Annotated in this window: 51 protein-coding genes and 1 riboswitch (1 of these 52 only partly in view); of the genes, 11 read left to right on the top strand and 40 right to left on the bottom strand. The window is 67.4% G+C overall.

The features are described from left to right. The 5 genes in view from cobN to HZ321_RS20085 are tightly spaced (at most 18 nt apart) and all read right to left on the bottom strand, a layout consistent with a single transcriptional unit that may run on beyond the window. A protein-coding gene (cobN, locus tag HZ321_RS20105; protein WP_181704196.1) for a cobaltochelatase subunit CobN crosses the window boundary here: on the bottom strand, positions 1-2,937 show its 5' portion. It extends 450 nt beyond the left edge of the window; 2,937 of the gene's 3,387 nt are visible here — the first part of the coding sequence; it begins with the start codon at positions 2,935-2,937; its stop codon lies off the left edge, out of view. Positions 2,938-2,955: 18 nt separating this feature from the next. Beyond that, positions 2,956-3,990: a cobalamin biosynthesis protein CobW gene (gene cobW, locus HZ321_RS20100; RefSeq protein ID WP_181704195.1), complete on the bottom strand. Its 1,035-nt coding sequence runs from the start codon at positions 3,988-3,990 to the stop codon at positions 2,956-2,958. After that, complete coding sequence (locus tag HZ321_RS20095; RefSeq protein WP_181704194.1) at positions 3,987-4,364, bottom strand: DUF1636 family protein; 378 nt, start codon at positions 4,362-4,364, stop codon at positions 3,987-3,989. Before HZ321_RS20095 ends, cobW begins: the two co-directional genes overlap by 4 nt. Positions 4,365-4,375: 11 nt before the next feature. Then, the gene (locus HZ321_RS20090) at positions 4,376-5,083 is read right to left on the bottom strand and encodes a CbtA family protein (protein ID WP_181704193.1); all 708 of its coding nucleotides are present in this window, start codon (positions 5,081-5,083) and stop codon (positions 4,376-4,378) included. Between the two features lie 10 nt (positions 5,084-5,093). After that, a complete protein-coding gene (locus tag HZ321_RS20085) occupies positions 5,094-5,279 on the bottom strand; it encodes a CbtB domain-containing protein (protein WP_181704192.1) in 186 nt (61 codons plus the stop codon). A 32-nt stretch (positions 5,280-5,311) separates the two neighbouring features. Next, positions 5,312-5,522, bottom strand: a riboswitch (cobalamin riboswitch). Positions 5,523-5,621: 99 nt separating this feature from the next. Here HZ321_RS20085 and cobO point away from each other — a divergent pair. Beyond that, positions 5,622-6,242: a cob(I)yrinic acid a,c-diamide adenosyltransferase gene (gene cobO, locus HZ321_RS20080; RefSeq protein WP_342343888.1), complete on the top strand. Its 621-nt coding sequence runs from the start codon at positions 5,622-5,624 to the stop codon at positions 6,240-6,242. After that, the gene (locus tag HZ321_RS20075; protein WP_181704190.1) at positions 6,242-7,708 is read left to right on the top strand and encodes a cobyric acid synthase; all 1,467 of its coding nucleotides are present in this window, start codon (positions 6,242-6,244) and stop codon (positions 7,706-7,708) included. Before cobO ends, HZ321_RS20075 begins: the two co-directional genes overlap by 1 nt. Here HZ321_RS20075 and cbiB read toward each other — a convergent pair. After that, positions 7,689-8,678 (bottom strand): adenosylcobinamide-phosphate synthase CbiB, encoded by a 990-nt coding sequence (gene cbiB / locus HZ321_RS20070; RefSeq protein ID WP_181704189.1) that lies wholly within the window; start codon positions 8,676-8,678, stop codon positions 7,689-7,691. The genes HZ321_RS20075 and cbiB overlap by 20 nt on opposite strands. A 354-nt stretch (positions 8,679-9,032) precedes the next feature. Between cbiB and HZ321_RS20065 the strand changes: the two genes are divergently transcribed. Next, the gene (locus tag HZ321_RS20065) at positions 9,033-9,416 is read left to right on the top strand and encodes a c-type cytochrome (protein ID WP_181704188.1); all 384 of its coding nucleotides are present in this window, start codon (positions 9,033-9,035) and stop codon (positions 9,414-9,416) included. Between the two features lie 59 nt (positions 9,417-9,475). On the opposite strand, the gene HZ321_RS20060 is transcribed toward HZ321_RS20065, so the two are convergent. The 4 genes from HZ321_RS20060 to HZ321_RS20045 form a co-directional block, all read right to left on the bottom strand. Then, positions 9,476-10,735: an NAD(P)/FAD-dependent oxidoreductase gene (locus tag HZ321_RS20060; protein WP_181704187.1), complete on the bottom strand. Its 1,260-nt coding sequence runs from the start codon at positions 10,733-10,735 to the stop codon at positions 9,476-9,478. An 8-nt stretch (positions 10,736-10,743) separates the two neighbouring features. Continuing rightward, entirely contained in the window at positions 10,744-11,049 is a 306-nt protein-coding gene (locus tag HZ321_RS20055; protein ID WP_181704186.1) for a c-type cytochrome, read from the bottom strand. 98 nt (positions 11,050-11,147) lie between these two features. After that, positions 11,148-11,474 carry a thiosulfate oxidation carrier complex protein SoxZ gene (soxZ, locus tag HZ321_RS20050; protein ID WP_181704185.1) on the bottom strand — a complete coding sequence of 109 codons (327 nt, stop codon included), beginning with the start codon at positions 11,472-11,474 and terminating at the stop codon, positions 11,148-11,150. After that, a complete protein-coding gene (locus HZ321_RS20045; RefSeq protein ID WP_244636070.1) occupies positions 11,471-11,920 on the bottom strand; it encodes a thiosulfate oxidation carrier protein SoxY in 450 nt (149 codons plus the stop codon). Before HZ321_RS20045 ends, soxZ begins: the two co-directional genes overlap by 4 nt. 254 nt (positions 11,921-12,174) lie before the next feature. On the opposite strand from HZ321_RS20045, the gene HZ321_RS20040 reads away from it, so the two are divergent. Then, positions 12,175-12,582 carry an ArsR/SmtB family transcription factor gene (locus HZ321_RS20040; protein WP_181704183.1) on the top strand — a complete coding sequence of 136 codons (408 nt, stop codon included), beginning with the start codon at positions 12,175-12,177 and terminating at the stop codon, positions 12,580-12,582. 87 nt (positions 12,583-12,669) lie between these two features. On the opposite strand, the gene HZ321_RS20035 is transcribed toward HZ321_RS20040, so the two are convergent. From HZ321_RS20035 to aptA, 12 genes are all read right to left on the bottom strand, one after another. Continuing rightward, positions 12,670-12,807 (bottom strand): entericidin A/B family lipoprotein, encoded by a 138-nt coding sequence (locus HZ321_RS20035; RefSeq protein WP_181704182.1) that lies wholly within the window; start codon positions 12,805-12,807, stop codon positions 12,670-12,672. Between the two features lie 151 nt (positions 12,808-12,958). Beyond that, positions 12,959-13,954 (bottom strand): ABC transporter substrate-binding protein, encoded by a 996-nt coding sequence (locus HZ321_RS20030; protein ID WP_181704181.1) that lies wholly within the window; start codon positions 13,952-13,954, stop codon positions 12,959-12,961. A gap of 104 nt (positions 13,955-14,058) precedes the next feature. Continuing rightward, positions 14,059-15,186 carry an ABC transporter permease gene (locus tag HZ321_RS20025; RefSeq protein WP_181704180.1) on the bottom strand — a complete coding sequence of 376 codons (1,128 nt, stop codon included), beginning with the start codon at positions 15,184-15,186 and terminating at the stop codon, positions 14,059-14,061. After that, positions 15,183-16,112 carry an ABC transporter permease gene (locus tag HZ321_RS20020; RefSeq protein WP_181704179.1) on the bottom strand — a complete coding sequence of 310 codons (930 nt, stop codon included), beginning with the start codon at positions 16,110-16,112 and terminating at the stop codon, positions 15,183-15,185. Before HZ321_RS20020 ends, HZ321_RS20025 begins: the two co-directional genes overlap by 4 nt. Further along, positions 16,102-16,908 (bottom strand): ABC transporter ATP-binding protein, encoded by an 807-nt coding sequence (locus tag HZ321_RS20015; protein ID WP_206682813.1) that lies wholly within the window; start codon positions 16,906-16,908, stop codon positions 16,102-16,104. Before HZ321_RS20015 ends, HZ321_RS20020 begins: the two co-directional genes overlap by 11 nt. A gap of 190 nt (positions 16,909-17,098) precedes the next feature. Beyond that, positions 17,099-18,556, bottom strand: a complete 1,458-nt coding sequence (gene hydA, locus HZ321_RS20010; protein WP_181704177.1) for a dihydropyrimidinase — start codon at positions 18,554-18,556, stop codon at positions 17,099-17,101. A gap of 106 nt (positions 18,557-18,662) precedes the next feature. Then, positions 18,663-19,913 carry a Zn-dependent hydrolase gene (locus tag HZ321_RS20005; protein ID WP_181704176.1) on the bottom strand — a complete coding sequence of 417 codons (1,251 nt, stop codon included), beginning with the start codon at positions 19,911-19,913 and terminating at the stop codon, positions 18,663-18,665. 19 nt (positions 19,914-19,932) lie between these two features. Beyond that, on the bottom strand, positions 19,933-20,394 hold the full coding sequence (locus HZ321_RS20000) for a PIN domain-containing protein (RefSeq protein WP_181704175.1): 462 nt from the start codon (positions 20,392-20,394) through the stop codon (positions 19,933-19,935). Continuing rightward, on the bottom strand, positions 20,387-20,659 hold the full coding sequence (locus tag HZ321_RS19995; RefSeq protein WP_181704174.1) for a type II toxin-antitoxin system prevent-host-death family antitoxin: 273 nt from the start codon (positions 20,657-20,659) through the stop codon (positions 20,387-20,389). The genes HZ321_RS20000 and HZ321_RS19995 overlap by 8 nt, the downstream gene beginning before the upstream one ends. 66 nt (positions 20,660-20,725) lie before the next feature. Further along, positions 20,726-21,025 carry a cupin domain-containing protein gene (locus tag HZ321_RS19990; protein ID WP_181704173.1) on the bottom strand — a complete coding sequence of 100 codons (300 nt, stop codon included), beginning with the start codon at positions 21,023-21,025 and terminating at the stop codon, positions 20,726-20,728. Between the two features lie 10 nt (positions 21,026-21,035). Next, positions 21,036-22,529 (bottom strand): CoA-acylating methylmalonate-semialdehyde dehydrogenase, encoded by a 1,494-nt coding sequence (locus HZ321_RS19985; RefSeq protein WP_181704172.1) that lies wholly within the window; start codon positions 22,527-22,529, stop codon positions 21,036-21,038. 186 nt (positions 22,530-22,715) lie between these two features. After that, positions 22,716-24,047, bottom strand: a complete 1,332-nt coding sequence (gene aptA, locus HZ321_RS19980) for an omega-aminotransferase AptA (RefSeq protein ID WP_181704171.1) — start codon at positions 24,045-24,047, stop codon at positions 22,716-22,718. 169 nt (positions 24,048-24,216) lie between these two features. Here aptA and HZ321_RS19975 point away from each other — a divergent pair, with 169 nt between their 5' ends. Both HZ321_RS19975 and HZ321_RS19970 read left to right on the top strand, forming a co-directional pair. Continuing rightward, complete coding sequence (locus tag HZ321_RS19975; protein ID WP_181704246.1) at positions 24,217-24,765, top strand: cupin domain-containing protein; 549 nt, start codon at positions 24,217-24,219, stop codon at positions 24,763-24,765. A gap of 109 nt (positions 24,766-24,874) precedes the next feature. Beyond that, on the top strand, positions 24,875-25,522 hold the full coding sequence (locus tag HZ321_RS19970; RefSeq protein ID WP_181704170.1) for a TetR family transcriptional regulator C-terminal domain-containing protein: 648 nt from the start codon (positions 24,875-24,877) through the stop codon (positions 25,520-25,522). A gap of 6 nt (positions 25,523-25,528) precedes the next feature. Here the strand turns inward: HZ321_RS19970 and HZ321_RS19965 are convergent, their stop codons facing one another. From HZ321_RS19965 to HZ321_RS19955, 3 genes are all read right to left on the bottom strand, one after another. After that, entirely contained in the window at positions 25,529-25,951 is a 423-nt protein-coding gene (locus HZ321_RS19965; RefSeq protein WP_181704169.1) for a type II toxin-antitoxin system HicB family antitoxin, read from the bottom strand. Between the two features lie 326 nt (positions 25,952-26,277). Then, positions 26,278-27,591: an NAD-dependent dihydropyrimidine dehydrogenase subunit PreA gene (gene preA, locus HZ321_RS19960; RefSeq protein ID WP_181704168.1), complete on the bottom strand. Its 1,314-nt coding sequence runs from the start codon at positions 27,589-27,591 to the stop codon at positions 26,278-26,280. 20 nt (positions 27,592-27,611) lie between these two features. Next, positions 27,612-28,991, bottom strand: a complete 1,380-nt coding sequence (locus HZ321_RS19955; protein ID WP_181704167.1) for an NAD(P)-dependent oxidoreductase — start codon at positions 28,989-28,991, stop codon at positions 27,612-27,614. A 505-nt stretch (positions 28,992-29,496) separates the two neighbouring features. On the opposite strand from HZ321_RS19955, the gene argE reads away from it, so the two are divergent. Next, positions 29,497-30,651 carry an acetylornithine deacetylase gene (gene argE / locus HZ321_RS19950; RefSeq protein WP_181704166.1) on the top strand — a complete coding sequence of 385 codons (1,155 nt, stop codon included), beginning with the start codon at positions 29,497-29,499 and terminating at the stop codon, positions 30,649-30,651. A 349-nt stretch (positions 30,652-31,000) separates the two neighbouring features. Then, positions 31,001-31,468 carry a group III truncated hemoglobin gene (locus HZ321_RS19945; RefSeq protein WP_194304086.1) on the top strand — a complete coding sequence of 156 codons (468 nt, stop codon included), beginning with the start codon at positions 31,001-31,003 and terminating at the stop codon, positions 31,466-31,468. A 195-nt stretch (positions 31,469-31,663) separates the two neighbouring features. Here the strand turns inward: HZ321_RS19945 and HZ321_RS19940 are convergent, their stop codons facing one another. Together HZ321_RS19940 and HZ321_RS19935 are read right to left on the bottom strand one after the other, a co-directional pair. Next, entirely contained in the window at positions 31,664-33,889 is a 2,226-nt protein-coding gene (locus tag HZ321_RS19940) for an anthranilate synthase component I (protein WP_425305422.1), read from the bottom strand. A gap of 251 nt (positions 33,890-34,140) precedes the next feature. Beyond that, positions 34,141-34,932: a metallophosphoesterase gene (locus tag HZ321_RS19935; RefSeq protein WP_181704165.1), complete on the bottom strand. Its 792-nt coding sequence runs from the start codon at positions 34,930-34,932 to the stop codon at positions 34,141-34,143. Between the two features lie 133 nt (positions 34,933-35,065). Between HZ321_RS19935 and pepN the strand changes: the two genes are divergently transcribed. The 3 genes from pepN (at position 35,066) to HZ321_RS19920 (ending at position 40,999) form a co-directional block, all read left to right on the top strand. Next, positions 35,066-37,708 (top strand): aminopeptidase N, encoded by a 2,643-nt coding sequence (gene pepN / locus HZ321_RS19930; protein WP_181704164.1) that lies wholly within the window; start codon positions 35,066-35,068, stop codon positions 37,706-37,708. Positions 37,709-37,877: 169 nt separating this feature from the next. Then, the gene (locus tag HZ321_RS19925; protein WP_244636066.1) at positions 37,878-40,346 is read left to right on the top strand and encodes a sensor histidine kinase; all 2,469 of its coding nucleotides are present in this window, start codon (positions 37,878-37,880) and stop codon (positions 40,344-40,346) included. A 122-nt stretch (positions 40,347-40,468) separates the two neighbouring features. Beyond that, positions 40,469-40,999: a DUF4396 domain-containing protein gene (locus tag HZ321_RS19920; RefSeq protein ID WP_181704163.1), complete on the top strand. Its 531-nt coding sequence runs from the start codon at positions 40,469-40,471 to the stop codon at positions 40,997-40,999. Between the two features lie 24 nt (positions 41,000-41,023). Here the strand turns inward: HZ321_RS19920 and HZ321_RS19915 are convergent, their stop codons facing one another. The 13 genes from HZ321_RS19915 to HZ321_RS19855 form a co-directional block, all read right to left on the bottom strand. Then, positions 41,024-43,993 (bottom strand): bifunctional [glutamine synthetase] adenylyltransferase/[glutamine synthetase]-adenylyl-L-tyrosine phosphorylase, encoded by a 2,970-nt coding sequence (locus tag HZ321_RS19915; protein ID WP_181704162.1) that lies wholly within the window; start codon positions 43,991-43,993, stop codon positions 41,024-41,026. Next, a complete protein-coding gene (locus HZ321_RS19910; RefSeq protein ID WP_342343887.1) occupies positions 43,965-45,410 on the bottom strand; it encodes a sensor histidine kinase in 1,446 nt (481 codons plus the stop codon). Before HZ321_RS19910 ends, HZ321_RS19915 begins: the two co-directional genes overlap by 29 nt. A 7-nt stretch (positions 45,411-45,417) precedes the next feature. Further along, complete coding sequence (locus tag HZ321_RS19905; RefSeq protein ID WP_181704161.1) at positions 45,418-46,098, bottom strand: response regulator transcription factor; 681 nt, start codon at positions 46,096-46,098, stop codon at positions 45,418-45,420. Positions 46,099-46,180: 82 nt separating this feature from the next. Then, positions 46,181-47,719, bottom strand: coding sequence for a Do family serine endopeptidase (locus HZ321_RS19900; protein ID WP_181704160.1), 1,539 nt, complete (start codon positions 47,717-47,719; stop codon positions 46,181-46,183). A gap of 169 nt (positions 47,720-47,888) precedes the next feature. Next, entirely contained in the window at positions 47,889-48,374 is a 486-nt protein-coding gene (locus HZ321_RS19895; RefSeq protein WP_181704159.1) for a cytochrome c-type biogenesis protein, read from the bottom strand. 5 nt (positions 48,375-48,379) lie between these two features. After that, positions 48,380-50,362: a heme lyase CcmF/NrfE family subunit gene (locus HZ321_RS19890; protein WP_181704158.1), complete on the bottom strand. Its 1,983-nt coding sequence runs from the start codon at positions 50,360-50,362 to the stop codon at positions 48,380-48,382. A 15-nt stretch (positions 50,363-50,377) separates the two neighbouring features. Then, entirely contained in the window at positions 50,378-50,845 is a 468-nt protein-coding gene (gene ccmE, locus HZ321_RS19885) for a cytochrome c maturation protein CcmE (RefSeq protein WP_181704241.1), read from the bottom strand. 21 nt (positions 50,846-50,866) lie between these two features. Further along, a complete protein-coding gene (gene ccmI, locus HZ321_RS19880) occupies positions 50,867-52,048 on the bottom strand; it encodes a c-type cytochrome biogenesis protein CcmI (protein ID WP_181704157.1) in 1,182 nt (393 codons plus the stop codon). Between the two features lie 106 nt (positions 52,049-52,154). Beyond that, on the bottom strand, positions 52,155-53,471 hold the full coding sequence (locus HZ321_RS19875; RefSeq protein WP_181704156.1) for a hypothetical protein: 1,317 nt from the start codon (positions 53,469-53,471) through the stop codon (positions 52,155-52,157). A 256-nt stretch (positions 53,472-53,727) separates the two neighbouring features. Further along, entirely contained in the window at positions 53,728-54,201 is a 474-nt protein-coding gene (locus HZ321_RS19870) for a glycine zipper 2TM domain-containing protein (protein WP_181704155.1), read from the bottom strand. 194 nt (positions 54,202-54,395) lie between these two features. Next, positions 54,396-55,763: a sensor histidine kinase gene (locus HZ321_RS19865; protein WP_181704154.1), complete on the bottom strand. Its 1,368-nt coding sequence runs from the start codon at positions 55,761-55,763 to the stop codon at positions 54,396-54,398. Further along, positions 55,756-56,424 carry a response regulator transcription factor gene (locus tag HZ321_RS19860; RefSeq protein WP_181704153.1) on the bottom strand — a complete coding sequence of 223 codons (669 nt, stop codon included), beginning with the start codon at positions 56,422-56,424 and terminating at the stop codon, positions 55,756-55,758. Before HZ321_RS19860 ends, HZ321_RS19865 begins: the two co-directional genes overlap by 8 nt. 5 nt (positions 56,425-56,429) lie before the next feature. Continuing rightward, positions 56,430-56,720, bottom strand: a complete 291-nt coding sequence (locus HZ321_RS19855) for a PepSY domain-containing protein (protein ID WP_181704152.1) — start codon at positions 56,718-56,720, stop codon at positions 56,430-56,432. Positions 56,721-56,892 lie beyond the last annotated feature (172 nt).

The following is a 56,892-nucleotide window of genomic DNA, read 5'->3' as shown; positions in this document are numbered from 1 at the left end:
CTCGGCGAAGGCGTCGGAATCGAGCACGTCCTGTCCCGCCATGTCCTGGACGTGGACGAAGGCGTCCGCGGCGGCCACCCGGCGGCGGAAGGGTTCGGCGGCCCTCTCCCCGTCCGCGTCGCCGCCGTAGGCGAAGCCGCCCGCGTCCAGGTAGAGCGCGGCGAGGTCGTCGCGCCCGTCCCAACTGCCGGATGCCACCCGGCCGGCGATGCCGACCCCGTAGGCGCCTGCTGCCGGCCCGTAGATCCGCGGTTCCAGGCCGTCCCCCGCGCTCGCGGCGAGCGGGTTGGTCTCCGCGTCCTCGTCCAGCGCCGCAACCGCCTTCACCGCCTGGTCGAACAGCGCGATCTGGGTCGGGAACACGTCGCGGAAGAGGCCGGAGATCCGCAGCGTCACGTCCACCCGCGGGCGGCCCGTCCGGGCGGTCGACAGCACCTCGAAGCCGGAGACCCGCGACGACGCGGCATCCCAGGTCGGGCGCACACCGAGCAACGCGAAGGCCTGTCCCAGGTCCTCGCCGCCGGTGCGCATGGAGGCGCTGCCCCAGAGGTCCAGCACCATGCGCTTCGGCCAGTCGCCGTGATCCTGCACATAGCGGGCGACCACGGCCTCGGCCACCTTTGCGCCGATGTCATAGGCCGTCCGCGTCGGCACGGAGCGCGGGTCCACCGCGTAGATGTTGCGACCGGTCGGCAGCACGTCGAGCCGCCCGCTCGCCGGCGCGCCGGCCGGCCCCGGCTGTACGAAACGGCCCTCCAGCGCCGCTATCAGCGCCTGCCGTTCGCCAATCGCGGACGTGCGCATCAGTCCGCCGAGCCGCGCCGCGTCGGTCCCGATCGCCTCGGCCATCGCCGCGACCTGTCCTTCGTCGGGCGCCTCGCCAAACATGTGCAGGCCGTCGCCGATGCGCATGTCCTTGAGGTCACACACGAAGGCGTCGAGCCGGGCGAGCGCCGCCGCGCGATCGAGGCCCGCGTCCAGGCCCGTCTCGGCGGCAAGGCCGCTCGCTTCGGCCTTCTCCAGGATCAGGTCGGCCAGCAGCTGCGCCCGGCGCGGATCCAGCGTCTGGGCGGCGGCGAACTCGTCCAGCAGCGCCTCGATCTCGGCGGTCGCGCCGTGGGTCCCCGCCCGCGACAGCGGTGGCGTCATATGGCCCAGCGTCACCGCTCCGATCCGGCGCTTCGCCTGGGCCGCTTCGCCGGGGTTGTTGACGATGAAGGGGTAGATGACCGGCGTCGGACCCATCAATACCACCGGCGCGCAGGACGGGGATAACGCGACCGATTTGCCGGGCAGCCACTCGATCGTGCCATGCGTGCCGAGGTGGATCATCGCATCGATCCCCCACACGCTACGTAGCCACATGTAGCCGGCTACGTAGCCATGGCGCGGCGGCAGCGCCGGATCGTGGTATTCGCCCGCCCGTTCGGCCCGTCTGCCACGGTCGGGTTGGACCATGACGGCAAGCTTGCCAAGTCCCAGAGCCTTGATCCGAAATGCGTTTTCCGAAACGTCGGGATCCGCCTCCGGCTCGCCCCAGGCCGCCGTCACCGCCGCCTGGAAGTCCTCCGGCAGCGTCCGGAACCAGGATCGGTAGGCGACTACACCAACGGCGAAACTATCCCCGCCCTCCTCCAGACGCCGAACGGCGCCGTCCGCACCACCCTCCAGACCCACGTCGAAGCCGGCAAGCCTCAGTTCCGCAACGATTTTCTCGATGCTCGCAGGCCCGTCCAGTCCCACCGCGTAGCCGGTCCGGCCGCCTTTGACGGGATAATCGGACAAGACGAGCGCCAGCCGCTTGTCCCCGTTCGGCATCCGCCGCAACCGCGCCCAATTCGCCGCCAAGGTCGCCGCGCGGGATATCCCCGCCGCCTCAGGACGATGAAATACACGAGCAAATTCAGTGACTTCCGACCTCTCCAAGTCCGCTTTGAACGAGATCGCAGGCCCGTCGATCCGCCCATCCACCTCTGGCAGAACGACGTTCATCGCCAGGTCGGTAGCGGTCAGGCCGCGCTGTCCGCTCAACCAGGCAGCGTGGAAGGTTGTTGCGGTAACCGCTTGAATCACCGGGCAATTCGCCCGATCGAGCGGTCCCGGCCCGTCGTCCGGTCGGGCGGAGAACGCCGTCGTGTTGAGGATCACGTCCGGTTTGATGCGATCGATTGCATCCGTTAGGCCGGCGACGGCCTGGCGATCCTTCAGCGACGTCACGTAGAGCGGCACGCCGACCAGACCCTCTCGGCCAAGTGCCTGGACCAGCTCGACAATCGGCACAGTATCGGCCGCGGCGAGCAGCGAGCGGTAGAACAGGAGGAGCGCGACGGGCCGGCTATCCCCAGCGTTTCCGGTACCTGCCACGCTGCAATCCCCGCCGCAGCCGCAAGCCTCCGGGAAGCAGCCGAACGGGGCCAACGGGACGGGCTCCGCAGGTTCGGAAGATCCGCCTAACGCCTTGTCGATCCAAGAGAAAAGCGATGTGACGTTGGCCGCACCACCGGCCTGGAACCAGCCCCAGATGCGCCTCAGGTCGGCTTCGGGAACGGTCGAGACCTCGTCGAGGCGCGGATCGGCCTTTCCATCGCCTGGTACAACCGCAAGCGCGAAACCTTGCGTTCGAGCAGCAATGGCCAGTTCATCCAGGCCGTAGCGCCAGTAGTCCATTCCACCGAGGCAGCGAACGATGACGACCCGCGCGTTATTGACCACCTTCTCGATGTAGAGATCCACCGAATAGGGATGGCGGAGGGCTGCAAGACTGGCGAGCCGTAGCGTCGGCCGGCTATCCCGCTCAAGCTTCTCATGAACCGCGGCGACGAGACCGAGGTCGCTGTCGGAAAACGACAGAATGACGACTTCGGCCGGGCTCTGGCCGAGGTCGATCGCCGGGACGGTCTCGTCCAGCGATCGGATCTGCTCGGCCAGGATGTGCACGGTTGTATCCTTCCGGCGTCAGGTTGTGATCGCCCGGGTCACGGCGGCCTGGTCCAGCCCCTTCTGGCCGATCACGACCAGCCGGGTCCGGCGTTCCTCGCCGGGCTTCCAGGCCCGGTCGAAATGCTGGCGGAACCGGGCACCGACGCCCTGGACGAGGAGCCGCATCGGCTTGCCCTCGACGTCGACGAAGCCCTTGATCCGCAGCACGTCATGGTTCTCGGCAGCCGATTTCAGCCGGTCGATCAGCGCGGCGGGATCGGCGCTCGCCGGCAGGTCGACGACGAAGCTGTCGAAGTCGTCGTGGTCGTGGTCCGGCTCGGCGTCGTGGTGGGAGGGACGGTTGGCGAGGTCGTCTTCGGCGGCCGCGGCGATGCCGAGCAGGAGCGCCGGATCGATCCGGCCCTCCTCGGTGGAGACCAGCTTGACGGCCCGCGGCAGCGCTCCGGTGATCTCGCCGGTCACCCGGGTGATCTCGGCGGCGTCGAGCAGGTCGGACTTGTTGAGCACCACGAGGTCGGCGCAGAGAAGCTGGTCCTCGTAGACCTCCTCCAGCGGGTTGTCGTGCTCCACCGAGGCATCGGCCTCTCGCTGGGCGAGCACGGCTTCCGGATCGTCGGCGAAGCGGCCGGCCGCGACGGCGGCGGCGTCCACCACGGCAATCACGCCGTCCACCGTCAGTCGGGCGCGGACCTCCGGCCAGTCGAAAGCCTTCACCAGCGGCTTGGGCAGCGCCAGCCCGCTTGTTTCCACGATGATGTGCTCCGGCCGCTTCTCGTGGGCGATGAGGGCCTCGATGGCCGGGATGAAGTCGTCGGCCACGGTGCAGCAGAGGCAGCCGTTGGCGAGTTCGACGATATTCTCCTCGGGGCAGCTCTCGATGCCGCACGAGCGCAGGATCTCGCCGTCCACGCCGACGTCGCCGAACTCGTTGACGATCAGCGCCAGGCGCCGGCCCTTGGCGTTCTCCAGCACGTGGCGAATCAGCGTCGTCTTGCCGGCTCCGAGAAAGCCGGTGACGATGGTGACGGGGATCTTGGCGAAGGCATTCATTCGGCAGCCTCGGGAAGCGGAAGGACGGGGGGAAGCCGCGCGACGACGCCGCGCTTCAAGTGTTCGGGACGCTCCCGCCAGGGGATCAGCCCGTCCGGTGCGTCGGCGTACTGGGCGGCGGCGGAGAGGATCGCGTCCGCCGCGTCGGGCGCAAAGTCGCCGTAGACGTAGGTCCATTTGCCCGGCGCGGCGAAGCCGATGGTGACCGGGCGCTTGCAAACGCTGAGGCATTCCACCGGCACGACCGCCACGGGCGAGCCGGCGGCCTCATTGCCGGCTGCCAGGGCGGCGGCAAGCGTGGCGCCGCCGCGCGGGCCGTCCGCCGGGTCGTCCTCCCGGCGGCAGGTGGTGCAGACGTAGACGGTCACGGTCATGGCGACCTCCGTCAGGCGCGGACCCGCTGCCAGAAAAAGCCGACCGAAGCGCCGACCAGCGCCCACATGACGGCATGAACGGCGAGCGAGGCCGAGGCGAAGTGGGCGGCGAGTTCGGCCGGGGCGACGCTGGCGTAGCCGTCCGGATGCGGGGCGCCGACGACATGCGGAGCGACCAGCAGCAGGACGCCGACCGGCTTGGCCCAGAACGGCTTTGCCCGGATCAGGAGATAGAGCGCCAGGGCGGTGGCGAGCACGGTCGCACCCCACCAAAGCTGGCGGTCGACCAGGTCTGCGGCAGCACTGCCGGGCAGTTCGGGCGCCAGGCCGAGTGCGGTCGCAAGCCCCGTCGAGGCGAAGCCAGCGGCGGCATAGGCCAGCGCGCGCGTGGGCGTGATCTCCTCGCCGGCCAGCAGCAGCACCGCGATCAGCACCAGCGCGAAGCCCATCACCGAGACGACGGTCGCGACCGTGGTGGAGAGGGTCCGCTCCAGGCCGTCAGCGGGCATCCAGGCGGAGCCGCCGTGCTCGTGGCCCATCGCGCCGTGGTCGTGGCCGGTTGCGGCGGGCGCAGGCTCGGTTGCAACGCCGGCCGGCGCAGCTTCGTAGGCCTCGGCCGCCATGATCAGCGGAACGGTGGTGAAGTGCTGCAGGACCGCCATCGCAAGCCCCGCCGCCAGGCCGGCCAAAAGGCCGACCAGCAATACACGCTTCAGCATGTCAGCGCGGTCAGTGACAGGGGAAGCTCATCGAATGCCGCCAGTCGTGGGCGGCATTGTGGAGCAGCTCGGGATGAGCGAAGCCGGTCGTGAAGACCAGGCCGATGCCGGCGATCAGAGCCAGCAGCGCGGCGGTCCGGACGTCGCTCTTCACCTTGACGGCGGAGGAAGCCGCAGAATTCAGCGTCGTGTTCATTTCGTCACTCCTCTCCGCCCCACCGGCGGATGCGGGTTCAACCTACGACGGCAGGTCTCCTGGCTCGCGGATCACCGCCGGACGCCGCCTTCCCGGTCTCCCGATAGACCAGTGGCATGTGGCACCCGACTTCCCGTTCACAGTTGCGGGGGCAGCTGCGGAGTAACCGATCTCCGTTTCCGAGGACCGACCGCATTCCCTTTTCACCTTCGAGGGCGAAGGACCGTCGCCCTGATGTTTGGCCGTTTGCCGCGGCGAAGTCAACGCGGAGCACAGCGACTCTTTCGGCTGACCGCCCGGCGTGCGATACCCCCGTCAGATCGCATGAGAAGGTGCCATCCCGTGTCCGAGCCAGTTCCCTCCCCCGAGGATGCCGAGCGCCATCGCGCCAAGATGGCCAAGCGCAAGGCCGTCCAGGATGCCGAGGTCGCCTCCAAGCCCATCGCGGAAAAGGGGCTGCTGATGGTCAACACAGGGCCGGGCAAGGGAAAATCGACGGCCGCCTTCGGTCTTGCCGTCCGCGCGCTCGGGCACGGCTGGAAGATCGGCGTCGTGCAGTTCGGCAAGGGCGCCTGGGAGACCGGCGAGCGGAAGATCCTGGAAAAGCTGGGCGACGTCGCGTGGTACACGCTCGGCGAGGGCTTCACCTGGGAAACGCAGGACCGCGGACGGGACGTCGCGGCGGCGGAGAAGGCGTGGTCGGTGGCGCTCGACCTGATGGCCGATCCGCAGCTTCGCCTGTTGATCCTGGACGAGCTCAACATCTCCCTGCGCTACGAACACCTGCCGCTTTCCGACGTGGTCGCCGCCCTCAAGGCCCGGCGGCCGGACCTCCATGTGGTCGTGACGGGGCGGAATGCCAAGCCGGAGCTGATCGAGGCGGCGGACCTCGTGACAGAGATGACGCTGGTGAAGCACCACTTCGCGGCCGGGGTGAAGGCGCAGCAGGGAATCGAGTTCTGATGACCCGCCGCGTGATGCTCCAGGGCACCGGTTCGGACGTCGGCAAATCGCTGCTGGTGGCCGGCCTGTGCCGGCTGTTCGCGCGGCGGGGGTTCCGCGTGCGGCCGTTCAAGCCGCAGAACATGTCGAACAACGCGGCAGCCACCGCCGACGGCGGCGAGATCGGCCGGGCGCAGGCGCTCCAGGCCCGCGCCGCCGGTGTGGCGACGTCCGTCCACATGAACCCGGTGCTCCTGAAACCGCAGAGCGAGATCGGCTCGCAGGTCGTCGTCCAGGGGCGCATGGTGGGAACCGCCAAGGCCCGCGAGTACCAGTCGTGGAAGCCGAAGCTAATGGCCTCGGTGCTCGACAGCTTCGGCCGGCTCTCGGACGAGGCCGACCTGGTGATCGTGGAGGGCGCGGGGTCGGCGGCCGAGGTGAACCTGCGGGCCGGCGACATCGCCAACATGGGGTTCGCCCGGGCGACCGAAACGCCGGTGGTGATCGTCGGCGACATCGACCGGGGCGGCGTGATCGCCAGCCTCGTCGGCACCAAGGCGGTGATGGAGGCGGAGGACGCCGCGTTGGTCCGCGGGTTTCTCGTCAATCGCTTCCGCGGCGACGCTTCGCTGTTCGCGGAGGGAATGCGGATCGTGGAGGAGCGGACCGGCTGGACGGGGCTCGGCATCGTGCCGTACTTCCCGGACGCTGGGCTGCTGCCAGCCGAAGACGCGCTCGGCCTGCGCAGCCGTGCCGACGCGGCGGCCGGGGACGCGGTTCTGATCGCCGTGCCCGTGCTGCCGCGGATCTCGAACTTCGACGATCTGGACCCGCTGCGCCAGGAGCCGGGGGTTCGCATCGACCTCGTCGAAGTGGGGCGCCCCCTGCCCCGTGCCGCGGACGTGGTGTTGCTGCCCGGCTCCAAGGCAACCATCGACGACCTCCAGGCCCTGCGTGATGCCGGGTGGGACATCGACATCGCAGCGCACGTCCGCCAGGGCGGGCGGGTGATCGGTCTTTGCGGCGGCTACCAGATGCTGGGGCGGCGGATCGAGGATCCCGAGGGCATCGAAGGCGCGCCGAGGTCCGTGCCCGGTCTCGGCCTGATCGACGTGGTGACGCGGATGGGCGGGACGAAGCGCCTGTCGCCGGTGACCGGGGTCAGCCTGCCCGACGAGACACCGTTCACCGGCTACGAGATGCACATCGGCGTCACGGAAGGTCCGGACCGCGCGCGGCCGTTCGCCCGGGTGGAGGGTGTGGAGGAAGGCGCGGTCTCAGCGGACGGACGGGTGTTCGGCACCTACTGCCACGGGCTGTTCGCTCACGACGGGCAGCGGCGGCGGCTGCTGGCCTGGATGGGCGCGCGGACAAGCGACCTCGACTACGAGACGCGGATCGACGCGGTGCTCGATCGGCTCGCCGACCATCTGGAGCGGCATGTGAACTGCGAATCGTTGCTGGCGATCAGCGAAGGGCGAGGCTGACGGCGAGCGGCAGGGCGAAGACCGCGAACAGGAGAACCAGGGAACGACGATAAAGGCGGAGCGCCCGGTCGATGTCGTCGGCCGTTGCCTCGCGCCGGCCGTCGCCCATGGTGTGGTCCTCGATCCGCGTCTCGCCGTAGACCCGCGGGCCGGCCAGGCTGAGGCCGAGCGCGCCAGCGAAGGCCGCCTCCGGCCAGCCTGCGTTCGGCGATCGATGCCTGCTCGCGTCGCGCCAAACGGCGCGGGCTGCGCCGGCGGCGGACGTTGAGGGTCCGAGCGCCGCGAGGACCACCAGCAGCGCGGTCAAACGCGAAGCGGGTAGATTGACCAGATCGTCCAACCTTGCAGACGCCCAGCCGAAGGCGTGATGGCGCTCGGTCTTGTGGCCGATCATCGAGTCGGCGGTGTTGACGGCCTTGTAGACGGCACCGCCGGGCAGGCCGAGGACCGCCGTCCAGAAGGCCGGCGCGGTGATGCCGTCGGAAAAGTTCTCGGCGAGGCTCTCGATGGCGGCTCGGCAGACGCCGGCCTCGTCGAGGTAAGCCGGGTTGCGGCCGACGATCATCGACACGGCTTCGCGTCCACCGGCGAGACCGCCGCTGCGCAGGTCGTCGCGGACGCGGGCGACGTGCTCGTGGAGGCTGCGCTGGGCGAGAAGGCTGGAGGCGACGACCGGGAGGAGGATGAATGTCCCGATCCACCCCGCGGAATTGAGCACGGCGGTGAGCGCGGCAGTGATCGCCGTTGTGGCGAGCAGCAGGACGACAAGTGCCGCAACGCCGGCAAGGCGTCGCCGTGTGAAACTGTCCGCCGGATCGTTGAGGGCGCCGTCCAACCGAGCAATCAGCGCGCCCATCCAGGTGACCGGGTGCCCGACGGCGGCGTAGAGGCGCGCTGGATATCCGACGGCGGCTTCGACGGCGAGTGCGAGGAGAAGAATGGCGAGATTTGTCTCGAAGGCCATGGTCATCGGGCGTTGGGCGGGTGCTTACTCGTCCGCTCGCACGTTTCAGGGACTTGGGCAACCGGGATCGAGGCTCGGCCTACGCAGTCGACCCGATGTCGTTCCGGGCCACCCGGTCGTGATAGACGTCGACACGAACCGCGAAAGGATCAATTGCCGCACCCGCGGAATTCGATTTCACGCAGGGCGCGGCGTCGCCTATTTTCATCCGCGGCCCGCTACGAAGGCTCGGATGGAACTGTCGCGAGGAGAAGGTCGAACAGTTCTGCTCATCGCGCGTTCATCTTGCTTGTGCAATAGATTGCCACGCCAAGAAGCCACACTATCCGGGACGCCCGGAGGAACAAAGGAAGGGTTAGCATGAAGAAGAGCTTGGTTCTCACCGCTGTGCTCATTGCCGGCTTTGCGACCGCAGCCCACGCCGCCGGCGATGCGGCCAAGGGAGAGAAGGTCTTCAAGAAGTGCCAGGCCTGCCATGCGGTTGGCGAAGGCGCCAAGAACAAGGTCGGTCCGGCGCTGAACGGCGTCGTGGGCAGCAAGATCGGCGCCCATCCGGCAGACTACCAGTTCTCCAAGGTCCTGAAGGAAATGGGCGACGCCGGCAAGGTCTGGGACGAAGCGACCCTGACCGAATGGCTGAAGAACCCCAAGGCCTTCGCGCCCGGGACGAAGATGGCCTTTGCCGGCCTCAAGAAGGACGACGAACTGGCCGACGTGATCGCCTATCTCGCCACCTTCAAGTAATCCGTCCGCAACAGCGGATCTTCGAACGCCCGGCGGTGTACCGCCGGGCGTTCGTCGTTTCAGCCGAACATCTCAGCCGTGATGCTGGCGTACCAGGCCTCGGCCTCGGCCGCCGATCGGCGATGCTCCTCCGCCGTCTCGCCGGGGGCGCTGAGGAAGCCGGAGGCGGAGGCGATCGCGCCGTCCTTGGGCGCATAGAGGGCGCCGACCTTCACGCCGTCATCGGGGCCGAGCAGGCTCCAGCAGGTGTTGAAGAAGCGCGGATCGGGTCGGGGCCAATCCAGGAGATCGGCGAGCACGTTGGCGCCCGCCACCTTGGCCTGGCTGTTCGCCGAAAAGGCCGACTTGGGCATCTCTCCGGCCGAGGCGGCGTCGCCGATGACGAAGATGTTGGCATCGAGCGCCGACCGCATCGAGGTGGCGTCGACCGGGCACCAGCCATCCTTGGCCAGGTCGGACGTGCGGGCGATGGCCCCGGCATGCTGCGGCGGTATGACGTTGACGAGGTCGGCCTTGAACGTGTCCAGGCCGGCAACGACCGACGATCCCGCAGGGTCCACCCGCTCCACGCCGCCGTGGACGCTCGGGGGCAGCCACTCCACCATGCCGGGATAGAGCTGTTCCCAGGCTTCCTGGAACAGCGCCTGCTTGGAGAACTTCTCCTTGGCGTCGAGGACCGTGATGCGGGCCTTGGTGCGACCGGTGGACTTCAGGACGTGGGCCATCAGCGACACGCGCTCGTAGGGACCGGGCGGACAGCGATAGGGATTGGCCGGCGCCAGCATGACGATCGAACCGCCGTCCTTCACGGCGTCGAGCCGGCGCTTCAGCAATTCGGTCTGCGGTCCGGCCTTCCAGGCATGGGGCATGATCTCGGACGCCGCTTCGGTATAGCCGGGCAAGGCATCGTATCGCAGGTCGATGCCCGGCGAGAGGATCAGCCGGTCGTAGGCGATCGCCGTGCCGTCATCCAGCACCACGGACCGGGCATCGCGGTCGATCCGGGACGCGCGCGCCTGCACCACGGCGATGCCCGATGCCGGAAGGCGGGCATAATCGTGGGTGATGTCCGCCATGGTGCGAAGACCGCCGATCACCCAGTTGGAGAAGAAGCAGGTGATGTAGGTGGCCGAGGGTTCGACGAGCGTGACGCGGACACGGTCGCCGGCCAGCCTGCGGATGAACCCGGCGGCCGTCGCGCCGCCGGCGCCACCGCCGACGATCACCACGTGGGGCGTCGCGGCCGCGAAGGCGGGCGCTGCGAGGGAGGCGGCCGTGGCCGTGGCGGCGGCGAGGAAGCCGCGGCGGGTGAGTGTCATGGCCGCGCTCATCGATTGGAAGCCAAGTAGGCCGCGAGTTCGCGGATGGTGCCGTCGTCCAGACCGGACGCGGCCGCGTTCATGACCGCGTTCTTGCGGGTTCCGTCCCGGTAGGCCCGCACCGCTTCCGCAATCTGCGGGGCGGCGAGACTGGTCAGTGCGGGAATGCCTTGGCCGGCGCCTTTGCCGTGGCAGGCGTGGCAGGTTTCCGCGAGATAGGCGATTGGCATGCCGTCGGCGCGCGCGGCGCCGGAAACGGTCTGGACCATCGCGACGGACAGCAGCGCTGCCCGGACGAGATGCGTGGAATGCAAGTGCCCCTCCCCTGCCGCCATTTCTGCTGGTTATCCGCTGCGGCGAGCTGAATGATACCCGAGCGCGTGTGGACAGCCAGAGGCGAGTTTCATTTAGCTCAATCGTCGACTTCGATGTGCGCTTCGGCCTCGATCACCGCTCCGCCGTCCTCGTGCCATTCGAAGCGGAACGAGCCGCTGCGGGTGACGGTGACGGTGAACTCGAAATAGGGGTTGGCCGCCATGGCCGGCTCCAGCTCGCAGGACAACACCACTTCGCCCTCGAAGCTGCACACGAAGCGGTTGAGGATCCGCCGCGCGATCCGCCCGCCGGATTGATCGGCGCGCAGACCGGATTCCATGGGATGGGAAACCAGGGTGCGGATGGTGATCCGCTCGCCCGCTCGCGCTCTTTCGGGGACCTTGATCCGGGGTTGGACTGTCATGGCTGAACCTGGAGATCGAAACCGCAGCCGCCGGTGACCACATCGACAGGCGCGTCGGCGCGGAGAACACGACCGTCCTGCGTCCGGGCGAGGACGGTGACGGTCTGCGACCGGGCGAGCCTGATCCGGAAGGCGAGGTCGAGGGGTTGGGCCATGGGGCCGAGCTCGAATGTCGCGACTCGGACGAGAGGATTCGCCGGAGCAAACACCCGCATTTGGCGAATGACCGTATCCGATTCCAGCGCCAGGACCCGCACGGGAACCGTGTAACCGCTCTCGGCAACAGGTGGGATGGTCAGACTTATCCCCCCTGAAATCTCAGGGGTTCCACCCGTGAAGAGCTCGCGTTCGGCGTCAAAGCGGCCTGAAGAGGCCCACGCTGCCAAAGGCGTCACGATAACGTTGCAGGTTGCTGCGGCGAGAAACAATCTTCGCGTACAAATCATTGATTTAATTACGTTTTCGGGCAACTCACCACGCTCCCCCTGGAATGCTGGCGAGATCGGACGGGCAATTCGGTCCGGCCCCTACTCGCGAGCGTCCGATTTCATTTTCCCGGGCAAGCGAGACTTGTAAAGGCTCCAAATGCACAGGGCGCTACATAAGCGATAAAACGCCTATGTACACATTGTCTATAGTGACATTATGATGGTCGATAAATGAATTGAATTGTCAGCATTTACACCATGGGACGAGCGTGATGATCGAGCAGACAGCAGGTTCCGAGTCATCCATGATACCTTCCGACCTTGCGGAGACGGCGCGGCGGACCAGTTCCGCCCTGCGGGCGCTGTCGCATGAGCATCGGCTCATGATCCTCGGGATTCTTGCCCGCGGCGAGCGTTCGGTGGGAGAGTTGGAGACGCTGCTGCATCTTCCCCAGCCTGCGGTGTCGCAGCAGCTTGCTCGGCTGAGACTGGACAACCTGGTGAACTGCCGCCGCGACGGGCGGACGATCTACTACAGCCTGGCCACCGAGCGAATCGCCACCATCTGCGCAGCAATGACCGAGTTGCTCACGATCGCCGCGGAGAATGCTCCTGCCGCAGGGGTGGAGGCCGTCGGTGAAGCCGCTCACGCGATCAAGAGGTTCGCCGCCGTCAGCTGAGGCGCCCAATCGATTGACCGCAACCGAAACGCTTCGGTCGCCCGAGAGGAGCAAGGCGCCGAGCGCCCTGCTCTATTTTTCCCAGATTTACTGGTTGGCGGTGTCCTGGACGGCATCGCCGGTCTCGCGCATGTCGCGACCGACGCCGCGAACGGTGTTGTCACAGGCAGCGAGCGTGAATGCAGCCACGAGAACGACGGCTACGGCTGCGAAGGTCTTGGGCATCGGCAAAGATCCTTTGAAACGGGCGTTTCGGTTCGGACATGCGGTCCGCATTGATCCGGCTTCTCACGCTTCAGCGTGAGCGCACCCGTCAAACGTCGAAAGGCGGGACCATTGTTCCCGCCTTTCGTTCAAATATCAGGATTTCCTACGGTTACATCGCCTTCGCCTTGTCGGTGACGGCGTGAGACCATGCACCTTCCGGCGCCTTGGTGATGACCGGAGCCTCTCCGCCGGCGGCGAGCAGGGTCTTCACGGTGCGCTCGTAGTCGGCGGGATCCAGGGTGCCGTCAGAGCCTTCGGTGAGCTTGTTGATCTCACCCATCATGCGGACCTGGTGCTTCTCGGTCTGCGCGCCGGTCTCGTCGTTGTCGAGGACGATCTTGGCGGCTTCCTCGGTGTTGGCGCGGGCGTAGTCCCAGCCCTTCATCGAGGCCTTCACGAACTTGGCCATCTTCTCCACGAAGGCCGGGTCCTTGAGGTTGTCCTCCAGGACGTAGAGGCCGTCCTCGAGCGTGGCGACGCCCTGGTCCTCGTACTTGAAGACGACGAGTTGGTCGGCCGGGATGCCGGCGTCGATGACCTGCCAGTACTCGTTGTAGGTCATGGTGGAGATGCAGGCGGCCTGCTTCTGGATCAGCGGGTCCACGTTGAAGCCCTGCTTCAGGACGGTGACGCCATCCGGGCTACCGTCGGTCTTGATGCCGAGCGTCGCCATCCAGGACATGAAGGGATACTCGTTGCCGAAGAACCAGACGCCGAGAGTCTTGCCCTTGAAGTCCTCCGGCTTGGTGATGCCGGTCTCCTTCAGGCAGGTCAGCATCATGCCCGAGCGCTTGAAGGGCTGGGCGATGTTGACCAGCGGCACGCCCTTCTCGCGCGAGGCGAGAGCGGAGGGCATCCAGTCGACAATCACGTCGGCGCCGCCGCCGGCGATGACCTGCGGCGGTGCGATATCCGGGCCGCCTGCCTTGATGGTGACGTCGAGACCGGCTTCGTCGTAGAAGCCCTTGGCCTTGGCGACATAGTAGCCGGCGAACTGCGCCTGGGTGACCCACTTCAACTGGATGGTGACCGGATCGGCGGCAAGGGCCTGGGAAGACCCGAGCGCCGTCAACAGGCCAAGTGCGGCGATAATCGTCTTCTTCATGTTCGTTCCCCTTCTTGTAACCGTTGCCGGCGCCAGGTCGCCCCGCGGCGGTTCGGTTTGTGCGGTCCCGGTCATGCCGGGCCGATCCACGACGTCCCCGCGGCTCAACGCCGGACGGACGGATGCCAGAATGTGACGACGCGTTCGACAAAGGCGACGGCGCCGTAGAAGAGCGACCCGGCGAGTGCGGCCACCGCGATCTCCGCCCAGACCATGTCGATCGCCATGCGACCGACTTCGGTGGAGATCCGGAAGCCCATGCCGACGATGGGCGTGCCGAAGAACTCGGCCACGATGGCGCCGATCAACGCAAGAGTGGAGTTGATCTTCAGCGCATTGAAAATGAAGGGCATGGCGGCCGGGAGCCGGAGCTTGAGGAGCTCCTGGCGATGGTCGGCAGCATAGGTGCGCATCAGATCGCGCTCCATGCGACCTGCGGCTTCCAGCCCGGCCACCGTGTTCACGAGCATCGGAAAGAAAGTCATGATCACAACGACGGCCGCCTTGGAGGGCCAGTCGAAACCAAACCACATCACCATGATGGGCGCCACGCCGACGATCGGCAGGGCCGAGACGAAGTTGCCGATCGGAAGCAGGCCACGGCGCAGGAACGGCACGCGGTCGACCAGGAGTGCGACCAGGAATCCGGAGCCGCAGCCGAGGACCCAGCCAATCAGGACCGCCTTCAGGAAGGTCTGGCGGAAGTCTGCGGCGAGGGTCGGGACCTCCGAGACCAGCTTGGCACCGATTGCGGAAGGAGCCGGCAGCAGGACAGAGGGTACGCCGAGCCCGCGGACCAGCGCCTCCCAGAGGATCAGGATCCAGATACCGAACAGGGCGGGAATGGCGATGCCGATGATGCGCGACCACGTAGGGTTCCTGGTGCGGACCGCGGCGATGCGGCCGACCGTCGCCCAGGCCAGGAGCCACGCGGCGACAAGACCGCTCCAGAAGGCGCCGAACGGGTGCGAGCCGACCTCCGGCAGTTCGGCGATGACGACCGCCCCGGCGAAATGGGAGGCGACCAGACCGGCCACGATCGCGGCCCGGTCGCCGAAGCGCATCATGGCGTAGGCGCCGAAGGCCAGCCCCACCATGGCGAGCGCGAACAGCGGCTCGGCTGCGCCGTAGGCGATGTTTGCGCCGAGCGGGCGGAAGAGCGCGATAAAGGCGCACAGGAAGGCGATGACCGGCAAGGGCGGAGTGCCGCCGCGGAGCAGTTGGCCGGTCATGCCCGCACCCCCATCCGCGCACGGACCCGCCGATCGGCCGCCTCGACGATCATGATCAGCACGGCCGCCATCAGGGCTGCGGCAACCAGCGCCGACCAGATCTGCACGGTCTGGCCGTAGTAGGAGCCGGCGAGGAGGCGCGCGCCGAGGCCGGCGACGGCGCCGGTCGGCAGTTCTCCGACGATCGCACCGACGAGCGACGCGGCGATCGCCACCTTCATGGAGGTGAACAGGAAGGGGATCGCGGCCGGCAGGCGCAGCTTCCAGAAAACCTGCGAAGGCGTGGCCGAGTAGGTCCGCATGAGGTCGAGGTGGATGATCTCCGGCGAGCGGAGGCCCGTCACCACGCCGACCGTGACCGGGAAGAAGGAGAGATAGGTGGAGATGAAGGCCTTGGGCAGCAGGCCGGTAATGCCGACCGCGTTCAGCACCACGATGATCATCGGCGCGATGGCGAGGATCGGGATCGTCTGCGAGGAGATCACCCAAGGCATCAGGCTCTTGTCCAGCGTGCGGCTGTGGACGATGAGCACCGCGAGACCGACGCCGAGCAGCGTGCCGAGGACGAAACCGACCAGCGTGGAGGAGAGCGTCACCCAGCCGTGGTAGACGAGGCTTCGCTTGGAGGTGACCGGCGTTTCGACGGTGGTCTTCCAGATCTCGGCCACGACCTGGTGAGGGGACGGCAGGACCGGGCGTTCCTGGTCCATGGTGGCGACGATCAGGTCCGTCGTGCCGTAGTCCTGGCCGGCGGTGGCGAAGAGCTGGCGCTGGAACGGCGCGTTAAGAACGGCCACCATCACGTACCAGAACACGATGATGGCCAGGACGATCACCGCGACCGGCAGGAACCGGAGCCGCAGCCAGGCCGAGAAGCCGCTGTCGGGAAGGATCTTGGCGGGAGCGGCGACGGCCTCAGTCGTCATAGCTGTGCCCTGCCCTCAAGCCCTCGCGAACACGGTGCGCGATCTTCAGGAACTCCGGCGTCTCGCGGATGTCGAGCGGACGGGGTCCGCGCGGCAGGTTGCTTTCCACGATGTCGTGGATGCGGCCCGGCCGCGGGCTCATGACGACGATCTTGGTGGAAAGGTAGACCGCCTCCGGAATCGAGTGGGTGACGAAGACGACCGTCTTCTCGGTCTTCGCCCACAGCTTCAGCAGCTGTTCGTTCAGGTGGTCGCGGACGATCTCGTCGAGTGCGCCGAAGGGCTCGTCCATGAGAAGGAGATCCGGCTCGACCGCAAGGGCGCGGGCGATCGAGGCGCGCTGTTGCATGCCGCCGGAGAGCTGCCACGGGAACTTCTTCTCGAAGCCCTGCAGGTTGACCAGTTCCATGTTGCGGCGGACGCGGGTGTCCTGCTCGGACTTGGGCAGCCCCATGATCTCCAGTGGCAGCGCCACGTTACGGGCGATCGTGCGCCAGGGATAAAGCGCGGGGGCCTGGAAGACGTAGCCGTAGGCGCGGTTCAGCCGGGCCATCTCCGGGGTCGTGCCGTTGACGGTGATGGACCCGGCGGTCTGTCGCTCCAGGTCGGCGATGACGCGCAGCAACGTGGTCTTGCCGCAGCCGGACGGCCCGATGAAGGACACGAAGTCGCCCTTGCCGATCGCCAGATCGATGTCCTTCAGCGCATGCACCGGGCCGTCGGTGGTCTCGAAGGTGAGGGACAGTTTGGAGATGTCGATGACGGACGTTCGGGACGTGGGACGCGCCTCGGTCATGGATCGTGTTTCCAGGGGGATGACTTTGGCCATATGTCGCTCGGATCGTTGCGCCTGTTCAGCCGTCTTGATGCCATGGTGCACCGGGTGCGGACCGATGCTCCCGCTCCCGGTCGGGAAAGGAATCCGCCGGCCCGCGTCGCCTTCATTTTTGCCTGACGGCTCGGCGGCGGGGACCGGTGCGAATGCCTCAGACGCCGATGGGCATGTGCTCGGGCTTGCGCTCGATCATGCGGGGCGCCGTGATCTCCTTCCAGACCGACAGCGCCTTGTTGGGCGCCGCGAAGGGCTTGCGGGCGATGAACTTGCCGCGGCCCGGACGGGGGCTGTCGTTCTTTCCGTCGGCGAAGACCACCTCGCCACGCGACAGCGTGTAGCGCGGCAGGCCGGTGACCTCGAAACCTTCGAACACATTGTAGTCGATGATCGAGCGCTGCGCCTTGGCGGAGATGGTCTTCGACTTGTTGGGATCCCAGACCACGAGGTCGGCGTCGGATCCGGGGAGGATCGCGCCCTTGCGCGGGTAGAGGTTGAGGATCTGGGCGATGTTGGTGGATGTGACGGCGACGAACTCGTTCGGGGTCAGGCGACCGGTCTTGACGCCCTTGGTCCACAGCATCGGCATCCGGTCCTCGAGCCCGCCGGTGCCGTTGGGAATGCCCGGAAAGCCCTTGACGCCCATGCGCTTCTGCTCGGTCGTGAAGGCGCAGTGGTCGGTCGCCACGACCTGCAGAGAACCGGCGGCGAGACCCGCCCAGAGGCTGTCCTGGTGGGCCTTGTTGCGGAACGGCGGGGACATGACGCGGCGGGCCGCATAGTCCCAGTCCTGGTTGAAGTACTCGGTCTCGTCGAGCGTCAGGTGCTGGATCAGCGGCTCGCCGTAGACCCGCATGCCCTTCTGGCGGGCCCGGCGGATCGCCTCGTGCGCCTGCTCACAGGAGGTGTGCACGATGTAGACCGGTACGCCGGCAGCGTCGGCGATCATAATGGCGCGGTTGGTGGCTTCGCCCTCGACCTCGGGCGGGCGCGAATAGGCGTGGCCCTCGGGGCCGGTGACGCCTTCGTCCATGTACTTCTTCTGCAACGCGGCGACGATGTCGCCGTTCTCGGCGTGGACCAACGGCAAGGCTCCAAGGGAGGCGCAGCGCTGGAACGAGGCGAACATCTCGTCGTCGTTCACCATCAGGGCGCCCTTGTAGGCCATGAAGTGCTTGAACGAGTTGATGCCGCGCTCCACCACGGTCGCCATCTCGTCGAAGATCTCCTTCGACCAGCCGGTGATGCACATGTGGTAGGAGTAGTCGGCGCAGGCCTGCCGGGTGGCCCTGCCCTCCCACTCCTCGATGGCAGCGACGAGGCCCTTGCCGGAGGGGATCACGAAGTCGACCACCATCGTGGTGCCGCCCGACAATGCGGCGTAGGTGCCGCTCTCCCAGGTCTCGGCCGCCGTGGTGCCCATGAAGGGCATCTCCAGATGCGTATGCGGATCGATGCCGCCCGGCATGATGAACGCGCCCTCGGCATCGAGGACCGTCTCGCCCGACAGGTTCTCGCCGATGGCGACGATCTTCTCGCCCTCGACCAGGACGTCGGCCTCATAGGACCGGTCGGCGGCAACGACCGTGCCGCCCTTGATCACGGTGGACATGTCCCTGACACCCTCTGTTGGCTGCCGATCATGCGTCGGCTTTATTTGACCAGATGATCGAATTTTTCAGCGGCGCGGTCAATCGGTGACCGTGCCTCTGATTTGGTCACTCCACCACTTCCGCGGTCTCCAATGCCGCATGGAGCAGCACGTCAGCACCGGCAGTGGCCCACTCGGGGTAGATCTTCTCATCCTCATTGTGGCTGAGCCCGTCGACGCAGGGGCAGAAGATCATGGCGGTGGGGGCGATGCGGTTGATCCAGCAGGCGTCATGGCCGGCGCCGGAGATGATGTCGCGGTGGGAGTATCCCAGACGATCGGCGGCGTCGCGGATGCGCGAGAGCAGCGTGGTGTCGAAGGCGACGGGGTCGAAGGCGCCGACCTCCTGGATCTCCAGGCCGAGCCCGATATCGTCAGCGATCTTCCGGGCACCGGCCTCCAGGCGGGCGGCCATGTCGGCGATCACGGCCTTGTCCGGGTGACGGAAGTCGACCGTAAAGACGACCTTGCCCTGGATGATGTTGCGGCTGTTGGGGTAGCATTCCATGTGGCCGACCGCGCCGACCGCCAGCGGGGCGTGGCTCCAGGCGATCTCGTCGACGAGTTGGACGATGCGGGCGGCGCCGAGGCCGGCGTTGACGCGCATCGGCATCGGCGTGGAACCGGTGTGGGCCTCCCGGCCCGTCAGGGTCACCTGCAGCCACTTAAGGCCCTGGCCATGGGTGACGACGCCGATGTCCTTGCCCTCCTGCTCCAGGATAGGGCCCTGCTCGATGTGCAGTTCCAGGAGAGCATGCAGCTTGCGCCGGCCCACCGGTTCGTCGCCTTCGAAGCCGATCCGCTTCAACTCCTCGCCAACCGACTTTCCGTCCTTGTCGGTGCGCGCCTTGGCCCATTCTTCCGAATGGATGCCGGCGAAGACGCCGGAGGCGAGCATGGCGGGAGCGAAGCGGGTCCCCTCCTCGTTGGTCCAGTTCACCACCTCGATCGGGCGGCGTGTCTTGATGCCGAGATCGTTGAGCGAGCGCACCACCTCGAGGGCGCCGAGCACACCGAGCACGCCGTCATAACGGCCGCCTGTCGGCTGCGTGTCAAGATGCGAGCCCATCATCACCGGCTCGAGCGTGGAATCGGTTCCCTCCCGGCGGGCGAACATGTTGCCCATGCTGTCCACCGCCACCGTCATTCCAGCCGCCTCGCACCAGCGCTGGAAGAGAAGGCGGCCTTCGCGGTCGCTGTCGGTGAGCGTCTGCCGGTTGTTGCCGCCGCGCACGCCAGGACCGATCTCCGCCATCTCCTGGAGCGAGTCCCAGAGGCGCTGGCCATTGATGCGGAGGTTGTCGGTCGGAAGAGGCATGGGTGGGCTCCTGGAAAGGTCAGTCTAATTGTGGAGGCGACCAGAAGGTGGTCTCGAAGGGATCGGCGACGCCAACACCCGTCGGAATAAAGTGCCGGAGGTTGCGTGTGAGCACCACCTTGTGGCGAACGCGCGCCGTGGCGGCGATCACCGTATCTGCGAGACCGGGATGCCTTCCGTCCGCCTTCAGACGGTCCGACATACGGCCTAGTTCAATTGCCACTTCGGCATCCAATGGCAGGATACGTGCCGCGAACCGGGAGGTCACATTCGCCTGCCAATCCGTCAGGAGAGCGGCTTTCGCCAGACTCCCGACCCGCCTCAACTGGGAAATGCCCTGTTCTATTTCTGCCAAGACGATCGCCGGCAGAAACAGGCGAGCCTCCTCGCGCAGTATCCATTGGGCGAGTCCCTCGGGTACGCCCATTCTGCCGGGAGCGAGTGCCGACAACACAGACGTGTCGACGAGAAACTCAGCCAAGATCGACCTCGCGGAGGGCGGACGCCTCGTCGCGCTCGAACTCGACCCCGCCGGGGAAGGAGAGGAGCAGAGCTCCGAAGTTTCCGGCATCGTGGGACGCCTGCTGTTTCTCGAGCTCGGGATACAACTCTGCGGCCTTCGAGAACGGCACCAGGACGGCATCGGGGCGGCCGTGACGGGTGATGATCGTCGGTTCCCCGTCTGCGGCTTCGTCGACGAGCTTGGAGAGCGTCGCTTTCGCATCCCGCAGTTGAACGGTCTTCACGAGCCCCTCCACATTGTGACTACATGTAGTCACAGTACGTCAAGTACGCTGGCCGTCAAGGGCCGCTCACCGCTTGAACTCCACCTCGATGAAGCTCATCGGCTCGGTCCCGCCGTTGACGACGTTGTGCTCGATGCCCTCCGAGCGAGTGTAGGTCGCGCCCATCGGGACGTCGACACGACGCTCACCCTCGGCATCCTCGATCAGGAAGCTGCAGTCGGTCATCGGGATGACGAGGTAGGCCATGCCATGCCTGTGCCAACCGGTGTCGGCGCCGGGCTCGAAGTCCCAGCGCGTCACGCGGCAGCGCTCGTCGTCCTGAAGGACGGTGGAGACGGCCGGCGGACGCGCCTGGAACCTCGACATTTTCGGATCCTCACATGGTGGGGAAGGTGAACACCGCGCCGGACTTGATGCCTTCCGGCCAGCGCTGGGTCACGGTCTTCAGGCGGGTGTAGAAGCGGATGCCTTCCGGTCCGTAGATCGAGTGATCGCCGAACAGCGAGCGCTTCCAGCCGCCGAAGGAGTGGTAGGCGACCGGCACCGGGATCGGCACGTTGATGCCCACCATGCCGACCTCGATCCGATCGGCGAAGTTGCGGGCGGCGTCGCCGTCGCGGGTGAAGATGGCGGTGCCGTTGCCGTACTCGTGGCGGTTGATGAGGTCGACCGCGTGGTCGTAGTTCGGCGAGCGGAGCACCGAGAGAACCGGCCCGAAGATCTCCTCCTTGTAGATCGTCATCTCCGGGGTGACCCGGTCGAACAGCGTGCCGCCCACGAAGTAGCCGTTCTCGTAGCCCTGGAGCTTGAAGCCGCGGCCGTCGACGACGAGCTCCGCGCCTTCCTTGACGCCCTGGTCGATGTAACCGAGGACCTTCTGCTGGTGCTGGCGGGTGACGAGCGGGCCCATCTCGGCCTGACTGTCGGTGGCCGGCCCGATCTTCAGGGCCTCGACCTTCGGCCGCAGCGCCTCCACCAGCTTGTTGGCGGTCGCCTCGCCGATCGGTACGGCGACCGAGACAGCCATGCAGCGTTCGCCGGCCGAGCCGTAGCCCGCGCCCATCAGGGCGTCGACAGCCTTGTCGATGTCGGCGTCGGGCATGATGATCATGTGGTTCTTGGCGCCGCCGAGGGCCTGGACGCGCTTCCCGTGGGCGGTGCCCGTCGCATAGACGTATTCGGCGATCGGTGTGGAGCCGACAAAGGAGATCGCCTTCACGTCGGGATGCTTCAGGATGGTGTCGACCGCGACCTTGTCGCCGTGGACGACGTTGAGCACGCCCTTGGGGAAGCCGGCTTCCTCGAAAAGCTCGTAGGCGAGCATGACCGCGCCGGGATCGCGCTCGGACGGCTTCAGGACGAAGGTGTTCCCGCAGGCGATCGCCACCGGATACATCCACATCGGCACCATGGCCGGGAAGTTGAACGGCGTGATGCCGGCGACGACGCCGAGGGGCTGGCGGTCGGAGTAGCTGTCGATCTCCGGGCCGACGTTGCGGGAGAATTCGCCCTTGAGGAGGTGCGGGATGCCGCAGGCGAACTCGATCACTTCCAGGCCGCGCTGGACCTCGCCGAGCGCGTCGGCGTGGGTCTTGCCGTGTTCGGCGGAGATGGCGCGGGCGATGTCGTCGGCGCGCGCCTCGCAGATCTCCTTGAATTTGAACATGTAGCGCGCGCGCTTCAGCGGCGGCATCCGGCCCCAGCTTTCCGACGCAGCCTTGGCGGCGGCGATGGCGGAAGAAACCTCCTCGGCCGAAGACAGCGGGACGGTGGCGACCTGTTCGCCGGTCGCCGGGTTGAACACGGGCTGGCTGCGGCCGGACGCGGAGCCGACCAACTGTCCGCCGATGGCGTTCTTGATTTCACGCATGGATGTTTCCTCGGGTTCTTGCGCGGCGTCCCATTCGGCTCGCCACCGGGCCTGTCGGCCAAAAGCGACGGCACGGCATGGCTGCGCGGGGACGCCGTCTGCACTGGTCTTTACCGGCGCGTGCCCTCCCCTCGTGCCGGAGGGGAGGTTCACATGGCACTGCGCCGAACGTCTCTCGGTGGTCGCTCAGTCCAGGCGGCTCAGCACCAGGGCAAGCGTCGCGACGATCTCGTCGATCTGCTCCTTCTCGACGATCAGCGGCGGCGAGAGGGCGATGATATCGCCGGTCGTGCGGATCAGCACGCCTTCCTTGTAGGCGTCGAGGAAGGCGGTGAAGGCGCGCTTGGTCGGCTCGCCCGGTTTCGGCTCCAGCTCGATCGCGCCGACGAGGCCGATGTTGCGGACGTCGATGACGTGCGGCATGCCCTTCAGGGTGTGCAGCGCGGTCTCGAAGTAGGACGCCATCTCGGCGCCGCGGGTCAGCAGGCCTTCCTCCTCGTAGGTGTCGAGCGTGCCGAGGGCCGCGGCGCAGGCGACCGGATGGGCCGAGTAGGTGTAGCCGTGGAACAGCTCGATGGCATGCTCCGGACCGGTCATGAAGGTGTCGTAGATCTCGTTGGAGACGAAGACGCCGCCCATCGGAATGACGCCGTTGGTGATGCCCTTGGCGCAGACAACCATGTCGGGGACGACGTCGAAGTACTCGACCGCGAACGGCGTGCCGAGGCGGCCGAAGCCGGTGATGACCTCGTCGAAGATCAGCAGGATGTCGTGCTTGGTGCAGATCTCGCGGATCCGCTTCAGGTAGCCCTTCGGCGGGATGAGCACGCCGGTGGAGCCGGCGACCGGCTCGACGATCACGGCGGCAATGGTGGAGGGATCATGGAGCGCGACAAGCTTCTCCAGATCGTCGGCGAACTCCACCCCATGCTCCGGCTCGCCGCGGGAGAAGGCGTTGCGGGCGAGGTCGTGGGTGTGGCGGATGTGGTCGACTCCGGTCAGCAGAGTGCCGAAGAACTTGCGGTTGTTGGTGATGCCGCCGACCGAGATGCCGCCGAAGTTGACGCCGTGGTAGCCGCGCTCGCGGCCGATCAGGCGGAACTTCTGGCCCTTGCCCTTGGCGCGCTGATAGGCGAGCGCAATCTTGAGGGCCGTCTCGACCGACTCCGACCCGGAGTTCGTGAAGAAGATGTGGTCGAGCGGGCTCGGCAGGTAGTTGACGAGCCGCGAGGCGAGCTCAAAGGCCTTGGGGTGGCCCATCTGGAAGGCCGGGGCGTAGTCCAGCTCGGCGATCTGTTTCTGCACCGCCTCGACGATGCGCGGACGGGCGTGCCCGGCGTTGACGCACCACAGGCCCGCGGTGCCGTCCAGCACTTTCTGGCCTTCGGTCGTCGTGTAGTACATGCCCTTGGCCGAGGCGAAGAGGCGGGGCTCCTTCTTGAACTGCCGGTTCGCCGTGAACGGCATCCAGAAAGCTTCGAGATTGTTCGGGGCTGGAGCCGGGACGTGCTCGTTCATATCGGGAATCCTTGAGGCCGAAGGGCGCGGATGCGCTCAGGGGATCAGTTTATCGGTCTTCGTGGATACTGAACAAGCGGTTTTGTTCGCGGAGACGGTGGTATTGATTTCACTTGTCTTTCCGGCTCATCCGTTCAGAATACCGAACGATTTAACATGGGGAAGCGGGATGGACGGGTTCGATGTCGGCGGGCGGCTCAGAACCGTGCGCGAAGCGCGGGGGTTTTCGCAGCGCGGGCTCGCCAAGGCGGCGGGGATCTCGAACGCCACAGTGAGCCAGATCGAGTCCAACGCGGTGAATCCGTCGGTCGGCGCCCTGAAGCGGATCCTCGACGCTATCCCCATGGCGCTGTCGGACTTCTTCGCGGTGGATTCCACGCCCGGTCAGGTGTTTTTCCGCGCCTCGGAGTTGAAGGAGATCGGGCGCGGTGGAGTCTCCTATCGGCAGGTCGGCAAGGACCTGACCGGCCGCGCACTGCAATTGATCATGGAACGCTACGAAGCCGGAGCCGACTCCGGCCGGATCCCCCTCAAGCACCAGGGCGAGGAGGCCGCCATCATCCTTCGCGGTCAGCTCGAGGTGACGGTCGGTGACCGGCGCGAGGTGCTCGGACCGGGCGACGCCTATTACTTCACGAGCTCCGAGCCGCATCGCTTCCGCAACGTCGGAACCGAGCCGTGCGAACTGGTCAGCGCCTGCACGCCGCCGTCGTTCTGAGCGTCCGTGGCATCCTGTGGACGCACAGGCGGGTGACCTCTAGCCCCGCCTCGCCCCGTAGTTTAAACCGGACGAAAGAATTCCGGCTCGACTCCGGACAAGGTGGACGATGGACGACATCAATCTTGCCCGCGCCCGCGCCTCCAAGAAGCGCACGCGGATCCAGGCCGAGAACGAGGAGAAAATCCTCGACGCCGCCCTGGACGTCTTCTCCACCTATGGATTTCGTGGCGCGACCGTCGATCAGATCGCGGAGCGGGCGGGGATGTCGAAGCCGAACCTGCTCTATTATTTCCGGCGCAAGCAGGACATCTATACGGCCGTGCTGCAGCGCACGCTGGACATGTGGCTCGCCCCCTTCGGCGAGATGGACCCGGACGGCGATCCTGCCGAGGAGATCGGCCGCTACATCCGGGTGAAGCTGGAGCAGGCGCGCGACCGTCCTCAGGAGAGCCGGCTGTTCGTCGGCGAGATCATGCAGGGCGCCCCGCTGATCGACGGCATGCTGCGCACGGAACTGAAGGAGGTCGTTGACGAGAAGGCCGGCGTGCTGCGCGGCTGGATCGCGGACGGCAAGCTCCGCGCGATCCACCCGGTGCACCTGATCTTCATGATCTGGGCGACGACCCAGCACTACGCCGACTTCGACACCCAGATCCGCGCTCTGCTCGGCTCCGGGATGGAGAATCCGGAGGTGTTCAAGGCGGCGAGCGAGACCGTTCTGGACGTTCTGCTGCAAGGCATCCTGCCGCGGTAGGACCGATCAGGCCGCGACTTCGACTTCCACGTGCCGGCCCAGAGCTCCGAAGGCCGCTTCGATCTGGTCGATGCGGCTCGCATGATCCAGCCGGAAGAGACGGTCGACCTGCTCACGATGCCAACCGAGCCGGCGGACAAGTTCGGCGCGGGTGACTTTCTCCTCACGACAGGCGATGTAGAGAAGGGCTTTCAGGGTCGATTGAAGGGAAAGGCGGATACACAGGCCGCCGAGCCGCCCCGAGGACAACGGCAGCTGTTCCCACGCGGCGATACGTGCCGATACGGCCTCTTCCAATGCGGCTTCAGCCTGACGAACCGCTTCGCTTTGGTCCGCGCCGAACGTGGTCAGTTCCGGCAGCACCGGACAGGTGACCAGCAGCGATCCGTCATCATCGGGGGTAAGAACGATTGGATACTGGAGGGTCATGACGGGTCCACCCGGTCCACACCGTTACTCAAGGCCGAGGTCCTTCTTGATCTTCCGGACCAGCCCCGTGCCAAGTTCCTTAGAACCACCATGCATGGGCAATTGCGACGTCCGCTCCCCGCGGCGGACAGTTAGATGCCCGCTGCCGCCCCTATGGGATCAAAGCTGCAGCCGCGCTTGGCCAACCACCGCTTCAGCTCCTGAGCGTTCATTGATAGTCCACAGATCTGTTGAGGTCAATCAGATCCATGCTACCATGGCACAACCATCATCCTGAAAATTCCCGATAAAGGGAACCTTTCGTACTGGTTGAATATGAAAGAGCCCTACTCGGCCGCGACCTTGTTCACCGCGGCCGGGTTGTTCGGGTGCGTGGTCCAGTTGGCGTATTCGGGGTGGATCGGGCGCTTGGTGCGGGGGTCGATGCCCTCGGTCAGCTGCTCCATGGTGATGCAGTTCTCCACGGGGCAGACGTTGACGCAGAGGTTGCAGCCGACGCACTCCTCGTCGATCACCTCGAAGTGCCGCACGCCGTCGACCATGTGCGTGATCGCCTGGTGCGAGGTGTCCTCGCAGGCAATGTGGCAGCGGCCGCACTTGATGCAGAGGTCCTGGTCGATGCGGGCCTTGGTGACGTAGTTGAGGTTCAGGAACTGCCAGTCGGTGACGTTCGGCACGGCCAGCCCGCGGAAGTCCTCGATCGAGCGGTAGCCCTTCTCGTCCATGTAGCGGCTGAGGCCGTCGATCATCTCCTCGACGATCTTGAAGCCGTAGGTCATGACGGCGGTGCAGACCTGCACGGTGCCGCAGCCGAGGGCGATGAACTCGGCCGCGTCGCGCCAGGTGGTGACGCCGCCGATGCCGGAGATCGGCAGGCCGCGGGTCATCGGGTCGCGAGCGATCTCGGCGGTCATGTTAAGGGCGATCGGCTTTACCGCCGGGCCGCACATGCCGCCGTGGCTGCCCTTGCCGTCGATGGTGGGGGTTGGCGCGAAGTTGTCGAGGTCGATCGACATGATCGAGGAGACGGTGTTGATCAGCGACACGGCGTCGGCGCCGCCGGCCTTGGCGGCCCGGGCGGGATAGCGGATGTCGGTGATGTTCGGCGTCAGCTTGACGATGACCGGCATGCGGCTCGCCGCCTTGCACCAGCGGGTCACCATCTCGATGTACTCGGGCACCTGACCCACCGACGATCCCATGCCGCGCTCGGACATGCCATGCGGGCAGCCGAAGTTCAGCTCGATGCCGTCGGCGCCGGTTTCGGCGACGCGCTGAACGATGGTGGTCCAGTTGCGCTCCTCGCAAGGCACCATCAGCGAGACCACCATGGCGCGATCCGGCCACTTCTTCTTCACCTCGGCGATCTCGCGGAGGTTCACCTCCAGCGGCCGGTCGGTGATGAGCTCGATGTTGTTGAGCGCGATCAGGCGGCGGTCGTTGGAGTGGACGGCGCCGTAGCGCGGGCCGTTCACGTTGACGACGGCGGGATCCTCGCCAAGCGTCTTCCAGACCACGCCGCCCCAGCCCGCCTTGAAGGCGCGCTCGACGTTGTACTGCTTGTCGGTCGGCGGCGCGGAGGCCAGCCAGAACGGATTCGGCGACTTGATGCCGAGGAAGTCGGTGCGAAGGTCAGCCATGGTTTTCCCCTCCCCTCGGATCAGGCGCCGAGCGCCGCGTTGATGGACCGTGCGGCGATCTTGCCGTGCTCGACCGCGACGACGGTCAGGTCCTCGCCGCCGAGGACGCAGTCGCCGCCGGCCCAGACCTTGGTAAGCGACGTGCGCTGCTCGTCGTCGACGCGAATGCGGTTCTTCTCCAGGGCGATCGCCTCGGCCGTCTCGCCGGCGACCGGACCCGGCACGAAGAGCTGACCGATCGCCTTCATCACCTGATCGCAAGGGATCACGAAGCGTTCGCCGGTGCCTTCCAGCTTGCCGGAGAGGCCGATGGAGGTGCGCTCGAACTCGACGCCGGTGACGATGCCGTTGGCGCCGTGCAGCGCGCGGGGCTCGGCCCAGGTGACCAGCTTGACGCCGTTGATCTGCGCCACCTCCTGCTCGTAGGCGGAGGCGTTCATCTGCTCGCGGCCGCGTCGGTAGACCATCGTCACGTCCTCCGCGCCGAGCTTCCTCGCCTGCACCGCGGCGTCGACCGCGGTCATGCCGCCGCCGATGACGACCACGCGGCGGCCGACCGGCACCATGGCCTTGTCGGGCGCCTGGCGAAGCATCTCGATCCAGGCGACAGCATCTTCCACTCCAAGCATGCCCTCGCCTTCCAGGCCGAGCGCGTTGACGGCCTGCAGGCCGAGCCCGAGGAAGACGGCGTCGAAGTCGCGGCGAAGGTCCGCCAGACGCAGGTCGCGGCCGAGCGCCTTGCCCGTTTCAAGCGCTATGCCGCCGATCGCGAGGACGAAGTCGACTTCGGACTGGGCGAAGTCGTCGACCGTCTTGTAGGTGGCGATGCCGTGCTCGTTGAGACCGCCCGCCTTGCGGCGCGCGTCGAAGAGCGTGACGTCGTGGCCTTCCGCTGCAAGGGAGTGAGCGCAGGAGAGTCCGGCCGGGCCGGCGCCGACCACTGCGACCCGCTTGCCGGTCGCCGGCTTGCGGGCGCCGTAGGTGTCGTGGTCGGCCATATAGTGATCGGTGGCGTAGCGCTGCAGGAGACCGATGCGGACCGGCTTGTCCTCGGCGGTGTTGCGGACGCAGGCTTCTTCGCACAACGTTTCGGTGGGGCAGACGCGGGCGCACATGCCGCCGAGGATGTTTGCGGAGAAGATGGTCTCGGCCGATCCGTCCACATTGCCCGTGCCGATCTTGCGGATGAACAGCGGAATGTCGATCGACGTCGGGCATGCCTTCTGACATGGCGCGTCGTAGCAGAAGTAGCAGCGGTCGCTCTCCACCAGCGCCTCGTGCGCGGTGAGCGGGCGGTGCATGTCCGCGAAGTTCTCCGCATACTGCGACGCAGGCAGCCGACCGGCTGCCACGTCCGTGGATGCGGGAACGGCGGCGAGATTCTCGATCACCGAAGACATGGCAGGACTCCTCCGCAAGCCGTCACCGGCTCCCCTGTAGGAACGGTCGACGGATGCCCCATCAGACGTCAACTTCGATGTCCGCTCCCTTTTCCGCGGGATCGGACATCCGCGACCGTTTCACGGGCGCGACCCTCTAGCTGGCGGTTCGTGTGCCGCCGTTTTATTGATCTTTCGGTAAAAATTTCCTGTCGTCAAGAGATGCGGTTGAAGATGTGATCCGGAAGCCGCCGCGCGGTCTGTTGTTGATGAGGCCTTGTGCAGGGCTGCGATGCTTTGCCAAGGCGAGGAGCGGCTTCGCGAACAATACACGTCTTTTGATATCAGGACTCTACTGAGCGAATCTGATTACTGGATTCATGTATTCAAGTTTTTTCTGCCGTCGCGAACGGCAGCCGAGGCCGGCAGGCGCAAATAGGCGGCAAGTTCCGTCCGACGCGGGCCCTATCGCCCGACCGAGTCGCCCGCTAGGCTGGGCCGACCGTCCAAAAGGAGCACCCACATCGTGCCGCAAAGCGCCGCGATCGACATTCTCGCCCACCTCGTCGCCTTCGACACCACAAGCCGGAACTCGAATCTGGATCTCGTCGCGTGGGTGGAGGCCTTTCTCCTGCGCCATGGGCTGACAGGAACGCGGATCACCGACGAGACGGGGCAGAAGGCGAATCTTCTGGTGACGATCGGCCCCGCCGACGTGCCGGGGTATATCCTCTCCGGCCATACGGACGTGGTGCCCGTGGACGGGCAGGACTGGTCGACCGATCCATTCCAACTGACCGAGCGTGACGGGCGGTACTACGGGCGCGGTAGCTGCGACATGAAGGGGTTTCTTGCCGTCTGCCTGGCGGCGGTCCCGGACATGCTGGCCAAGCCCCTCGCCCGGCCGATCCATCTCGCCTTTTCCTATGACGAGGAGGTCGGCTGCGTGGGCGTGCGCCCGATGATCGCCCACATCGCGGCCGGTTCCGTGGCGCCGATCGCCTGCTTCGTGGGCGAACCGACGAGCATGCAGCCGGTGATCGGCCACAAGGCGAAGCGGAGCTTCAAGGTGACCGTGACGGGAAAGGCTTGCCACTCGTCGCTGGCGCCGAGCGGCGTCAACGCGGTGGAGTATGCCGCCGAGCTGATCCTGAAGATCCGCGAGATCGGCCGCCGGCTGTCAGCCGGGTCCACCGATCCGCTCTATGACGTCCCGGTCTCCACTGCCCATGTCGGCACGGTGTCCGGCGGGACGGCGCTCAACATCGTGCCGGCCTCGTGCGAGTTCGCCTTCGAATTCCGCACCCTTCCGGAGGAGAATATCGACGCGCTGGTCGCGGAGGTGATGGAGCATGCCCGGGCGGAGATCGAACCTCAGATGCACGCGGTGGACCCAGCGACCGGCTTCCGCTTCGAAGAAATGTCGGAGTTTCCGGGCCTTGCAACGCCGGAGGATGCGCCGGTGGTCACGCTTGCCAAGCGGCTGGCGGAACGCAACGACCACGCCAAGGTCGCCTACGGCACCGAGGCCGGGCTGTTTGCCGAAGCAGGCATCCCCACCGTGGTGGTCGGCCCCGGGTCGATCGGCGAGGCGCACAAGGCGGACGAATTCATCACCGCGGAGCAGCTTGCCGCCTGCGCGCGCTTCGTCGAGCGGCTGATCGAGGAAGCGCGGGCGTAGCATTATTCTTTTTGCCATCAGGCACTTGCGAACAGGAAAATCAGCGCCCATCTTGGCATCGTCGTCAACAACCGAAAGGAGGTGATCCGGTGATCTCATTGCAGACTGTCGCGGCTCTGACGAGGGCCACCCGGATCGTCGCCTCGGCCAAGGGCATCGTCTCCTGACGAAACCTGAAGCCAGGCGGAAGCCGTCCTTCTAGACGGTGACCCGGGTTCCCGAGCCAGCGACTCGGCAATGGAAGGGCTGTTCCCACAGGGAGCAGCCCTTCTTGCATTGCGGCGGGTTATTACGGATTCCCGATCCGGCCCGCGACCGTTAGGTGCAAGAGTGAGCATGGAGTTGTGAGATGAGCGACGAACCCATTCGCGTTCGGGCGGCCGGCGTGGAGCCCTTCCCCGATCAGGCTCCGGCCGGTATCGGCGAGGAGGACATCCGGCGGCTCGTGCACGGCTTCTACGCGCGCATCCGAGAGGACGACCTGCTCGGGCCGATCTTCGGCCGCGAGATCGCCAGCGACCGTTGGCCGATCCACCTGGAGAAGATGTGCGCCTTCTGGTCGTCCGTGGTGCTGCGCACCGAGCGCTACGACGGCCGGCCTCTCTCCCCGCACCTGAGGATCGGGGAGCTGTCGGAGCCGCACTTCCGACGCTGGCTGGCGCTGTTCAGGGAAACGGCGGAGGATTTGCTTTCGAGGGATGCGGCGGCAATCTTCATCGGGCGGGCGGAGCGCATCGCCCATTCGTTCCGGCTGTCGATCGCGTTCCATCGCGGCGAGGATGCGGTCCGCCTGCCGATGATCCGGGCCGGCAGCTGATCTGCTGGAGAAAAGGAAGGAGGGCGACGCCCCCCTTCGAAGTTTGGACCGCAATACCGCGAAACGCGGAGCCGGGTCGCCCCGGCCGCGCTAAGGTTGTGCCAGCAGACCTCAGCGCCTCTCTCGAGAATAGCGCCAGAGCGCCTCCACGCACATCCCCCGAATTTTGGCATGGCGCGGTTTTTCGCAGTCGCGTCAATTTATTGTATCACCTGCACGGCGCAATTGTCGGCTTCCGACGAGGGCGCGGATGGCATTCTCCACGATCTTGTGGCCGGCATCGTCTCCCAGGCTCATGATGCTCTCGGGATGGAACTGGACCGCGGCCATCGGTTCGCTCTCGTGCTCGATGGCCATCACCACGCCGTCGTCCGTCACGGCGGAGACCGAGAAGCCCTCCGGCAATGCGTCCCGCACCGCGTGGAGCGAGTGGTAGCGGCCGATGATGATGCGCTCCGGCAGCCCGTTGAAGAGCATGGAATTGCGCGCCACGGACACCTCGGACGGCTTGCCGTGCACGGGTATGTCGAGCTGGGCGAGCTTGCCGCCGTAGGCTTCAGTCATCGCCTGAAGGCCGAGGCAGACACCGAACATCGGCAAGCCACGGCCGCGGATCTCGGCGATCGTGCGGGTGCAGTGGAAGTCGGACGGGCTGCCGGGCCCCGGCGACATCACGACGAGGTCGGGCTGCAACCGGTCGAACTCGGAGGCATCCACGCCGACGCCCTTCGACGATCGGATGGTGGTGACGTCCGCGCCGGTCTGGCGGAAGTAGTTGGCGAGCGTATGGACGAAGCTGTCCTCGTGGTCGACCAGGACCACCTTCAGGCCGGCACCGACCAGTTCCGGACCGTTGGTCTGCAGGGACGCGGCGGTCTTGCCGGCCTCGCGGATGGCGGCCAGCATGGCGGAGGCCTTCAGCTCGGTTTCCTTCTCCTCCTCCATCGGGATGGAATCGTAGAGCAGCGTGGCGCCGGCGCGCACCTGTGCGATGCCGTCCTTAATCCGCACGGTGCGCAGCGTCAGGCCGGTGTTGAGGTCGCCGTTGAAGAGGATGGCGCCCACCGCGCCGCCGTACCAGGCGCGCGGGCTCTTCTCGTGATCCTCGATGAACTGCATCGCCCAGCGCTTCGGGGCGCCTGTGACGGTCACCGCCCAGGCGTGGCTGAGAAAGGCGTCGAGCGCGTCCATGCCCTCGCGCAGGCGGCCCTCGATGTGGTCCACCGTGTGGATCAGGCGGGAGTACATCTCGATCTGGCGACGGCCGATCACCCGCACGGAGCCCGGCTCGCAGATGCGGCTCTTGTCGTTGCGGTCGACGTCGGAGCACATGGTCAGCTCCGCCTCGTCCTTCTTGGAATTGAGCAGCGCGCGGATCTGCGCCTCGTCCTCGATGGCGTTCTTGCCGCGGCGGATGGTGCCGGAGATCGGGCAGGTCTCAACCCGCCGGCCGGAGGTGACGCGGACGTACATCTCCGGCGAAGCGCCGACGAGATACTCGTCCTCGCCGAGGTTGATCATGAAGCCGTAGGGCGACGGATTGATCTCCTGGAGGCGGCGCGAGATGGCGGACGGCGGCGCCGTAGGCCGCTCGTAGAAGGTCTGGCCCGGCACCACCTCGAAGAGATCGCCGCGCTTGAAATACTCCACGGCCTTGGACACGGAGGCGGCGTACTCGCCCGGCTCGTGGTCGCCGCGCCCCGGAATGCGGTCGGAGGTGCGGAACGCATGACGTGCTCCGTCGCGCGGCAGGCCGGCGGTCGACTTTCCGGCGACGGTGAAATCGTAGGCGTAGACCGTCGCCTGGGCGCGGTAGTGGTCGACGATCAGCACCTCGTCGGGGAAGTAGAGGACGAGGTCACGCTGGTCGCCGGGCCGGTCAAGATGGAAGTCGATGGGCTCGAACTGGAACGCGAGGTCGTAACCGAAGGCACCCCAAAGCCCGAGGTTCTGGTCCTCCTCACTGCGGAAATGGGCGACCAGACGGCGGATCACGGAGAAGACCGACGGCTGGCGGGAACGCTCCTCCTCGGCAAAGCGACCAACCGGAAGCTTGATCTCGGCGACGATCCGGCCGCCGGTGTCGTCGAAGGAGGCTAGGTCGTCGCCGGCGCGGACCGCCTCGACGAAGGCGGGCATCAGCACACGGCCGCGCTCGTTCAGCGGTTCGATCACGATGGAGCGGCCGCGTGCCGTCAGCGCCACCGGCGGGTTGACGAAGGCGATATCCCAGCGCGCGTAGCGGCCCGGGTACTCGTAGTTGGACGAGAAGACCGCGCCACGCTGGTCGTCGAGCATGTCGACGTAGCGCAGGGCCGCCTCCTTGTAGGTCACCAGACGCGGCACGCGCGCCACATCGACGCCGCCGGCTGTCGTAAACTCCGCGTCCGCCATGCCCCCGTCCTTCCCGGTCCTGGTCATCGGATCGATCCTTGCCCACATCGCCGTCGCGGCGACACCCGGTTCCGGCGATCCGTGACCGATCAGGACACGAAAAAAGCCGCCCCGGGCGATCCCCGAGCGGCTTGTCACTCATCCCACACGCACACGCACGCGAAGGCAGCCGCTCAAGTCAGGAGCGCCACCACCACCAGCGAAGAGCCGTCCGTGCCGTGTTCATGGCGATACCGATACCTGAACCCCGAGCCGAGCGCAATGAAATCGCACGGTGATCAGAAACGGCGCGGCTCCCAGTCGCCGGTGGTCTGGGCGAGCTGCGTGGTCAGGCGTTCCCCGTCCCAGCGGTGCAGAAGCATCCCGGGGCTTTCGAGCGTGTAGAAGGGAAAGCCGCGCTCGTCCCCGGGCCCGAGGGCGATCGCATGGCAGAGCGGGGGAGCCGTCATGGCGATCGTGCCGCCGAACGGGGCCACGACGAAGCGGTGGACGTGGCCGGCGACCACGCGGAGGACGTGGCGGTGACGGGCAACCACCGCCTCCATCGCGGGTCCGTCCGTCAGGCGCCATCCATCCATGACCGGCAGGTGCGTCACGAAAGGGGGATGGTGCATGAACACCAACGTCGGGCGGTCCGGCTGCTCGGAAAGCCTGGCGTCCAGCCAGTCGAGCCCGTCCCGACCGAGCGTGCCGTGCACCTGACCGTCGACCAGCGTGTCCAGGGCGAGGAGGCGGACGGGGTAGCCTTCCACGGTGTAGTGGAAGCGACCCTCCGGCGGGAGGTAGCCGTGCCCGGCCAGTGCGCTGCGGATCATGGCGCGATCGTCGTGGTTGCCGGGAACCAGGTAGACCGGCGCGTCGATCATCGCCAGGATCCTGGCGGCCTCGGCGTACTCCGCCGGGAGGACTTCGTCGACGAGGTCGCCGGTGACGATCACGGCGTCCGGTGCTTCGTCGAGCGCGCGGATCCGCTGCACCGCCGCCGCGGCGAGCGCCGCCGTGTCGACGCCCGGCACCACGTTCCGACCGGGGGTGGTGACGTGCAAGTCGGAAATCTGGACGATCAGCACGCTCTGCTCCTTGCTAGCCCGGTTGCGCCGGGCATGGTGGCGGCGTTGCCGGGACTAGGCAACGCCCTACGATGACATCGGAAGCCCTGCCTGTTAGACGTCGGCTGAAGTCCCGTGTGGAAGAGGTGTTTCGTTGCGCATCGATACCGATCAGCCGGTCCGTCTGGCGGACTACCAGCCGACCGCCTTCGCGATCGACACGGTCCACCTGATCTTCCGCCTCGAGGCCGACCGGACCGAGGTGACGGCGGTGTTGAAGGTGCATGCGCGCGATGCGCGCGATGCCGGCCCTCCCCTGGTGCTTGACGGAGACGGCTTGAAGCTGAAGCGGGTGTCGCTCGACGGAGCCGTGCTGGATCCAGCCGACTACACCGCAACGCCGGACATGCTCTCCATCCACACCATCCCGGACCGCCCGTTCGAGCTTGCCATCGAGACCACGCTCGATCCGGAGTCGAACACCAAGCTGATGGGGCTCTACCGGTCGAACGGCACGTGGTGCACCCAGTGCGAGGCCGAGGGCTTCCGCTGCATCACCTACTTCCTGGACCGGCCCGACGTACTGTCCGTCTACACGGTGCGGATCGAAGCCCCGGCAGCGCTCGCGCCAGTGCTGCTCTCCAACGGCAATCTCGCGGAGGACGGCCTCCTGGAGGACGGCCGACACTACGCCGTCTGGCACGATCCCTGGCCAAAACCCTGCTACCTCTTCGCGCTCGTCGCCGGTGATCTCGCGGCTGTGAAGGACAGCTTCACCACTCGGTCAGGCAAGGCGGTCGAACTCGGCATCTACGTTGAGCACGGCAACGAAGACCGGGTCGCGTACGCCATGGACGCGCTGAAGCGGTCGATGCGGTGGGACGAGGAGGTGTTCGGCCTGGAGTACGACCTCGACGTTTTCAACATCGTCGCAGTGTCCGACTTCAACATGGGGGCGATGGAGAACAAGGGCCTCAACATCTTCAACGACAAATATGTCCTCGCCTCGCCGGACGTCGCGACCGACCAGGACTACGCCGGCATCGAGGGGGTGATCGCGCACGAATACTTCCACAACTGGACCGGCAACCGCATTACCTGCCGCGACTGGTTCCAGCTCTGCCTGAAGGAAGGGCTGACCGTGTTCCGGGACCAGGAGTTCTCCTCCGACATGCGATCCCGGCCGGTCAAGCGCATCGCCGACGTGCGCACGCTGCGCAGCCAGCAGTTTCCGGAGGATGGCGGGCCGCTGGCGCATCCGGTGCGCCCGGAGGTCTACAAGGAGATCAACAACTTCTACACGGCAACGGTCTACGAGAAGGGCGCCGAGGTCATCCGGATGCTGAAGACGCTGATCGGCGACGATGCGTTCAAGGCGGGCATGGACCTTTATTTCAAGCGTCACGACGGCGATGCGGCGACCATCGAGGACTTTATCGTCTGCTTCGCGGAGACGTCGGGCCGCGACCTCTCCGGTTTCAGCCGCTGGTACTCCCAGGCGGGGACGCCGACGGTGGAGGTGACCGAGCATTACGACGCGGCCGCCCGGCGCTATCGACTGACGTTCGTGCAGACCGTGCCGCCGACGCCCGGACAGGCGGTCAAGGCTCCGGCGGTGATCCCGGTCCGGTTCGGGCTGGTCGGCTCCAACGGTGCGGACATGGGCTACGACAGTGCGTCGGGCGCCGAGGTTCGCGGCGACGTCGTGGTGCTCACCGAAAAGCATCACGAGGTCGTCTTCGAGGGTGTCGCGGAGAAGCCGGTTCCCTCGCTGTTCAGGCAGTTCTCCGCCCCGGTGAAGCCGCAGATCGCGATGCCGCCATCGGACCTCACGTTTCTGATGCGGCACGATCGGGACGCCTTCAATCGGTGGCAGTCGGCCTCGACGCTGGCGATGACCATGCTCATCGCAGGGTCGCATACCGCCCGAAACGGCGGCGATCCGCAGGTCGACGGGTCCTATCTCGACGCCCTCTGCGACACGGTTGGCGACAACCGGCTGGATCCGGCGTTCCGTGCCTTGATGCTGGCCATTCCGGGCGAGAACGACGTCGCGCGGGAGATCGGGGAGAATGTCGACCCGGACGCGATCGCGATCGCGCATCGGGCGGTGAAGGCGGCGCTCGGGTCACGGCTGGCGCCGGTGCTGGAAGCTGCTCTGGCCGAAGCGGGGAACACCGGGCCCTACAGCCCGGACGCGGCGAACGCCGGGCGTCGCAGCCTGGTCAACGCCTCAATCGATCTCCTCGCTGCGACCGGCCGGGCGGAGGCCCTGCAGCGGGCCGCCGACCATTATGCCGGCGCCAGCAACATGACCGACCGGGTCGCCGCCCTCAGCACGTTGGTGCACCGGAACGCCCCAGGCGCAGAAGCCGCACTCAACACCTTCATCGAGCGCTACGGGGACGTGCCGCTGGTGGTCGACAAGTGGCTCTCGATCCAGGCCACCGCCCCCTCGCCCGCCACGCTGGACCGGGTGAAAGCCCTCACCGAACATCCGCTGTTCTCGTTCGGCAATCCGAACCGGACGCGGGCGCTGGTCTGGTCGTTCGCCAACATGAACCCGACCCAGTTCGCACGGCCGGACGGTGAAGGGTTCCTGTTCGTGGCGGTGGCCGTCCGCCTGCTCGACGACCGCAATCCGCAGGTCGCGGCGCGGCTGATGACGAGCTTCCGATCCTGGCGCAGCTACGAGCCGGGACGCCGGACGCGGGCGGAGGCGGCGCTCAAGCGGATCGCCGAGAAGGCCTCCCTTTCCCGGGATGTGTCGGACATCCTGGAGCGGACGCTGGCCTGATATTCGTTCCACATACAGACAAATTTGGCACGCCCGGCCGTTAACCAATTGGGCGGCCTGTCATTAACCAAATATTCACGCGGCCGCCCTGGACAGCCGGAATCCCCTTGATTCAAACTGTCTATGATTCGGGACGTGCGTTGTTCCCCGATCCCACCGATTCAAATCAATGAGCCGTGAACCCAGGGGGCCGGGCATGGCGCGGGCCGAGACCGCCGGAACAACGCAACGCTGGTCTTCGCGCGTCTTCGGCGGCAGCGAGCCAGATGCCGCACTGAAGGGTCACGCCCGTCTCCTGGCGCAGCCCGCCTATCGCCGCCTGCTGCAGGCGGAACCGATCTTCCGGCGCTCGATCCCCGTCCTGATCGCGGTGTTCCTGGTCGTCGTCGGCGTTGCGCGCACCAGCAACCTCCTGGACCGGCGCGACGAGACCGAAGCCAACGCCCGCGACATGATCGGGATGCTGGCCGAGACGCTTGACGCCACGCTGTCATCCTCCGCCCCGGAAGCGGCCGGCAGCGTCGACTACGCGACCCGAATCCGGACGGCCCTGCGCGAGGCTCTGCCGCCCTCGGCCACCAGCGACGGCCGGGTGATCCTTCTGACCGACCAGACCGGCACGATCCGCGCCAGCGCGCCGGAGGACGTCAGCCTCAACGGCATGACGCTGTCGGACGTTTTCGGGCATGGCCAGCCGCTGGTCGTGTTCGGCGAGCGGGCCGGAGTTTTGCCGGTCGGCATCGGCTCGGACGCGGAGGCCTTCGCCGCCGTCCACCATCTCCCCGGCGACCGTGGCAGCATCGCGGTCTATCAGCCGAGCAGCCAGATCTTCCTGGACTGGCGGCGGGACGTTTCGATGAACGTGTCGCTGTTCATCGGCACCAGCTGCATCCTGATCGTGATGGTCTATGCCTTCTTCGCGCAGACCACCCGCGCCAGCGAGGCCGACCGGATCTATGCGGCCACGCAGGCTCGGGTCGACACCGCCCTCAGGCGCGGCCGCTGCGGCCTGTGGGACTGGGATCTGGCACGCGGGCGGCTGTTCTGGTCGCCGTCCATGTACGTGATCCTCGGCATGGAGCCGAACTCGGACCTGATGGGCTTCAACGAGCTCCAGGCGATGATCCACGAGGACGACACGAACCTCTACGATCTCGCCAGCGAACTCCTGGAGACCGGCCAGAACGCGGTGGACCTGGAGTTCCGCATCCGGCACGCGGAAGGCCATTGGGTCTGGCTGCGCGCCCGGGCCGAGATCGTCCGCGACCGGGATGGGGCGCCCCACCTGATCGGCATCGGGGTCGACGTCACCGAGCAGAAGCGCCTCGCCGAGCAGACCGCGACCGCGGACCTTCGCCTGCGCGACGCCATCGAGACCATCTCCGAAGCCTTCGTACTTTGGGATTCCGACAATCGCCTGGTGATGTGCAATTCCAAGTACCAGCAGCTGCACCAGCTGTCGGAGCACCTGACGCGGACCGGCACCGCCTACGAGGCCGTCATGGCCACCGCCCGGCAGCCGGTCGTCCAGAGCCAGGGCAAGATGGGCGAGTTCGGCGACGGGGAACGCTCCTACGAGGCGCAGCTGGAAGACGGCCGCTGGCTTCAGATCAACGAACGGCGAACCAAGGACGGCGGCTTCGTTTCGGTCGGTACCGACATCACCGAGCTGAAGCAGCACGAGGAGAAGCTGCTGGACAGCGAGCGGCGGCTGATGGCGACGGTGGCGGACCTGCGCCAGTCGCGTCACCAGATGCAGCTGCAGACGCAGCAGCTGGTCGAGCTGGCGGAGAAGTACGCCGAGGAGAAGGCGCGCGCCGAGGCGGCGAACCGGGCGAAGTCGGAGTTCCTCGCCTCGATGAGCCACGAGCTGCGCACGCCGCTCAACGCCATCATCGGCTTCTCGGAGATCATGCGGTCGGGCATGTTCGGCAACCTGGGCTCTGCCAAATACGACGAATACTGCCGGGACATCCACGACAGCGGGACCTATCTCCTCAACGTGATCAGCGACATCCTCGACATGTCGAAGATCGAGGCAGGCCGCGTGAATCTGACGCTGGAGAGCGTCGCCCTGGACGACGTGATCGGCGAGAGCGCCCGGATCATGAAGCCCCAGGCGGACGACCGTCAGATCTCGCTGGTCACCGACTTCGCCACCGCCATGCCGATGGTCGCCGACCGGCGCGCCCTGAAGCAGGTGGCGCTGAACCTCCTCTCCAACGCGCTGAAGTTCACCCCGCTCGGCGGGCGGGTCACGGTGACGACCGCGGAGGACGGGGAGTTCGTGATCCTCAGCGTCGCCGACACCGGCATCGGCATTCCGGAGCAGGCGCTGAAGCAGCTCGGTCAGCCGTTCATGCAGGTGGAGAACCAGCTGACGCGGAAGTATCCGGGTTCGGGCCTCGGGCTGGCGATCGCGCGCTCGCTGGTCGCCCTGCACGGCGGCACGATGACGATCACCTCCACCGAAGGCGTCGGCACTACGGTCAGCGTGCGCATTCCGCGCATCGCGGCACCGACGGCCGGCGACGGCACGGCTGCGGTCGCCGAACACACGACGGCGCTGGCGTCGAGCGGCATGGCGCGGGCCGTCGCGGTTGCCAACGCCCGCGGCCCCAGCCGGGCCGTGCACTAGGCGCGGGGACGCTCACGGGATGGTGACAGGGAACCTCATTCCACGCGCTTGACCTTCCAGTCACTGGAAGGCGCAGACCGGTTGGCAGCCCGCCGATGGGCTCAACCAACCGGAGACGTCCCATGACGACGGACCATCTGCACGCCCACCACGGGCACCCTGCCCCCGCCGGAGAACCTGCCCACCATCATTCCGGCCATCACGGTCACGGTGGCGCGGACAGCCTCAACCGAACCGCCTTCCTGGCGACGCTCCACTGCATGACGGGCTGTGCCATCGGCGAGATCGCCGGCATGGTGATCGGTACGTCGCTCGGCTGGTCGATGTGGGAGACGGTCGCCCTGGCGGTGGTGCTTGCCTTCATCACCGGGTTCGCCCTCACCATGCGGCCGCTGCTGAAGGGCGGGATCGCCTTCGTGCCCGCACTGAAGATCGCCTTCGCCGCCGATTTCGTCTCTGTGACGGTTATGGAGATCGTCGACAACGCGGTGATGATGAGCATCCCCCACGCCATGCACGCCGGCCCGACAACCCTGCTGTTCTGGGGCAGCATGGCCGTGGCGCTCGCGGTCGCCGTAGTCGTCGTGTTCCCGATCAACCGCTGGATGATCGCCCGCGGCAAGGGGCACGCAGTCGTCCACGCCTACCACTGACGCTGCGGCCGGGAGCGCGCCGCTTCACCCCGGCGCGCGCTCCACCTTGCCGACGATGCGCTCGAAGCAGGCCCGCACGGCCGTCTCGGTTTCGCGCAGCTGCGCTTCGAGCATCTCCACCGTCGGCACCGCGCCGGCCTGATTGACCAGCGCGAGCACGCCACGCGGCGCTTCGGCGGGCTTGAACCGGCCGGTGATGGCAAGGCGCAGGACCTGCGTCACGTCGTTGTAGAGCCGGATCGCGGGGATCAGGACATCACCGTCGGCTTCGGTCAGAACGCCGGCCTTCTCCGCCAGCACCAGAACAGCCTCCGTGTTGGTTGAAACGATCTTGGGATGGTCGGCGGCGTGGACCAGCTGCAGGTACTGGGCGACAAACTCGACGTCGATCAGGCCGCCGGGCACCACCTTCATATCCCAGGGATCGTCCGACCCCTTCTCCGCCTCGATCCTGGCGCGCATGTCCGCGACGTCGCGCCGGATCGCCGCGTCGTCCCGGCGGCGGGTCAAGGTCTCCGCCACGACCGCCGCGGCCTCGGCACCGATGCCGCCGGTGTCGGCAACGACCCTGGCGCGCGTCAGCGCCATGTGCTCCCACGTCCAGGCTTCCTCGCGCTGGTAGCGCGCGAAGGCGGAGAGCCGGGTCGCCAGCGGTCCGGCGTTGCCGGACGGGCGGAGGCGGAAGTCCACCTCGTAGAGCTTTCCCTCGGCCGTCGGGGCAGACACCGCCGTCACGAAGCGCTGCGTCAAACGGGCGTAGTACTGCGTCGGCGCCAGCGGCCGCGGTCCGTCGGACGGGCCCGCCTCCTCGTCGTGTTCGTAGAGCAGGATGAGGTCGAGGTCCGAGGCGGCGGTCATCTCCCGGCCGCCGAGCTTGCCCATGGCGACAAGCGCGACGCGTCCGCCGGCCACCTTGCCATGCGCGCGTTCCAGCTCCCCGAGGGTTGCGGCCAGAAGCGCGGAGAGCAGCACGTCGGCGAGGCGGGCGTAGGCTTCGCCGGCCTGGCGGGCCGAGATGGTCCCCGACAACACGCGGACACCGATCAGGAACATCTGCTCCTGGCCGAAGATGCGCGCGCGGTCGAGCGCCTCCTCGTAGGCGCGGCTCTCGCCGAGGTACCGTCCGAGACGCCCGGCGATCTCTTCCTCCGTCGGCAGGGTTCCGAAGAAGGCCGGCTCCAGAACCGCATCCATCACATGCGGCCGGCGCGCCACGATGTCGGCCAGGCGCGGCGCGGTGCCCATGATCGTGGCGAGGAGGTCGAGCAGCGCCGGGTTCTGGGACAGAAGGGAGAACAGCTGCACCCCGGCCGGCAGGCGCGCCAGGAAAGCGTCGAAGGCGATGAAGGCCGTGTCGGCGGCTTCGGTCTCGGCGAGCGCCGAAAGGAGCTTCGGCGTGATCTCGGTCAGGATCTCGCGCGCCTTGGTCGAGCGCGTGGCCGGATAACGCCCGAAGTGCCAGGCGCGCACGGCGCGGGTCACCTCCGAGGGACGCGCGTAGCCAAGCGCGGTCAGGGTCGCCAGCGTCTCCGGGTCGTCGTCGTCGCCGGTGAAGACCAGGTTGCCGACCGAGCCGGCGAGCGATCCATCCTCCTCGAAGAGATCGGCGTAGTGCTGCGAGACGGTCAGCAGCGTCCGCTCCAGAGCCGTCCCGAATGCCTGGCCATCGTTGAAGCCCATCATCCGGCCGATCCGGTCCAAGCCGGCGGGGGTGTCGGGCAGCGTGTGGGTCTGTTCGTCGGCGACCATCTGGATGCGGTGCTCGACCTTGCGCAGGAAGGCGTAGGCCTCCACCAGGTCGTCGCGGACCCTCGCGTCGAGCCAGCCCAGCCGCACCAGTTCGTCCAGCATCGCGATCGTGGCCCGCCCGCGCAAAGCCGGTTCCCGCCCGCCGGCGATCAGCTGCTGCGTCTGGACGAAGAACTCGATCTCGCGGATGCCGCCGCGGCCGAGCTTCACGTTGTGCCCGGCGATGGCGACCTTTCCGTGACCCTTGTGGGCGTGGATCTGCCGCTTGATCGAATGCACGTCGCGGATGGCGGCATAGTCGAGATACTTGCGCCAGATGAAGGGGCGCAGTTCCTTCAGAAACCCCTCCCCCGCCGCGATGTCGCCGGCACAGGGGCGGGCCTTGATCATCGCGGCGCGTTCCCAGTTCTGCCCCATGCTCTCGTAGTACTGGAGCGCGGCGAGCACCGACATGGCGATGGCCGTGGCGCCGGGGTCCGGCCGCAGGCGGAGGTCGGTGCGGAAGGCGTAGCCGTCGGCGGTGCGCTCCTGCAGGATCTTCACGAGACGCCGGGTAAGGCGCACGAAGAAGGTGGAGAGGTCTGCATCGGCGGGCGCGGGCACCAGGTCGCGCTCGAACAGCACGATGAGGTCGATGTCCGAGGAGTAGTTCAGTTCGAAGGCGCCGTGCTTGCCCATCGCCAGGATGATCCAGCCGGAGCCTTTCTCCGGGTCCGTCGGGTCCGGAAGCGCGAGCTTTCCCTGAGCATGGGCTTCGGCCAGCAGGGTGCGGATACCGGCCGAGACGCACGCGTCGGCGATCACGGTCAGGGCGTGCGTCACCTCCGCCACGGTCCAGATCCCGCCGAGATCGGCGAGCGCGATGGCGAGCGCGGCCTGCTGCTTGGCCCGGCGCACACGCTGCATGACCGCGCCTTCGCTTTCGGCGATCTCGCCACGAAGGCCGGCCGCGAGATCGGCGATCAGCCGCTCGGGCGGCGTGGTGAGCACGGCCGCGAGGCGGGCGGGATGGCGGAACGCCAGTTCGCGCAGGTAGGGGCTGTCGGAGGCCGCGGCAAGGACAAGGTCCCGGGCCGAGCCGATCGAGAGCGCTTCGGCAAGGGCCTTCCCGTCCTCGCCGGCCAAGGCGTCGGCCAGATCGGATTCAGCCAAGGCGAGGTCGGGACCGGGTTTCGGAACAACGGCGATCCGCGCGGCCAGCGGCCGTCCGTCAGGTTCACCCCGCGGGCCTTTCTCCTCGGTCATGGGCGTCCTCCACGGCTTTCTTCTCGTTGGCCCTTGCGGGCAGGATCAGTGTCACCTCGAGGCCCGGCTTGGCGTCGGCCAGGACCAGGCGGCCCCCATGCAGGCGGGCGATGGCCGAGACGAGGCTGAGGCCCAAGCCCGATCCGGGCAAGGTGCGGCTCTGCTCCAATCGCACGAAACGCTGCAAGGCGCGCGCATGATCCGCCTCGGGAATGCCGGGCCCGCTGTCCGCAACGCAGAGGCGGATCTCATCGCCTTCGCGCAGCCCCTTGATGGTGACTGGCCGCTGTTCACCTCCAGGCGCGTCCTCACCCGCCGGCAAGCCGTACTTGATGGCGTTGTCGATGAGATTGGCGAGAGCCTGGCTGATCAAGGTCCGGTTGCCGGCGATGGGAAGCGGTCCGTCCACCGCCTTGCGCAACACGCCGCCTGCATCCTCCACCACGGGCTCGTAGAGGTCGGCCAGGTCCTCCACGATCTCCGCCGCATCGAGCGGCACCATCTCGTCGCCGGAGGAGCCCGCCTCCATGCGCGCGATCCGCAGCAAGGCGTCGAAGACCTGGATCAGCTGGTCCGCCTCGCCGATCGAAGCGGCGATCGCGTCGCGGTAGACCGTCGCGTCCGCCGGTCCGCGCAGGGTCGCCTCGAGCCGGGTCCGCAGGCGGTTCAGCGGCGTCTTCAGGTCGTGGGCGATGTCGTCGGAGACCTCCTTGAGGCCGATCATCAGCGCCTCGATCCGGGCGAGCATCTCGTTGAGGCTGTTGGCGAGATCGTCGAACTCGTCGCCGGACCCGGTCACCTCCAGACGCCGGGAGAGATCGCCGGACATGATATGGCGGGACGTCGCCGCCACATTCTCCACGCGCTTGAGAACGGCGCGGCTGACGAAGATCCATGTCGCGAGCCCCAGTGCGACCATCACCAGGACGGAGAACTGGGCCGCGTCCCGGATCACCCGGTTGAACTCCTCCCGTTCGGCGATGTCGCGTCCGACCAGCATGCGAAAGCCGCCGGGCAGCGCGTAGATCCGCACGATCGCGTCGTATTCGAGCGCCTGGTCGCCGTCGAGCCGGTAGTAGGTGACGTGGACGGGCTGCCCGTCCGGGATGTCCATGGCCGAGCCCGGAAGCAGGCCCGCCACGTTGCCGACGATGCTGCGGCCGGAGAAGTCGTTGACCAGGTAGAGGCTGGCGCCCGGCCGGCGGCTGCGCAGCTCCACCGAGGAGACGAGCTGACGGATGCCGCCGCGGCGGTACTGCTCGGTCAGCGAGTTGATCTCGGCGGTGATGGTGGCGTCGAGCTGGCGGTCCAGCAGCGCGTTGGTGTTGTAGGAAATGTAGCCGATCAGGAAGGCGGTCAGGCCGGTGAAGGCCAGCAGATAGACGATCGCCAGCTTGAAGGCGGTCGTGCGGATCATGCCGATTCTATTCAGCGGCGTCACTGATCATGTATCCCGCTCCGCGGATGGTCTGCAGGAGCTGCCGTTCGAAGCCCTTGTCGATCTTGGCGCGCAGCCGCGAGACGTGGACATCGATGACGTTGGTTTGCGGGTCGAAGTGGTAGTCCCAGACGTTCTCCAGCAGCATCGTCCGAGTCACCACCTGGCCGGCGTGCTGCATCATGTATTCCAGCAGCCGGAACTCGCGCGGCTGCAGCGGGATCTCCTGGTTGCCGCGGGACACGGTGTGCGTCAACCGGTCGAGGGAAAGGTCGCCGACCCGGTATGTAGTCTCCACCGAGCTCGGCTGGTTGCGGCGGGCCAGCACCTCGACGCGGGCAAGGAGTTCGGAGAAGGCGTAGGGCTTGGTCAGGTAGTCGTCTCCGCCGGAGCGCAGGCCCTTCACCCGGTCGTCCACCTGGCCGAGGGCGGACAGGATCAGGACCGGAGTGCGGTCCTGCCGGCGGCGGAGATCCTCGATGATGGCAAGTCCGTCGCGCTTGGGCAGCATGCGGTCGACCACGAGCACATCGTAGCCGCCGGCTTCTGCCAGCTGCTGGCCGGCATCGCCGTCCGGAGCATGGTCGACGCTGTGCCCGGCCTCCACCAATCCCTTGGCGAGGTAGGACGCCGCTTCCCGATCGTCTTCGATGATCAACACGCGCATGGGCGAGGACGATAGACGAGTCGGGCCGCATTAGCGATGCGGCGGGGTGCGGCGGCCATGGCGCGCCGCACCCCGATTTCGGTCAGGCGAGGCCGAGCGCCACGAAGCGGACGTCGTCGCCGGACTGGACGCGGAGCAGCACCGCCTTGCGGCCGGCGTCGGCGGCGGCCTTCAGACCCTCCTCGACGTCGCGCGGGGCCGACACCGGCCGGCCGGCGACCTCGAGGATGATGTCGCCCTGGCGGATGCCCTTCTCGGCCGCCTTGCCGTCGGGGTCGAGATCGGTGACGACCACGCCCGCCTCGCCGGCGCCGGAGGCGCTCGCCGGGGCGAGCGACAGGCCGTAGCCCTCCAGCGAAGCCGGACCGGTCTCAGGCTCGATCGAGGCGCGCTGCTGCTCGTCCGGCAGCGTGCCGAGTTCCACCTTCACCGTGCGCTTGGCACTGTCGCGCCAGATCTCCACGTCCACCACCGTGTCCGGCGCGTAGCCGGCGATGGTGCGGGCGAGTTCGCGGGCGTCGTTCACCGGCTGACCGTTGACGGAGAGAATGGTGTCGCCGGCGCGGATGCCGGCCTTGGTCGCGGGCGATCCCGACTGCGGCTGGGTCACCAGCGCGCCCTTGGTGGACTCCAGGCCGAGCGAGGCGGCGAGATCGTCGGTCACCGGCTGGATCTGCACGCCGAGCCAGCCGCGGACGACCTTGCCGTCGTCCATCAGGTCGCGGATCACGGTTTCCGCCGTGGCGGCGGGAATGGCGAAGCCGATGCCGACCGAGCCGCCGGACGGCGAGAAGATCGCCGTGTTCACGCCGATCACCTCGCCGGTCAGGTTGAAGGCGGGGCCGCCGGAGTTGCCCTTGTTGATGGACGCGTCAATCTGGATGAAGTCGTCGTAGGGTCCGGCGCCGATGTCGCGGCCGCGTGCCGAGACGATGCCGGCCGTCACGGTGCCGCCGAGGCCGAACGGGTTGCCGACGGCCACCACCCAGTCGCCCACCCGGGTATCCCCCTTGGAGAAGGCGACGTGCGGAAACTGGCGCTCCTCGTCGATCTTCAGAAGCGCGAGATCGGTCTTCGGATCGGTGCCGATCACCTTGGCGGAGAGTTCCTCGCCGTCGGTGAGCACGACCGTGACCTCCTCGGCGTTCTCCACCACGTGGTTGTTGGTCACCACGTAGCCGTCGGCGCTGATGATGAAGCCAGAGCCCTGGGCCTGGGCGAAGCGGGGGCCGCCGGGGCCTTCACCGCGTCCACCCGGGCCGCCAGGCATCCCGGGCATGCCCGGCTGACCGGGCTGACCCGGCTGACCGAAGCGGCGGAAGAACTCGTTCAGCGGGTGGTCGGGCGGGATGTTCGGGATGCCGGTAACGCGGTCGCCGGCTGCTTCCGGCGTCTTGGCGCGAATCGAGACGACGGCCGGCTGCACCTTCTCCACCACGTCGGCGAAGCTCAGCGGCTGCTGGATCGCGGCGGATAGGTTCTGCGCGAAGGCGGGCGTACCGACGCCGCCGATCACCTGGCCGGCAACGGCTCCGCCGACCACACCGGCGACCACGCCGGCCAGCAGCGTCTTGCGGAAAGCAGACTTTCCGGTCCGGTTGGACGGGTTGTCGAGGGACATGCATGACCTCCAGCTACGGAAAAACGGTTCGCGGCGGGACCTTCGACGGACCCGGTCGCAAGCCTCGATAGAGGACCACGCTTGAAACCGGCAGGAGTTCCCGACCGGCAGTGAGATGGGGTGGTTGGCCGCGACCGCCCACATCTGTCGGATTAAATCTTGGTAAGGTTCACCGCTCGGCCGGAGCGTCACCGGCCAGAATACGATCGAGCGCGCGGGTCTCCTCGGCCGACAGCCCGGGTTCGGGCGTTGCGGCCGCACGTGCGGCGCGTCGCCGATACGCCAGGAAGGCGACGCCGCCGCCCAGGATGAGGATCGCCGGCGCGGTCAGCCACAGGACCAGGGTTTCGGACTTGAAGCGCGGCTTCAGGAGAACGAACTCGCCATAGCGGTCGACGAGGTAGTCCAGCACCTCCGCGTCGCTGTCGCCGGCGGAGATCCGCTCGCGCACCAGGACGCGGAGGTCCTTGGCGAGTTGGGCGTCGCTGTCGTCGATCGACTGGTTCTGACACACCATGCACCGGAGTTCGGTGGACAGCGCCCGCGCGCGCGCCTCCTGCGCTGGATCCGGGAGCCGTTCGCTCGGCTGCACCGCGAGCGCGGGTCCGCCGGCGAGTGCGGCGAGGACGGCGAAGGCGGCGAGCCGGCGGCGCATGGTCGTCACTCCGCCGCGACGGGCGCGGCGCTGGCGCGCGCAGGCTTCGGCGCGCCCACGCGCAGGCGGCGGTCCGACAGGGAAAGCCCGCCGCCCAGCATCATCACCAGCGCGCCGAGCCAGATCAGTGTCACCAGTGGCTTGTCCCACATCCGCACGACGATGCCGCCGTCGCCGGTCTCGTCGCCGAGGGTCAGGTAGAGCTGGGAGAAGCCATGGGTGACGATGGACGCTTCGGTCGTCGGCATCTGCCGCACGGTGTAGAAGCGCTTGGACGGGTCGAGCTTGGCCACCACCACGCCGTCCTGGCGCGCGGTCATGTGCACAACGAGTTGGTCGTAGTTGGGTCCGCGGGAGCGGTCCGTGCCGTCGAAGGTGATCTGGTAGCGGCCGATGGCGGCGGTGTCGCCCGGCTTCATCACCGTGATCGTCTCGGACTGGAAGCTCGTCACCGCCACGATCCCGAGCAGCGTCATGCCGAGGCCGGCGTGGGCCACCGTGGTTCCGTAGGTGGAGCGCGGGAGCCCCGCCAGCCGGCGCAGCCCGACCATGAACCCGACCTCGCGGAAGCGGGCGCGGCTGACGAGTTCCGACACCGCGCCCACGATCAGCCACGCCGCGAGACCGACGCCGAGGATGGCCAGGATCGGCCCGCCGGATGTCGCATAGGCGACGACCGCGACCGTGACGATCGCGGCGGCGAAGGCGAACCAGAGCCGCTGGGTGGCGGCGAGAAGGTCGCCGCGCTTCCAGGCGAGATAGGGCCCGAAGGGCACCGCCATCAGCAAGGGCACCATCAGGGGGCCGAAGGTGAGGTTGAAGAAGGGCTCGCCGACCGAGATCTTCTCGCCCGTCAGACCCTCCAGCACCAGCGGATAGAGCGTTCCGACCAACACCGAAGCGCAAGCCGCCGTCAGGATGATGTTGTTGAGGACCAGCGCGCCCTCGCGGCTGATCGGGGCGAACACGCCGCCCTGCGTCAGCGTGGAGGCGCGGAGGGCGAACAGCGTCAGCCCGCCGCCGATGAACAGGCAGAGAATGACGAGGATGAACACGCCGCGGGCCGGGTCGGTGGCGAAGGCGTGCACCGAGGTCAGCACGCCCGAGCGGACGAGGAAGGTTCCGAGCAGCGACAGCGAAAAGGTCAGGATGGCGAGCAGCACCGTCCAGATCTTCAGGGCGTTTCGCTTCTCCATCACCACGGCCGAGTGCAGCAGCGCGGTGCCGGCCAGCCACGGCATGAAGGAGGCGTTCTCAACCGGATCCCAGAACCACCAGCCGCCCCAACCGAGCTCGTAGTAGGCCCAGTAGGACCCCATGGCGATGCCGGCGGTGAGGAAGCACCAGGCCGCCAGCGTCCAGGGCCGGACCCAGCGCGCCCACGCGGCGTCGATGCGCCCCTCGATCAGCGCGGCGATCGCGAAGGCGAAGGAGATGGAGAAGCCGACGTAGCCGAGGTAGAGCAGCGGCGGGTGGATGGCGAGGCCGATGTCCTGCAGGACCGGATTGAGGTCGCGGCCCTCGTAGGGCGCGGGGTCCAGCCGCAGGAAGGGGTTGGAGGTCGCCAGGATGAAGGCGAGGAAGGCGACGGTCACCCAGCCCTGGACGGCCAGAACGTTGGCCTTCAGCGACGCCGGCAGATTGCGGCCAAAGGCGGCGACCGCGGCGCCGAAGATCGCCAGGATCAGCACCCAGAGGAGCATAGAGCCCTCGTGGTTGCCCCAGACGCCGGTCACCTTGTAGAGCATCGGCTTCAGCGAATGCGAGTTCTCCACCACGTTCACGATGGAGAAGTCGGAGACCACGTAGGCCTGCGTCAGTGCGGCGAAGGACAGCCCGATCAAGGCGCATTGGGCGAGCGCCGCAGCCGGCGCCACCGCCATCAGCGCCGCATCCCGTCGCCGGGCGCCGATGATCGGCACCACGGACTGCACGAGCGCCAGCGCGAGCGCCAGAACCAGGGCGAAGTGACCGATTTCAGCCGTCATCGAAGCGCCGCCCTCTCAATTGGTGCTGGAAGCCGGCGTGGTGGAGACCTCTTTGTCCCCCTCCCAAACGCCCTGCGCCTTCAGCGAATCCACGACTTCCTTGGGCATGTAGTTCTCATCGTGCTTGGCCAGCACGGTGTCGGCGGCGAACACGCCGTCGGCCCCGAGCGTCCCTTCGGCCACCACGCCCTGCCCTTCCCGGAACAGGTCCGGCAGCAGTCCTTTGTAGGTTACCTTCACGTCGTTGACAGTGTCGGTCACGGCGAAGGCCACCGTCGCGTCGTTGCGCTGGACGGTCCCTTCCTTTACCAAGCCGCCGATCCGCAGCCGCTGGCCCGGCGGGGTTCCCGCGGTCGCCAGGTCGGTCGGCGTCTTGAACAGGGCGATCTCGCCGCTCATGGCGAAGAGCACGAGGCCCACCGCCGAGGCGAGGACCGCGCCCGCCACACCGATCAAGACCAGCCGCTGCTTCTTGCGCGTCAGCGCCATGACTTTCTTCCGTCCTCAGTTGGCGATCCCGACGTCCCGCGCCACGCCGTCGATGGCGGCGAGAACCTCGGGCTTGTCCTTGAAGGTTTCGCGAGCCCTGTCGTAGGCCGCCTTTGCGTCATCCTTGCGGTCGAGGACGGCGTAGGCGCGGATCAGGCGCTGCCAGCCTTCCGAATCCTGCGGTGCGTCCGCCAACCGGGCGGCAAGCTGCTCGACCATGCCGTTGATCATCGCCTGCCGGTCGGCATCCGACATCTCCGCAGCCGCTGCGACGTCTGCGGACGAAGGGCCCGGCGCCGGTGACCCGCCTTCGGCGACGGGTGCCCCCACAGGTTCGCGTGGCTGCGGTCCCGGCGTGTCCGCCGGCAGTCCGGCGGCGGCGAGGGCCTTGCCGCGGTTCTCCGCAACCGTCGCCATCCAGGGGGCGTCGGCGGCGGACCGCTTGGTGATCTCGTCGTACTCGGTCACCGCCTCCTTGTGGCGGCCGGCCTGCATCAGCCCGAGGGCGCGGTAGTAGCGCGCCTTGATGCGGTCCGGGTCGGCGGCAACCGCCGCATCCAGCGCCGTCTGCGCCTCGCCCGTCACCATGCCCTGGTTGGCGGCGACGAGCGTCTCGCCGAAGGCTTCCTGAAGCTGCGGATCGGGGCCCTGCAGTTCGATCAGGCGGCGATAGGCGTCCGCGGCGTCGCCCATACGGCCCAGCCGCTGATAGGTCGGCGCGATGACGCGCCAGCCGTTCGCGTCGTTCGGATTGTTCAGAAGATGCGCCTCGATGCGGCCGATGAGATCGCCGAGATCGCTGGGATCGGCAGGCGCGGCCAGGCGGGGCGCCAGAGGCTGGCCGGGAACGTCGGGCGATCCGAGGCGGACGTAGACGCCAAGCGACACGATCGGCACGAATAGGATGCTCGCCAGTGCAATGCCCTTCGCCCAGGAGCGCGTCTGCGGCCCGGTCACGTTCGCGGCGCTGGCCTTGAGGACCCGGCGGGCGATCTCGGTGCGCGCGGCCTCGGCTTCGGCGGGCCCGATCAGACCCTGCTCGCGATCGCGGTCGAGTTCGGCCAGCTGGTCGCGGTAGACCGCCACGTCATGGCCGGCGGCCGGCGATCCCGGTTCCGTGGAACGTCGGGACAGCGGCGCAATCACGGCCAGCGTCGCCGCCGCGGTCAGCGCAGCGAAAAGGATCCAAAGCAGCATCGAACCGTCATCCCGGCGGTCGGTGTCGACCGGTCGCCCGTCACATAAGCCGTTCGGGCGGGTTCCTCAATGACATCCGTCAAACAGTCGCACGGGGGTGGCCGCGTCAGCCCGCATTCGGCAGCGAGCCGCGGGCGTTCATCGCCTTCTCGCGGGCGCGGCGGAGGATGGCGGAGTGTTCTTCGCCGAACATCAGTTCGGAAAGCTTCAGGAGCGTGTCGGATGCGGCGATGCTATCGGTCCGCAGGCTGCCTACGGCCTTGCGCAGTTGATCCAGCAAACGCTGGCCCAGCACCTCGATCGACTGTTCGGTCGTGGTGGTGACGCGAGTCACCATTTCGTTCACGGCCAGACTGTCCTTGCACTTGCGGACGGCCACCAGAACCGATGTGGCGCGGATGGCCTCGATCTCGTCGACCTGCGACGGCCGTTCCTTGTCGTCCACCCGAAGCGCGCGGCGGACGCTCGGAACGATGCCCTCCACGTCGAGCGTGACCAGGTCGGACATCTGCTTGCGCAACCCGGCCAGCGTCTGCCGCCATGTCGCATCGTAGTCGAACTCGAGCGCCGTGGTCAGTGCGCGGACCATGTCGTGGTAGCGCTTGATCTCCTGGACCAGCCCTGCGATCTCTTTGGGGTCTCGGCGGATCTGCTCGTAGCGGATGACGGAGCGCTCCACACAGGCTAGAGCCACGTCGATGAAGCAGCTGGCGGGCGTTCGCCGGATATCCACCGTGTCGGACGAGCCGGCCACTGCGATCGCGACGCGGGCAAGCGTCACCGGACTGGCGATGCGGCTGCGGATGGCGGCCGCAACCCAGGGAGACTCGCCCGGCTGCTCGACGACGAAGGATACCACCTGCTCGACCAGCAATCGCTCGGAGGTTTCGCTGGCGATCACGCCGGACGGCAAGCGGCCAAGCAGTCGCTCGATGCTCGGCAGCCGGTCCTGGATGGCCAGCATGTCGAGGAGATCGAGGTGGCTGCGTTCGCCGCCCAAGCGGGCTATGAAGCGCTGGCGGGCCTTGGGCTCGCCCTGCGTTTCGCGGTCGAGGCGGGCGAGTTCGGCGAAGCCCGCGACCCGCAGCGCACGCAGCGCCTGCCGCATCTCGGGCTCACCGGGATACTGGTGGAGGATTTCCGGATCGAGCCAGTGGGCGAAGGTGTCCGGCATCGCCTTGCGGATCAGGTAGGACCAGATGCCCTCCACGGAATCCGCGCAGATCAGTCCTTCCTGCTTGCGCTGCAGTCGTTCGTCGATCACGAAGAGGTCGAAGGGTTCGAAGAACCAGCCCTTCACCTTGGCCGGATCCGGAACGACCGGGCCCTTGGAGGAGGCGCTGCGGGCGGCATCCAGGATGAGCTTCAGTTCCTCGTCCAGATGCGCAGCTTCGCCGGCCTGTTCCAGGGTGCGCAACAGCATGGCGCGAGCACCCGGGGACAACCCGTTGAGATAACTCAGTACCTTGTCTTGAACGATCCGGCCCTGCCCCATTGCACGCTGCTGTCCGCAGCCTCCCCTAGCGCGAAGGAAGCGTTACTATGGGCGAATAGTCGTTGACGAAATGTGAGCAGTCTCCGTCTCTTGTACGATATCACGGGGTTTTTCGCGAAGCGTGCAAACAGAAACGGGGGCGACGTCGTCGCCCCCGCTCCCTCGGTTGAATTGACCAGGCTGGTCAGCCGACCGGACGCCAAGTCCCATCCGGGTTCCGGCAGGCCGTACCGCGCGCCACTTCCGGGCGGCCGTCGATGTAGACGGTGTTGGTGTACTCGCGGCACTGCGAGTTGTTGACCACGTAGGCCGGGCCGGTCTGGACGTCGCCGTAGACGCCCGACTGGGGGTTGTTCCAGCGCTGCGAACGGCCGGTCTCCAGCGCCTGATACTGGGACTGGTAGTAGTACTGCTGGTCGTTCTGGTCGAGGCGGGCGCCGATCTGGTTTCCGAGGAAACCGCCGACGAGGGCGCCGGCGGCGATCGCCGCGACCTTGCCCGAGCCCGATCCGAAGGCCGATCCGAGGGCCGCGCCGCCGACCGCGCCGGCAAGCGTTCCGAGCGTGGCGTTGTTGTTGCGGGGGGCGTACGGATCCGACGCGCAGCCTGCGAGCGACGTCCCGATGAGAGCCACCGCGATGAGTTTCTTTGCAACCATGGTCTTCCCGTCTCCTTCACCCGCGCCGCGCGTCCCTGGCCCGGGACAGCCGGCAAGTCATCCCTAGCCGATGTGGCAGAACTCGCGAATTCCCGTTCCGTTCCTTGCAAAGGATCGTGGCCGAATTGCGTGCGCCGACTCGACCTCGTGCTTTGCCGTAATCCTGCAATTCCACCATCACCGTTAACGCCCGGTTAACTCTGCGGCAGTTGCACGGACACCGCGAGCCCGCCGAGGTCGGAGCGGGTGAAGGCGAGGCGGCCGCCGTAGACCTCGACCAGTTCGTCGACGATCGAGAGCCCCAGGCCGGATCCGGGCACGCTCTCGTCTAGGCGACGGCCGCGGCGGAGCACGTCCGGCATCCGGTCGTCGGGAACGCCGGGGCCGTCGTCCTCGACACGGATCGTCACCATCGGGCGGCCGGCGGCGCCGTCGGGCTCGGCGGAAACGGTGGCGCGGACCTCGCTGCGGCCGAATTTGCAGGCGTTGTCCATCAGGTTGCCGACGAGTTCGTCGAGGTCGCGTCGCTCCATGCGAACCTTCAGGGTTGCGGGCCCTTCCGTCGCGATCCGCAGCCCCTTGTCCGGGTAGGCGCGCCGCAGCACCGCCGCGACGCCGTCGACCGATCGCATCACTTCGGCGGTGGTGCCGACGAAGCGGCGCTCGGCGGCCATGCGGGCGCGGTCGAGGTAGCGGTCGACCTCCGCCTTCATCACGCCGACCTGCTCGGCGACCTTCACGGCGACCGGGGTGTCCTCCGCGCGCGCTTCGTTGAGAATGACGCTGAGCGGCGTCTTCAGGGCGTGCGCAAGGTTGCCGACGTGGCTGCGGGCGCGTTCCACGATGGCGCTGTTGGCCTCGATGAGAGCGTTGAGTTCCTGGGCGAGCGGCGCGATCTCGCGCGGCATCTCGCCCTCCAGGCGCACCGCCCGGCCCTGGCGGATGGCCGCAAGCGAGGCCCGCATCGTCTCCAGCGGCTTCAGGCCGAGGTAGACCTGCAGCACGGTGGCGAACACCAGGCCGAGGGCGAAGACGGTCAGCGTGAGGAACACCCGCAGCTGGAAGGCGGCGATATCGGCTTTCAGTTCGTCCGCGTTGCCGGCGACGGCGACGTCGAGCTGGCGGTCGGCGCCGATGCGGACGCGCTGGACCACCAGCCGCAGCTCCGTGCTGGAGGGCCCGATCACGTAGGATCCGGCCACGGTGCCATCCCTGGGCGGTTCGGGCACCTCCAGCAGTTCGCCGAACAGCGAGCGCGAGGACGCCGTGACGAAGCCGGTGCCGGGGTCGCGCACCAGCCAGTACCAGCCCGACAGCGGCAGGATGAAGCGCGGCTCGCCTAGATTCTCCAGGTCGGGCGCCTCGCCCTCGCCGGCGGCGGCGACGCGGCCGGCGAGCGTCTTCTGGTAGACCGCCAATCGAGCATCGAAGGAGCGCTCCAGGCTGGTGCGGTAGAGTTCGGACAGCAGGAATCCGGCGCCGGCCAGGGCGATCGCGCTCCAGATGGCGGCCGAGACCACCAGCCGCAGGGCCAGCGAACGGTGGCGGCCGGGCTCAGCCATGGCCGCCGGAGACGATGCGGTAGCCGAGACCGCGGACCGTCTCGATCAGGTCGACGCCGAGCTTCTTGCGCAGGCGCCCCACGAAGACCTCGATCGTGTTGGAATCGCGGTCGAAATCCTGGTCGTAGAGGTGCTCGACCAGTTCGGTGCGCGAGACCACCTTGTCCTTGTGCAGCATCAGGTACTGGATCAGCCGGAACTCGTGCGAGGTGAGCTTCACCGGGTTGCCGTCGACGGTCAGCCGGCCCGCCTTCACATCCAGGCGGACACGGCCGATCTCGATCTCGTTGGAGGCGTGGCCGGCGGCGCGGCGCATCAGCGCGCGGAGGCGGGCGAGCACCTCCTCCATGTGGAACGGCTTGGCGACGTAGTCGTCTGCGCCGGCGTCGATGCCGGCGACCTTGTCGGACCAGCGGTCGCGCGCGGTGAGGAGCAGCACGGGAACGGCGCGGCCGGCGCGTCGCCAGGCTTCCAGCACGCTGAGGCCGTCCATCTTCGGCAAGCCGATGTCCAGCACCACCGCATCGTACGGCTCGGTGTCGCCGAGGAAATGGCCCTCCTCGCCGTCGGTGGCGGTGTCGACCACCCAGCCGGCATCGCGGCAGGCGGTGGCCAGCTGGCGGAGAAGGTCCCGGTCATCCTCAACGATCAGCACGCGCATGGCCGTCAGCGCCCCAGGATCTCGCCCGTGCGGGCGTCCACAACCACCGTCACGATCCGGCCGCCGCCGGTCATCACCGCAAGGCGATAGACCAGGCCGCCGCCCGCCTCGCAGAGCTCCGCGTTGACGATGTCCCCGTCCACGGCCCGGGCGATGGCGCTGAGGCGCATCGCTTCGCCGCTGGCGATCGCCCGCAACGCCTCGCGCGCCGAAAGGCAGGCGGCCTCGGCGGGCGTAGCGGCCGCCAGGACGAGAGCGAAGGCGGCGGCGAAGGGTCTGGAGAACCGGTCCGTCATGGCGCGAACCATAGGTGGGTTCGTCTGAACCGTCCATGAATGCGCGGGATTGTTCACCCCATTGAGATGATCCAGGCCTCGCCGCGCGCGCCGGCTCCGCCCGCGCCGCTGTCGGCGCCGTTGGCGGAAGCGCCGCCGCCGCCACCGCCGCCGCCCGGCGCACCGCCGGCCC

The organism is Chthonobacter albigriseus, from assembly GCF_013839445.1.
Lineage (GTDB): Bacteria > Pseudomonadota > Alphaproteobacteria > Rhizobiales > Pleomorphomonadaceae > Chthonobacter > Chthonobacter albigriseus.
Note: the sequence above shows the minus strand (reverse complement) of the source record. Positions and strands in the feature narration are given on the sequence as shown.

Bases quoted from the DNA above. Each gene is read 5' to 3' on its own strand.
- cobW (WP_181704195.1), bottom strand. From the start codon at position 3,990: ATGAATGCCTTCGCCAAGATCCCCGTCACCATCGTCACCGGCTTTCTC.
- HZ321_RS20095 (WP_181704194.1), bottom strand. From the start codon at position 4,364: ATGACCGTGACCGTCTACGTCTGCACCACCTGCCGCCGGGAGGACGAC.
- HZ321_RS20090 (WP_181704193.1), bottom strand. From the start codon at position 5,083: ATGCTGAAGCGTGTATTGCTGGTCGGCCTTTTGGCCGGCCTGGCGGCG.
- HZ321_RS20085 (WP_181704192.1), bottom strand. From the start codon at position 5,279: ATGAACACGACGCTGAATTCTGCGGCTTCCTCCGCCGTCAAGGTGAAG.
- HZ321_RS20075 (WP_181704190.1), top strand. From the start codon at position 6,242: ATGACCCGCCGCGTGATGCTCCAGGGCACCGGTTCGGACGTCGGCAAA.
- cbiB (WP_181704189.1), bottom strand. From the start codon at position 8,678: ATGACCATGGCCTTCGAGACAAATCTCGCCATTCTTCTCCTCGCACTC.
- HZ321_RS20065 (WP_181704188.1), top strand. From the start codon at position 9,033: ATGAAGAAGAGCTTGGTTCTCACCGCTGTGCTCATTGCCGGCTTTGCG.
- HZ321_RS20060 (WP_181704187.1), bottom strand. From the start codon at position 10,735: ATGACACTCACCCGCCGCGGCTTCCTCGCCGCCGCCACGGCCACGGCC.
- soxZ (WP_181704185.1), bottom strand. From the start codon at position 11,474: ATGACAGTCCAACCCCGGATCAAGGTCCCCGAAAGAGCGCGAGCGGGC.
- HZ321_RS20045 (WP_244636070.1), bottom strand. From the start codon at position 11,920: ATGATTTGTACGCGAAGATTGTTTCTCGCCGCAGCAACCTGCAACGTT.
- HZ321_RS20040 (WP_181704183.1), top strand. From the start codon at position 12,175: ATGATCGAGCAGACAGCAGGTTCCGAGTCATCCATGATACCTTCCGAC.
- HZ321_RS20035 (WP_181704182.1), bottom strand. From the start codon at position 12,807: ATGCCCAAGACCTTCGCAGCCGTAGCCGTCGTTCTCGTGGCTGCATTC.
- HZ321_RS20030 (WP_181704181.1), bottom strand. From the start codon at position 13,954: ATGAAGAAGACGATTATCGCCGCACTTGGCCTGTTGACGGCGCTCGGG.
- HZ321_RS20025 (WP_181704180.1), bottom strand. From the start codon at position 15,186: ATGACCGGCCAACTGCTCCGCGGCGGCACTCCGCCCTTGCCGGTCATC.
- HZ321_RS20020 (WP_181704179.1), bottom strand. From the start codon at position 16,112: ATGACGACTGAGGCCGTCGCCGCTCCCGCCAAGATCCTTCCCGACAGC.
- HZ321_RS20015 (WP_206682813.1), bottom strand. From the start codon at position 16,908: ATGACCGAGGCGCGTCCCACGTCCCGAACGTCCGTCATCGACATCTCC.
- hydA (WP_181704177.1), bottom strand. From the start codon at position 18,556: ATGTCCACCGTGATCAAGGGCGGCACGGTCGTTGCCGCCGACCGGTCC.
- HZ321_RS20005 (WP_181704176.1), bottom strand. From the start codon at position 19,913: ATGCCTCTTCCGACCGACAACCTCCGCATCAATGGCCAGCGCCTCTGG.
- HZ321_RS19990 (WP_181704173.1), bottom strand. From the start codon at position 21,025: ATGTCGAGGTTCCAGGCGCGTCCGCCGGCCGTCTCCACCGTCCTTCAG.
- HZ321_RS19985 (WP_181704172.1), bottom strand. From the start codon at position 22,529: ATGCGTGAAATCAAGAACGCCATCGGCGGACAGTTGGTCGGCTCCGCG.
- aptA (WP_181704171.1), bottom strand. From the start codon at position 24,047: ATGAACGAGCACGTCCCGGCTCCAGCCCCGAACAATCTCGAAGCTTTC.
- HZ321_RS19975 (WP_181704246.1), top strand. From the start codon at position 24,217: ATGGACGGGTTCGATGTCGGCGGGCGGCTCAGAACCGTGCGCGAAGCG.
- HZ321_RS19970 (WP_181704170.1), top strand. From the start codon at position 24,875: ATGGACGACATCAATCTTGCCCGCGCCCGCGCCTCCAAGAAGCGCACG.
- HZ321_RS19965 (WP_181704169.1), bottom strand. From the start codon at position 25,951: ATGACCCTCCAGTATCCAATCGTTCTTACCCCCGATGATGACGGATCG.
- preA (WP_181704168.1), bottom strand. From the start codon at position 27,591: ATGGCTGACCTTCGCACCGACTTCCTCGGCATCAAGTCGCCGAATCCG.
- HZ321_RS19955 (WP_181704167.1), bottom strand. From the start codon at position 28,991: ATGTCTTCGGTGATCGAGAATCTCGCCGCCGTTCCCGCATCCACGGAC.
- HZ321_RS19945 (WP_194304086.1), top strand. From the start codon at position 31,001: ATGAGCGACGAACCCATTCGCGTTCGGGCGGCCGGCGTGGAGCCCTTC.
- HZ321_RS19940 (WP_425305422.1), bottom strand. From the start codon at position 33,889: ATGACCAGGACCGGGAAGGACGGGGGCATGGCGGACGCGGAGTTTACG.
- HZ321_RS19925 (WP_244636066.1), top strand. From the start codon at position 37,878: ATGAGCCGTGAACCCAGGGGGCCGGGCATGGCGCGGGCCGAGACCGCC.
- HZ321_RS19920 (WP_181704163.1), top strand. From the start codon at position 40,469: ATGACGACGGACCATCTGCACGCCCACCACGGGCACCCTGCCCCCGCC.
- HZ321_RS19915 (WP_181704162.1), bottom strand. From the start codon at position 43,993: ATGACCGAGGAGAAAGGCCCGCGGGGTGAACCTGACGGACGGCCGCTG.
- HZ321_RS19910 (WP_342343887.1), bottom strand. From the start codon at position 45,410: ATGATCCGCACGACCGCCTTCAAGCTGGCGATCGTCTATCTGCTGGCC.
- HZ321_RS19905 (WP_181704161.1), bottom strand. From the start codon at position 46,098: ATGCGCGTGTTGATCATCGAAGACGATCGGGAAGCGGCGTCCTACCTC.
- HZ321_RS19900 (WP_181704160.1), bottom strand. From the start codon at position 47,719: ATGTCCCTCGACAACCCGTCCAACCGGACCGGAAAGTCTGCTTTCCGC.
- HZ321_RS19895 (WP_181704159.1), bottom strand. From the start codon at position 48,374: ATGCGCCGCCGGCTCGCCGCCTTCGCCGTCCTCGCCGCACTCGCCGGC.
- HZ321_RS19890 (WP_181704158.1), bottom strand. From the start codon at position 50,362: ATGACGGCTGAAATCGGTCACTTCGCCCTGGTTCTGGCGCTCGCGCTG.
- ccmI (WP_181704157.1), bottom strand. From the start codon at position 52,048: ATGCTGCTTTGGATCCTTTTCGCTGCGCTGACCGCGGCGGCGACGCTG.
- HZ321_RS19875 (WP_181704156.1), bottom strand. From the start codon at position 53,471: ATGCTGTTGCGCACCCTGGAACAGGCCGGCGAAGCTGCGCATCTGGAC.
- HZ321_RS19870 (WP_181704155.1), bottom strand. From the start codon at position 54,201: ATGGTTGCAAAGAAACTCATCGCGGTGGCTCTCATCGGGACGTCGCTC.
- HZ321_RS19865 (WP_181704154.1), bottom strand. From the start codon at position 55,763: ATGGCTGAGCCCGGCCGCCACCGTTCGCTGGCCCTGCGGCTGGTGGTC.
- HZ321_RS19860 (WP_181704153.1), bottom strand. From the start codon at position 56,424: ATGCGCGTGCTGATCGTTGAGGATGACCGGGACCTTCTCCGCCAGCTG.
- HZ321_RS19855 (WP_181704152.1), bottom strand. From the start codon at position 56,720: ATGACGGACCGGTTCTCCAGACCCTTCGCCGCCGCCTTCGCTCTCGTC.